This is a genomic window from Micromonospora sicca, assembly GCF_003172935.1.
GTDB classification, from domain to species: domain Bacteria; phylum Actinomycetota; class Actinomycetes; order Mycobacteriales; family Micromonosporaceae; genus Micromonospora; species Micromonospora sicca.
On the sequence record NZ_QGKS01000260.1, the window covers coordinates 1 to 43,254 of the forward strand.

Below are 43,254 nucleotides of genomic sequence, written 5' to 3' on the forward strand. Positions count from 1 at the left end.
ACGCGGGTGGGCCAGGGAACGGCGAGCGACCGACGACTCACCGCGGGACTCAGCTGGGCGCCGGGTTGCGGGTGGACCGGTGACGGTCCGGGAAACATGGCCGAAACCTAGGCCCAATATTTAACTTCGTCAAGTATTGATTTAGGCTGGCGTGGGTCCTACTCTCGGCGGCACTCATCTGCGCGTCGCCCACCACCGCCGAGGACTTGATGCCCCCTGTGTTGTTCGATCCCGATCACCGCCTCTGGCTGTTGCGCGGCCCGACCACCGCGTACGCCATCCGGCTCGCCGACGACGACACCGTGCGACATGTCCACTGGGGAGCGACGCTGACGCTGACCGAGGCGGTGAAGGTTGCCGAGCGCATCTCCCCGGCGGCGAGCAGTTTCGAGGCGGTGGCCGCGGTGGACGAACTGGCGGTGGAGGGCGGCGCCCGCTTCGGACCACCCAGCCTGCTCGTGCGCTTCGCCGACGGCACCCGCGGCGTCCAGTGGCGGTACGCCGGCCACGACGTCGACGGCGGCCACCTGCGCATCCGGCTGCACGACCGGCACTACCCGCTGCGCCTCACCCTGCACTACCGGGTATGCGCCGACAGCGACGTGATCGAGCGGTGGACGACCGTCGAGAACCACGACGACCGCACCCCGATCACGGTGCTGCGCTGCGACTCCGCCGCCTGGGCGGCGCCGCACCGGACGGACTACCGGGTGAGCCACCTCGTCGGCGGCTGGAACAGCGAGTTCCAGCTCCGACGCACCGACGTCGCCGTGGCCGAGACGGTCTTCACCAGCCGGCGCGGGGTGACCAGCCACCACGCCAATCCCTGGCTCGCCGTCGACGACGGCACGGCAGGCGAGGAGCACGGCGAGGTCTGGAGCACCGCGCTGGCCTGGAGCGGCAGCTGGCGAATCACCTTGCACCGGGACCCGGTCGGCCGCACGACCTGGACGGGCGGCTTCGGCCACGAGGGGCTGACCTGGTCGCTGGCCCCCGGCGAGGCGCTGGACACCCCGGTGTTCGCCGGCCTCTACACGGCGGGCGGGTTCGGGGCTGCCAGCCGCGCCTGGCACGGGTACGTGCGCCGACACGTGCTGTCCCACCCGAACGAGACGCGACCCGTGCTCTACAACTCGTGGGAGGCGACCGGGTTCGACGTGGACGAGGTCGGCCAGATCGCCCTGGCGGCGCGCGCCGCGAGCCTCGGCGTCGAGCTGTTCGTGATGGACGACGGTTGGTTCGGCGCCCGCACCGGCGACCACGTGGGCCTCGGCGACTGGGTGCCCAACCCGGTCCGATTCCCCAACGGGCTGCGCCCGCTCGCAGCGGAGGTGCGGCGGCTCGGCATGCGCTTCGGCCTGTGGGTGGAACCGGAGATGGTCAACCCGGACAGCGACCTCTACCGGGCGCACCCGGACTGGGTGCTGCACATGACCAACCGCGACCGCACCGAGCTGCGCAACCAGCTGGTGCTGAACCTCGGCCGGCCGGACACCGCCGAATGGACCCACGCCTGGCTCGACCGGCTGGTGGCCGCGCACGACATCGACTTCCTCAAGTGGGACGCCAACCGGCCGTTCACCGAGGCCGGGTGGCCCGGGCACGGCGATCCCGACCGGCTGTGGATCGAGCACACCCGCGCGGTCTACCGGATCATGGACCGGCTGCGGGCCGACCACCCGGGCCTGCGCATCGAGGCGTGCGCCGGCGGCGGCGGGCGGGCCGACCTGGGCATCCTGGCCCGTACCGACCAGGTGTGGACGTCGGACAACACCGACCCGGTCGACCGGATCGACATCCAGCACGGCTTCAGCCAGCTCTACCCCGCCCAGGTCATGGGCGCCTGGGTCACCGACAGCCCGAACGCGGCCACCGCCCGGGAGACTCCGCTGCGGTTCCGGTTCCACGTCGCCATGGCCGGCGTTCTGGGCATCGGCGGCGACCTCGCCGCGTGGACCGACGACGAGCTCAAGGAGGCCGTCGAGCTGATCGCCGCGTACAAGCGCATCCGGCCGGTCGTCCAGCACGGTACGGCCTACCGGCTGCGCGGCGATGGCACGCTGACCGCGGTGCAGTACGCCCACGGCGACGAGCACGTGGTGCTCGCCTGGTGCCCGACCCGCCCGTACGGCCACGCAACCGCCCCATTGCGGCTGACCGCAGTGCGGCCGGAGGTGGTGTACCGGGACACCGACACGGGGGCGACGTACGCGGGTGCCGTGCTGCTCGGTTCCGGCCTGCCCCTCGACCTGCCGTCAGGCGACCACGCCAGCACGCTCGTCCACCTGCGGCCGGTGGGCTGAGCCGGGGCTCAAGGCCGGATCCACGGATCAGGTTCGGGGCGGGCCGCGAGGCGCTGAACCTGCACCCGTCACCCCAACAGGTCTCGCAGCCAGCGCAACTGGATCGGTGGCTGGAACGTCGCGCCGCCCTCGTGCCCGTTGTACGGCCAGACCTGAAGCTCCTTCGGGCCCGCGTAATGGTTGTACGCGGCGAGCACGGTCGACGGTGGGCAGACGTCGTCCATCAACGCCACCGAGTAGAGCGCTGGTGCGGTGGCCCGCGCCGCGAAGTTGACGCCGTCGAAGTAGCCCAGCGTGCGGAACACCTGCTCGATCCGGTCACGGTTCGTCGCGCAGAAGTCCGCCAGCTCCTGATACGGGTGCGAGTCGGTGATCTCGGTGGCGCGCCGGAAGTGGGTCAGGAACGGCAGGTCGATCAGCGCGGCCCGTACCTGGCGGTGCAGGCCGGCGACCGCCTGCGCGATGCCGCCGCCCTGGCTGGCACCGGCGACGACGATCCGGGTGCGGTCCACGTCCGGGTGAGCGGCGGCCGCGTCCACCGCCCGCACCGCGTCGGTGAACAACCGGCGGTAGTAGTACTGCTCAGGGTCCAGCACGCCGCGCGTCAGCAGACCGGAGTGCTGCGGCGTGTCGCCGCCAGGCAGGTCGGGGGTGTCGCCGTCGCCCTGCCCGCGGGAGTCCACCACGAGCACCGCGTACCCGGCCGCCGGCCACAGCAGCCACTCGTGGGGCCGGCCCCGGCCGCCGCCGTAGCCGATGAACTGCACGACGCACGGCAGCGGCCCGGCCACGTCCGCAGGGGCGAGGAACCAGGCGGCCACGCGCTGTCCCTCGTAGCCGCTGAACCGCGCGTCCTGCACCCGCACGCCAGGCAGCAACGCGTCGTACGGGGTGAACTCCGGCTTCAGCTCGTGCCGCGCCGCGTCGGACAGCGTCGCCCGCCAGAACGCGTCGAAGTCGTCCGGCTCGACGCGTTCCGGGCAGTAAGTGAGCAGCTCGGCGAGGGGTAGGTCGAACAGAGCCACGCTATGCCTTTCCGGTTCAGAGGGGCGACGAAGCAGGGCGGTGACGGGCGGATGAGTGCGACCGAGCGTAGAATTTCCCAAGACACGAAATCAATACTTGACGAAGTTAAATATTAAGCCTAGGTTTGGGCCATGTATCCCAAGGCGGACGTCGTCGCGCCCGCGGTAACCGCCGTGTTCACCGCGGTGCTGACCGAAGGACCACTCAGTCGGGTCCGGCTCGCTCGCCGGCTCGGGTTGTCCTCCGCCGCTGTCACCAAGGCCGCACGGCCACTCATCGAGATGGGCTACCTGCACGAACTGGCCGCGACCGAGCGGACGGGACCGGGTGCCGGGCGGCCGGCCAGCCCCCTGGCCGTCCGGGCCGACCGCGAGTTCTTCGTCGGCGTGAAGATCACGGCTGACGAGCTGATCGGCGTCGTCTGCGATCTGTGCGCGCAGGTGCGCACCGCGATCCACCGGCCGCTGACCGACCCCGACGTCGAGGCCGTCCTCACCGAGCTCGGCCACCTCGTCGACGAGCTGCTCGACAGCCCCGGTGGCTACCGGGCGCGCACCCGCCGACTGGGGCTCGCCGTCTCCGGCGACGTGGACCCCACCACCGGCCTGGTCCGGTACTCGCCATTTCTGCGGTGGCACAACGTGCCGCTGCGCGAACGCGCGGAAAAGCTCACCGGGCTCACCGTCACGGTCGAGAACGACGTGAAGGCGCTGACCACCGCCGAGCACTGGTTCGGCGAGGGCGTGGGCGCGGAGTCGTTCGCCCTCGTCACGGTGGGCACCGGCATCGGCTGTGGCCTGGTCATCGGCGGCCGGCTCGTCTCCGGCTCGCACGGTGTCGCCGGCGAGATCGGCCACATCGGCATCGACGCGAACGGCCCCACCTGCCACTGCGGCGGCCGCGGCTGCGTGGAGGCCATCGCCGGCACCGATGCCATCGTCGGACAGGCGCGGCAACGCTCCGGACGGCCGGAGCTCACCTTCGACGAAGCGGTGGATCTGGCACGCCGCGGCGATGAGCGCGTCGGCGCCGTCTTCGCCCGCGCCGGCAACGCGATCGGCTGCGGCATCGCCGCGGTCGCGAACCTGGTCGGGCCGGCCCGGATCGTCGTGTCCGGCGAAGGCCTGGCCGCCTACGACCTGTTCGAGACACACATCCGTGCGGGCTTCGAGCGCCAGGCCTTCGGCGCCGCCGCCGAGTGCCCGTTGTCGATCCGCCCGCTGCCCTTCGAGGAGTGGGCGCGTGGAGCGGCCACGGTGAGCATCCAGGCGCTCGTCGCTTCCTGAATCCGGCGTCAACTCCACCCCAGCCGGAGTGCCGCCGAACGTCCCCGAGGACCCGCCGTGCGCATCGCCCTGTTCATCACCTGTGTCAACGACCTCGCCTATCCGCAGACCGGCATCGCGGTCACCCGCATCCTGCGGCGACTCGGTCACACCGTCGAGTTCCCCGTCGCGCAGACCTGCTGCGGTCAGATGCACGCCAACACCGGGTACCGGGCGGAGGCGGTGCCGATGGTCCGCGGCTTCGCCGACACCTTCGACGGCTACGACGCTGTCGTCGCGCCGTCCGGCTCGTGCACCGCCATGATCCGCGACCAGTACCCTCGCCTGCACCCGGCTGCGGCCTCCGTCGCCGGCCGCACCTATGAACTCTCCGAGCTGCTCGTGGACGTCCTCGGCGTCACCGACGTCGGCGCCGCGTTCGCGCAGACGGTCACCTACCATCCGACCTGCCACAGCCTGCGGATGCTGCGGCTGGGCGACAAGCCGCTCACCCTGCTGCGCCACGTCCGGGGGATCCGCCTCGTCGAACTCGACGACGCTACCGAGTGCTGCGGCTTCGGCGGCACCTTCGCGCTGAAGAACGCTGCGGTGTCCACCGCGATGCTCGCCGACAAGTGCGCCCGGGTACGCGAGACGGGCGCGGCGGTGCTCGCGGCGGCGGACAACTCATGCCTGGCCCACATCGGCGGCGGCCTGGACCGCGCCCGCTCCGGCGTACGGGCGATGCACTACGCCGAGATCCTCGCCATGACGGGACACTACGCATGAGACACCCCGCCACCCCCGCCGGAGTTCCGTCCACCGGCGGTGGCCGCATCCGCGCCCCGCTGCCGTTCCCTACCGCCGCCCGAAGCGCGGTCGCCGACGACCAGCTGCGCGCCAACCTGCACCGGGCCACCCGCACGATCCGCGGCAAACGGGTCCGGGCCGTCGACGAGGTCCCGGACTGGGCGGCGTTGCGCGATGCCGGGGCGGCGATCAAGGCCGATGTGCAGCGGCGGCTGCCCGAGCTGCTGGAGCGGTTCGAGGCGGCGGCCACGGCCGCCGGCGCCCGGGTGCACTGGGCCCGGGACGCGGCCGAGGCATGCCGGATCGTGGTCGAGCTGACCCGCGCGGCCGGCGCCGATGAGGTGGTGAAGGTCAAGTCCATGGCCACCCAGGAGATCGAGCTCAATGAGGCCCTGGCGGCGGCCGGCATCGCCGCCCACGAGACCGACCTCGCCGAGCTGATCGTGCAGCTCGGCGACGACACCCCGTCACACATCCTGGTGCCCGCGATCCACTACAACCGGACGCAGATCCGGGACATCTTCCGCCGCCGGATGGCCGACGCGCCCGCCGACCTGGGCGCGGAGCCGCGGGAGCTGGCCGAGGCGGCCCGCCTGCACCTGCGGCGCCGGTTCCTGGAGGCGAAGGTCGCCGTGTCCGGGGCGAACTTCGCGGTCGCCGACACGGGCACCCTGGTCGTGGTGGAGTCCGAGGGCAACGGGCGGATGTGCCTCACCCTGCCGCAGACCCTGATCAGCGTCGTCGGTGTCGAGAAGCTGGTGCCGAGCTTCGCCGATCTGGAGGTCTTCCTGCAACTGCTCCCGCGCTCCTCGACCGGCGAGCGGATGAACCCCTACACCTCGATGTGGACGGGGGTCACCCCGGGCGACGGCCCGCAGGACGTGCACGTGGTGCTCGTCGACAACGGACGTTCGGCGGTGCTGGCGGATCCGGTCGGCCGGTCGGCGCTGTCCTGCATCCGTTGCTCCGCCTGCCTCAACGTCTGCCCCGTCTATGGGCGGGCCGGTGGGCACGCGTACGGATCGGTGTATCCGGGGCCGATCGGGGCGATCCTGTCTCCGCAGCTGACCGGGGTGGCCGACAACGCGTCGCTGCCGTTCGCGTCCACGCTCTGCGGCGCCTGCGCCGACGTCTGCCCAGTCAAGATCGACATACCGGAGATCCTCGTCCACCTGCGTCAACAGGCACCGCACCCGGTGGCGGAGCGGACGGCCATGCGTACCCTCTCGTGGATCATGCGCAGCCCACGACGGTGGGCCCTCGCGTTGCGGGTTGCCCGCCGCGCCGCCGGCCCCCTGGGCGCCTGGCGGCATCGGCGGACCGGGACGCGCACCCTGCGCCGGCTGCCCTGGCCGGCGTCGGCGTGGACGCGGTCGCGCGACGCCCCGCTGCCCGCGCCGCAGACCTTCCGTGAATGGTGGGAAAAGCAGTGACCGCCCGAGCCGAGGTCCTCGCCCGCCTGCGGGCGGCGCTGGTCGACGCACCGACGCCGGTCGACGTGCCGCGCCACTATCGCCGCGTCGCCGAGTCCGTCGATCTGGTCGAGCTGTTCGTCGACCGGCTGGTGGACTACCGCGCGGTGGTCCACCACGGTTTCGATGCTCTCCCGCGTCTGCTGGCCGGCGTCGACCGGCTCGCGGTGCCCGACGACATCCCCGGGCACTGGCTGACCGGCTTCGCCGGGCAGGTCCGCCGGGACACACCCCCTCTGTCGCCGGCCGACCTCGACGGCATGGACGCCGTACTGACCGGCTGCGCGGTAGCGGTGGCCGACACCGGCACCATCGTGCTGGACGCCGGTCAAGCCCAGGGACGCCGGGTGCTGACGCTCGTTCCCGACCGGCACATCTGTGTCGTCCGGACCGGCCAGATCGTGGGCCTGGTGCCCGAGGCCGTCGCCCGGCTCGACCCGCGCGCGCCGCAGACCTGGATCTCCGGCCCGTCGGCGACCAGCGACATCGAGCTGGACCGGGTGGAGGGGGTGCACGGGCCCCGCCGACTGGAGGTCGTCCTGATCCCCGACGACGACGTGATCGCACCCGGCCGCTGACCGAAGTCACGCCGCGGCCCGGGCCCCGGCCGCGCTTCAGATCCGGTTCTCCGCCAATCGGCGGATAGCCGAGGCTGCGGCGCCGCGTGCCCAGTCCTCAAAGGTGTGCGGGCGCGTGACGATCCGGCAGCGGCTCGCCGCGCCGAATGCGTGCTCGGCGTACGCCGCACGCAGGTGTTCCTCGAAGAGGTCGAAGTCGCTCACCGCCTCGCCGCCGATGATGACGAGTTCGGGCCCGGCGAGGTTCACCAGTGTCGCGATCGCCGTGCCGATCACGGTCGCTGCCTGCTCGAACGTCCGGACGGCGATGGGGTCGCCGCGGTGCGCCAGGTCGAGGACCTCGTCGATCGACAGATCCTTGCCGTGGCCTCGGGAGACCTCGGCGACGATGGCGGGGGTGCCTGCGACCGCCTCGACGCAGCCGCGGCGACCACAGGGGCAGATCCGGTCCGGCGAGGTCAGCGGGAGGTGCCCGATCTCGCCCGCGACGCCGTAGGCACCTTCGACGACCGCCCCGTTGACGTGTATGCCGCTGCCGATGCCGCGGCCGATCGTGACGATCGCGAAGGAAGCGGTGCCCACGCCCACGCCGAACCAGTGCTCCCCGATCGTGAGGGCGCGAACGTCGTTCTCGACCAGCACGTCGCGGTCGAGGCGGCCGGTCAGGATCTTCCCGAGCGGCACATCGGTCCAGCCCATGATCGCAGACTCGCGGACGATGCCGCTGTGCGCGTCGACGTCGCCGGAGACGGTGACCCCGACGGCGCAGATGCGTTCGGCTCGCACGCCGAGCAGGTCTACGAGTGTGGTCCCGGTCGCCTCGATGGCGTCGACGACGATGTCGAGGTTGGTGGAACGGAGCGGACGCCGGTCGCTGGCCAGGATGCTCGTCGTCAGATCGGTCGCCACGCCGACGATTTCGTCGGCGTTGACCTTGATGCCGACGAAGACCAGCGCATCGGGAACGACCATGACCGGGTTCGCCGGCCGCCCTGGCTGCCCGTCGCGCTGCGACTCGAGCTGGTCGGAGACGAGGCCGGCCCCGATGAGCGGCGCGACCGCCTTCGTGACCGCCGCTTGCGAGAGGCCCGTGAGCCGGGCGATGTCGATGCGGGTGATCGGGCCCCGCGTGAGGATGCTCTTGAAGACCTCGGCCGCCGCCGCGGAGGCCCCTCGGAGCAGCGAGACTGCGGCGGCTGCTTCGCTCATTCCCGGGATCCCTCTTGCTTGGACGCCGGCCAGGGCGTGGTAACGCGTCGATCGGACACTACGGTAGTCAGCGAGCGGGGCGGAGCCGGCGCCGTCACTGACGCCCGGTTGGGTGGGTGTGGTGGGTCTGATGTGCCGGCGCGTTCATACGCTCGGCGGTGAAGGCCGGCGGGTGCGCCGATGGCGCTGACGCTGTCGGCGAAGATGCGATGTCCAGGTCGGCGCGGGGTGGTCGGACGGCCGTAGCGTGACCTCGCCGTGTGCCGGGAGCTCGAATTCGAGCAGCCGGTCGCCGTGCTCGACGACGATCCGGTGCGGGGCGCCGCGAACGTCGCGGATCACGGCGGTCTCGACGGCGCTGTCCGCCCAGGCGAGGTCGACCTCGAGTCCGCCGCGTGCGCGCAACCCCGCTACCCGGCCGCAGGGCCATTCCGCAGGCAGTGCGGGCAGCAGCCGGATGCGGCCGTGGTGGCTCTGCACGAGCATCTCGGCGATCCCCGCCGTGAACCCGTAATTGCCGTCGATCTGGAAGGGCGGGTGCGTGCTGAACAGGTTCGGCAGGAGCCCGCCCCACTCGGATCCGTCGACGGGGGCGAGCCTGCGGTGGTCGCGGTCGAATGCGGTGATCGCCTCGAGCAGTAGTGCTCGGGCTTCGGCGGCGTCGCCGAGCCGGGCTCGAAGCGCGATCTTCCACGCCCACGACCAGCCCATCGCCCCGGGTCCGCGGGCGTCGAGGAAGCGGCGCGCCGCTTCGGCGAGCTCGGGCGTGCGGACGGGGTCGATGAGACCGAGCGGGTAGAGCGCGACGAGCGGAGACATGTGCCGATGGTGCGGGTCCTCGTCCGCGACATCCGTCGACCATTCGCGCAGCCGGCCGTCGGGGCCGACCTCGAGCTCGGGGAGCCGTTCGAGGGCGGCGGCGAGGTCGACGTCGAGCGGGTCGTCGAGGCCGAGCACGGCGATGGCCGAGCGGGCGCGCTCGAACAGCGCTCGGATGAGGGCGATGTCCGTCGTCGTCGAGACGCTGAGCGCTTCGGGCCGTCCATCGGGGCCGACGAACAGGTTCTCGGGCGAGGTCGACGGGATGGTGCGCAGCTGGCCGGTCACGGGGTCGTCGACGAGCCAGTCGAGGCAGAACAGCGCTGCCCCGCGCATGAGCGGCCATACGGTGTGCTCGAGCAGTTTGAGGTCGCCGGTGAACTCGTAATGGTCCCAGAGGTTGTGGGTGAGCCAGACGCCGCCCATCATCCAGATCGCCCAGCTCGGGCCGCCGTGACCCATGCCGACCGGCAGGCTCCAGCCCCAGAGGTCGCTATTGTGGTGGGCGACCCAGCCGCGGGCGCCGTAGAGGCGGGCCGCGACGTCGGAGCCGGTGCTCGCGATCCGCCGCACGAGTGCGATCAGCGGGTCGGTCGAATCGTCGAGTCCGACCACCGGTGCCGCCCAGTAGTTCATCTGCGTGTTGATGTTGATCGTGTAGTTGGACGACCAGGGCGGTCTGAGCTCGTCGTTCCAGATCCCCTGCAGGTTCGCGGCGGGATTGCCCGAGCGAGACGACGCTGCGAGCAGGTAGCGGCCGTACTCGGCGAGCACGGTCGCCCGGAGGCCATCGTCGTCGCCCTGGAGAATGTCGCGCTCGACGTCCCAGGTGCCGGCCCGCCGACCGCCGATCGCGAAGCGCGCCCCCGAGGCATGGTCCCGCACGTCCGCGAGGTGCTCGGAGAACCGCTCGTCCGCCGTCTGCCGCAGGGCGGCCGTCGCGTTCGAGAGCGCGCGCTCCCGGATCTCCTCGCGGGAGGAGCTGCGCCAGTCGGCGCCGTCAGGGTCGGCCCACCACGATGCGGCCCGGCTCGACGTGGAAAGAGCGATCAGCAGCCGGCTCGCCCCGCGGATCCGCAGGGTGTCGCCGACGGAACCCTCGGTTCCGTCGCTTCGCACCGCGAGCGCCGCGACCGCGAAGTGGTCGAAGCCGTCGGCTTCACCGGAGAGGAAGCGATGAGCCGGCTCCACGGCCGTTTCGTGCAGGGGGGCACCGTCGATCGGCGCGACCACGTCGAGGGTGATGCCTGTCGCGGCGGTGTCGCGTCCCGCCTCGCACAGGCGCGTCGACAGGCGTATGTCGACGTCGAGCACCGGCCGGTCGGCGAGGTACTCGACGAACAGGCAACCGGCAGGCGCGGAGACGAAGGTGCGGCGCGTGGCGGCGGCGCCGTCGATCGCGAGCGATTCGGTCACGTGCGCCTCGTCGAGGTCGAGGATGCGGGCGGGCCGGCCTTCCGCGACGGCCGCGCCGCGCGTCTCGAGCTCCAGATCGACGAACGGCAGGAACTCCTGGGAGTACGGGCCCTGAAAACTCATCAGGAGCGCTTCGGCACGTCGGAGGTCTCCGGCATCGATCGCCGACCGGATCTCGGCGAGGCGTTCGGGCCCGGCTCCGTGCGCCACGAGATCGGCGAGCGCGTCGGCCGGCCCGTCGGGGTGACCCGACCAGATGGTCGCGTCGTTGACCTGGATGCGCGTCTGAGCGCCACCGAAGACCATCGCACCGATGCGGCCGTTGCCGAGGGGCGTGGCCTCCACCCACTCGCGTGCGGGCTGCCGCCAGGCGAGGCGGAGCGTCTCGGCCATCAGTTGATTCCCGCGCCGAGCGAGCACCAGAAGAACTGGTCGCCTGCGAGCTTCACGTGGTTGCCGAAGCCGACCCAGCGGGGCCGGGTGAGGACCGCGTAGCCGGCGAAGCTCAAGCAGAGGCCGCGGAGCGCCGGGTAGACCGCGAAGCCGACGAACGAGGGCGCGATGAGCGCCCAGGCGAGCCGTGCGTCCCCGCGGTGGGCCGGGGAGCTCGCGTTGATCGGGCGGCGCGGCGTCTTACGCCGCATCGCCTGTAGCGGTGGCCGCGTTTCGCGAGCCGTTGATTTCCAAAGCGCCATTGGTCTTCCTGCTCCCGCATGTTCGACCTGTCGCGCGGTGCTCGACGGCGAGGTGACCGACTTCCCCTGCGCTTGCCGCGACAGCGTAGACATGATTAATTTACGGCGTCAAGTAACTTCCCTGTAGCCGTCCACGGAGGCTGTGACCCATGCTTTCCGGCGCCGAAGCCGTACTCACCCTGCGTGCCGGAGGCACCGCCTTCATCGTCGAGGTGCGCCATCCCACCCCCCGAGTCCTGCACTGGGGGGCGGATCTCGGAGAGCCGACGGACGGCCGCGACGAGGAGCTTCGGCTCACCGCCGAACCCGCCATCCTCAACAACTCGCCCGACGAACCCAGGGTCCTGTCCGTGTGGCCGAGCGAGTACGACGGCTGGTCGGGCACCACCGCGCAGTCGGGGAACGCGGCGGGGTACGCGACGACCCCGCGGCCCCTGCTCGAGTCGCATCGCATCGACGTCCCGGGCGACGGCGTCGGCGGCAGCATCGAGTTCCGATTCGTCGACCGGGTGACGGCGCTTCGGTCCACCGTCGTCTACGAACTGGACCGTTTCGGCGTGCTCGCCGTTCGGATGAGCATCGAACGCGACGCGGCCCTCAACGCGTCGACCGGTGGCGCGCCGTACACGCTCGACGGCCTCCTCGCGCTCATGCCCGTGCCCGAACGGGCGACCGAGCTGCTCGACTTCACCGGGAAGTGGTGCCGTGAGCGCGCTCCGCAGCGCACGCCGTTCGGGTTCGGCACGCACGTGCGCGCCGCGCATCGCGGCAAGCCCGGGCACGACTCGCCCTACCTCCTCGTCGCGGGGACGCAGTCGTTCGGCTTCGGCCACGGCGAGGTCTGGGCGATGCACCTGGCGTGGAGCGGCGAGCAGCGCTACCTCGCCGAACGCCTCCCCGAAGGAGCCGGCGCCTTCTCCGCCGTCATCGGCGCGGGTGAGTCCCTGCACTCGGGCGAGGTCATCCTCGCCGACGGGGACCGCTACGAGGCGCCGACGGTGCTGTTCATCTGGTCGGATGCCGGCACCGACGGCGTCGCGGATCGCCTGCACCGCCGACTGCGCAGCCGGCCGAGCCATCCCTCGACGCCGCGACCGCTGGTGCTGAACACCTGGGAGGCCGTCTACTTCGACCACGACCTCGACCGGCTCACCCAGCTCGTGAAACGAGCCGCCGAGGTGGGCGTCGAGCGGATCGTGCTCGACGACGGCTGGTTCCATCGGCGCCGCGCGGCCGACGCCGGCCTCGGCGACTGGTTCGTCGACCGCGACGTGTGGCCCGACGGCCTTGGCCCGTTCGTCGAGGTCGTGCGTTCCCACGGCCTGCAGTTCGGGCTCTGGTTCGAGCCAGAGATGGTCAACCTCGACTCGGCGCTCGCCGAACGGCATCCGGATTGGATCCTCGGGCCGAGCGCCGGTCTCGGGTCGAGTTCAAGGCAGCAGTACGTGCTCGACATCGCCCGCCCCGAGGCGTACGAATACCTGCTGACCCGCATCGACGCTCTCGTCCGTGAGCACTCGATCGACTATCTCAAGTGGGACCACAACCGCGACCTGCTCGAGGCGGTCAGCCGCGAGGCGAGCGGCGACCGGCCGAACGTCCGCCGGCAGACGCTCGCGCTCTACCGGCTGCTCGACGAGCTGCGCGAACGGCACCCGGGCCTGGAGATCGAGACGTGTTCCGGCGGCGGCGGGCGTGTCGATCTCGGCATCCTCGACCGCACCGATCGGGTGTGGGCCTCGGACTGCAATGACCCGGTGGAACGTGTGCAGATCGAGCGGTGGACGCGGGCACTCGTGCCGCCGGAACTCATCGGCTCGCACGTCGGACCGGCCCGGGCCCACACCACCTCCCGCACCACCGACCTGTCGTTCCGGCTCGTCGCGTCGCTCACGGCGCACGCGGGTATCGAGCAGGACCTCACCGTCGCGAGCGACGACGAACTCGCGACCATCGCCGCGTGGTCGCAGCTGTACCGCGAGTTCCGCCCGTTCCTCCACACGGGGCGGGTCGTCAACGCCGACCTCGCTGACGACGCGACCGCGCTCTACGGCACCGTCGCCCGCGACGGCTCGAGGGCCTTGTTCACCTGGGTGCGGTTCCAGACCTCCGCGGCCGGCCAGTCCGGCCGGGTCCGCTTCCCCGGACTCGACCGCACCGCCCGCTACCGAGTCGTCATCCGAGAGGAACTCGGCGCGGCGAGCCGGCACCAGGGGCGAGACCCCGAGTGGGTGGCCCGAGCCGCCGAACACCCGATCGAGCTCTCCGGCGCCGTGCTCGCGGGGGCCGGCGTTCCCATGCCGACGCTCAACCCGCAGCAGGCGATGCTCATCGACATCGGAAGGATCTCATGAACCAGCCGACCATCCTCTTCGCCGGCGACAGCGTCACCGACTGCGGGCGGCGTGAAGACTCAGCCGGGCTCGGAGACGGATACGTCCTCCGGATCGCTGAGACCCTGGGGGGCGAGGCGCACTGGCTCAACCGCGGGATCAGCGGCGATCGGAGCCGCGATCTCCGCGAGCGGTGGGACCGAGATGTGCTGGCGGCGCGGCCGGCGCTCGTTAGCGTGCTCGTCGGCGTCAACGACACCTGGCGACGCTACGACAGCGACGACCCGACCCCGGCGGCGGACTTCGAGGCGAACTGTCGCGCGCTGCTCGAGCCACTCGCCGCCGACCGCGTCGGACTCGTGCTCATCGAGCCCTTCCTGCTCCCGGTGCGGGCGGAGCAGGTCGCCTGGCGTGAGGACCTCGAACCGAAGATCGCGATAGTGCGGAGCCTCGCGCGGGACTATGACGCCGCGCTCGTGCCGGCGGACGCGGCCCTCAACGCCGTCGGCGACGCAGCCGGACTCGCGCCCGACGGCGTGCATCCAAGTCATCGCGGTCACGAGGTGCTCGCGGCGCTGTGGCTTGAACACGCGGCTTCCCAGTTGACGGCGGTGCTCCGACGTTGAGGTGACGAGCCGCCCCGCCGCCTCCGGCAGGGCCGTCCCTGTTCGGGGGCCGGCCCCACCCACGCCTGGCGGCCGGACCGTAGCCGGTCCGGCCGCCAGGCGTGGGTGGGGTCAGGACTTGGACAGGGTCACGATCGACGTGTCGTCGACCGTGACGGAGTCGCCGTACTCGTTGTAGTAGGCGGTCGCCTGGGTGCTGACCTCGGCGTCGCCCTTCCCGAACGGCGTAGTGCCATTCGGCGTGGCCGAGGCCGTCCACTCCACCGCCGTACCCGGCGTGCAGTTCACCAGGGCACCAAAGGTGCCGCGGACCAGCTCCTTCTTGACCACCTGGAAGACGGCGCCGGTGAGCGATACGGACGCGGGCTGGTCGCACGTCACGGTGCCGTGCACCATCGCTTTGCCGCTCACCGCACTGGCCGTGCCGTCGCTGGCGACGGCGAGCTGAAGGTCCAGGGCGGCCATGGTCTCGGCCTGTGCCGGCGCCACAGTGGCCAGTCCAGCGAGCACACCGGTGATCGACAAGGCGGCCGCGACAGCCGCCCTGCGCCATTGTCTTTGCATCCCCGTTTCCTCTCTGTGCGACAAACAGCCGCCCGGGCGGTTTCCCGGAGACAGCTGTCCGGCAATTACCGCATGTCTCACCGATCCTGTTGGACCCTGGCGGCATACTCCCCCAAATGGTGTCAACGACGGTGACCGGACGGCCGCGCCGTTGGCGACCGGCGGCGAGAGGAGGAGCAGAGATCGAGGAGCGGGTTCGGCAGATCCACCGCTGGCTGTCCATTGCCTTTACTTCTTGATGTAGTCGGCCCGCCGGTCCGCATCCTCCTTCGTCGCGAACACCTCGACCACCAAGCCACGGTCGGTGACATCGACGTACAGCCTAGGGTGGGCGGCATGGCAACCCCTGCCCCCTCGGCCGACGGCTTCGCGGCCCAGAATCCGCTCACCCTGCTCACGCTGGACGAACTCCGGCAGCGCAGCAGCGTGAAGTGGCGCATGCACCCGCCCGACGTGCTCCCCCTCTGGGTCGCCGAGCAGGACGTACCCCTCGCTCCTCCCGTGGCCGACGCGCTCCGCCGCGCGATCGACCTCGGTGACACCGGCTACGCGCACGGGACGGCGTACGCCGAGGCGCTCGGCGAGTTCGCCGCCCGGCGCTGGGGCTGGCACGACTTCCGCGTCGACCACACCAGGGTCGTACCGGACGTGATGATGGGCGTCGTCGAGGCACTCCGGCTCGTGACCGACCTCGGCGACGCGGTGGTGGTCTGCTCCCCCGTCTACCCGCCCTTCTACGCCTTCGTCAGCCACGCCGGCCGGCAGGTGATCGAAGCCCCGCTCGGACCCGACCTGCGGATGGACCCCGCCGCTCTCGACGAGGCCTTCCGCCGGGCCCGGGCCTGCGGCCGCCGGCCGGCGTTCCTGCTGTGCAACCCGCACAACCCGACCGGCGTCGTCCACCGCCGTGACGAGCTCGAAGCCGTCGCCGAACTGGCCGGCCGGCACCGCCTGCGGGTGATCTCCGACGAGATCCACGCCCCCCTGGTGCTGCCCGGGACGCACTTCACTCCGTACCTCACGGTGGCCGGCGCCCAGAACGCGTTCGCCCTGACCTCCGCCTCCAAGGCGTGGAACCTCGCCGGCCTCAAGGCGGCGCTCGCGGTCGCCGGGCCGCAGGCCGCCGCCGACCTCGAGCGCCTGCCGGAGGAGGTCAGCCACGGGCCCAGCCACCTGGGCGTCATCGCGCACACCGCCGCGTTCCGCGCCGGCGGGCCGTGGCTCGACCTCCTCCTCGGCGGCCTCGACGGCAACCGCACGCTGCTGGCGACGCTGCTGGCGAAGCACCTCCCATCCGTCAAATACCACCGCCCCGAGGGCACCTACCTCGCCTGGCTGGACTGCACGGGCCTGGGCATCGCCACCGAGCAGCCGGACGGCGAACCCGGCGTGGCCAGCGACGTCGCCGGGCCCGCGAAGATGTTCCTCGACCGCGCACGGGTCGCCCTCAGCTCCGGGCACGTCTTCGGCAGCGGCGGGGCAGGCTTCGTACGACTCAACTTCGCCACCTCACCCACGATCCTCACCGACGCCGTCACCCGCATGGGCCGGGCAGTCGACGCGCACCACCCGTCGGCGGGCTGAGCCCGCGGTCCCGGCACGTGCCGTCACTGCCGTTCGCACCCGCCTGACGAGAGGCGTGGGCAGCCAAAAAGTTTTGTTCGGTTCCTACAAATGGTGCCGCCTCGGGTTCGGTGGTTACGACATGGCGCTGCCAGCCGGCAGGCGGAAAGGTGATCACTGCCGGAGGCCGGGGTCTCGCGGCGCGTACATCGTGGGTCTACCGGAGGGGTCGTTCGGGTGTTCAGCCGTGTCGCCATCGTCAACCGTGGTGAGGCCGCGATGCGGCTCATCCACGCGGTCCGAGAGTTGGCCGCGGAGACCGGGGCCCGGATCGAGACCGTCGCCCTGTACACCGACGTCGACCGCACCGCCACGTTCGTGCGTGAGGCGGACATCGCCTACGATCTCGGTCCCGCGTCCGCGCGCCCGTACCTGGACCTGAAGGTGCTGGAGCGCGCGTTGGTGGAGACCGGGGCCGACGCCGCGTGGGTCGGCTGGGGCTTCGTCGCAGAGGACCCGGCGTTCGCGGAGCTGTGCGAGAAGGTCGGGGTCACCTTCGTCGGGCCGAGCGCGGAGGCCATGCGCAAGCTCGGGGACAAGATCGGCGCGAAGCTGATCGCCGAGGAGGTCGGCGTGCCGGTCGCGCCGTGGAGCCGTGGCGCGGTCGAGACCCTGGACGCCGCCCTGGCGGCGGCGACCGAGATCGGCTATCCGCTGATGCTGAAGGCGACTGCGGGCGGCGGCGGGCGCGGTATCCGCGTGATCACGAACGCGGCCGAACTCGCCGACGCGTACGAGCGCACCAGCCAGGAGGCGGCGCGGGCGTTCGGCAGCGGCGTCGTGTTCCTGGAGCGCCTGGTCACCGGTGCCCGGCACGTCGAGGTCCAGGTGATCGCCGACGGCCAGGGCACTGCGTGGGCGCTCGGTGTCCGTGACTGTTCGGTGCAGCGGCGCAACCAGAAGGTCATCGAGGAGTCGGCGTCGCCGGTGCTCAGCCCGGCCCAGGTCGCCGAGCTCAAGGCGTCGGCGGAACGGCTGGCCGTCGCGGTCGGTTACCGGGGTGCGGCGACCGTCGAGTTCCTCTACCACCCTGGCGACCGGCTGTTCGCGTTCCTCGAGGTCAACACCCGCCTGCAGGTCGAGCACCCGATCACGGAGTCGACGACCGGGTTCGACCTGGTCAAGGCGCAGCTGCACGTCGCCGCGGGCGGGCGGCTCGAAGGCGAGCCGCCGGTGGAGCGCGGGCACGCCATCGAGGCCCGGCTGAACGCCGAGGACCCCGACCGCGACTTCGCGCCCTCCCCGGGCCGCATCGCGCGGCTGGACCTGCCCGCCGGGCCGGGCATCCGGGTGGACACCGGCGTCAGCGAGGGTGACACCATCCCGGCCGACTTCGACTCGATGATCGCGAAGATCATCGCCTACGGTCGCGACCGCGACGAGGCGCTCGGCAGGCTGCGCCGGGCGATGGCGAACACCACGGTGATCATCGAGGGCGGCGCGACGAACAAGAGTTTCGTGCTCGACCTGCTCGACCAGCCCGAGGTGATCGACGCGAGCGCGGACACCGGCTGGATCGACCGCGTCCGCGGCGCGGGCAGGCTCGTCGCGCAGCGGCACTCCGCCGTCGCGCTGGCGGCCGCCGCCATCGAGGCGTACGAGGAGGAGGAACGCATCGAGCGGCAGCGGCTGCTGTCGACGGCGTTCGGCGGGCGGCCGCAGGTGCAGCACAAGAGTGGCCGACCGCTGGACCTCAAGCTGCGCGGCGTCAGCTACCGGGTGCGGGTGGCGCGGGTCGGCGCGCACCGGTTCCGCGTCCGCATCGAAGCGGGCGCGGCCGTCCGCACCGCCGACGTCGAGCTCGACCGTTTCGACCGGCACACCGGGCAGATCGTCGTCAACGGCGTCCGGTACCGCCTGCTCACCGGGACGCACGGGCCGATCCATCTGGTCGAGGTGGACGGCGTGACGCACCGGGTCGGCCGCGACGAGGGCGGCGTCGTCCGCTCACCCATGCCCGCGCTGGTCGTCGCCACGCCGTTGGAGGTCGGCGCCGAGGTCGAGGCGGGCGCGCCGGTGCTGGTGCTGGAGGCCATGAAGATGGAGACGGTGCTGCGGGCTCCGTTCAAGGCGCGGCTGAAGGAATGCGCCGTCTCCGTGGGCAGCCAGGTGGAGGCCGGCGCACCGTTGCTGCGGCTGGAGCCGCTGGCCGAGGAGGCCGACGAGGCCGCGGACGGCCCCGCCGCCGCGTCCGTCGAGCTGGACCTGCCCGCCGCGCCCGGGGAGATCCCGGCGCGCAAGCGCGCCATGCGCGGCCAGGAGGACCTGCGCGGCCTGCTGCTCGGCTTCGACGTGGACCCGCACGACGACCGTCGGGTGCTCGACGACTACCTCGCCGCGCGTCGGGCGGCAACCGAGGACGGCCACCGGCCGCTGGCCGAGGAACTCGACCTCGTCAACGTGTTCGCCGACCTCACCGAGCTGAGCCGCAACCGGCCCACGGGCGAGGACGGCGGCGGCGACGCCCACGTGCACAGCGCCCGCGAGTACTTCCACACCTACCTGCAGAGCCTCGACGTCGAGCGGGCCGGACTGCCGAGTTCGTTCCAGGCGAAGCTCGCCAAGGCGCTCGGGCACTACGGGGTCACCGACCTGGAGCGCTCCCCCGAGCTCGAAGCCGCCGTGTTCCGGATCTTCCTCGCCCAGCAACGCGCGTCCGCCGACGCCACGGTCGTCGCGGCGCTGCTGCGCGCGTGGCTGCGAGAGTCGCCGCCGGACGAGACGCTGCGCGAGCCGGCGGGCCTCGCGCTGGAGCGGCTGGTGGCCGCGACGCAGGTCCGTTTCCCCGTGGTCGCCGACCTCGCCCGCGGCGTGGTGTTCGCCTGGTTCGCCCAGCCGCTGCTGCGCCGCAACCGCGCCCGCGTCTACGCAGAGGTCCGCAAGCACCAGCGCCACCTGGACGCGCACCCGGACGCGCCGGACCGCCCCGAGCGCATCGCCGCGATGGTACGCAGCACCGAGCCGTTGGTTCGGCTGCTCGGCCAGCGGCTCGTCCGCGACCACCTCGACAACGCGGTCATGCTGGAGGTACTGACCCGGCGGTACTACGGCAACAAGGGGCTCACCAGCGTCGGCATCCGTGAGGTCGCGGGCTGCAGCTTCGTGGTCGCCGAGCGCGCGGACTCGAGCGTGGTCTCCGCTGCGGTGAGCTTCGACGCGCTGGGCGGCGCGCTGCACGGGCTCGCCGAACTCGCCGGCGGCGAGGATGCCGTCGACGCCGACATCTACCTCGCCTGGGAGAGCCAGCCGCAGGACTTCGACGCGATGGCCACCGCGTTGCTCGAGGTCATCAACGCGCACCCGCTGCCGCACCAGGTCCGCAGAGTCACCACCACCGTCGCGGGTCGCGGCGGAGCAGTGATGCACCACCACTTCACGTTCCGCCCGTCCGGCGCCGGGATGGCCGAGGAGCGGCTGATCCGCGGCCTGCACCCGTACATCGCGCAGCGAATGCAACTGGAGCGGCTGCGCAAGTTCGACCTGACCCGGCTGCCGTCGTCGGACGAGGAGGTCTACCTCTTCCAGTGCCTGGCGCGGGAGAACCCGTCCGACGAGCGTCTCGTCGCGTTCGCGCAGGTGCGCGACCTGACCGCGCTGCGCGAGCACGACGGCCGGCTGGTCGCGCTGCCCACGACCGAGGACACCGTCGCCGCCTGCCTCGACTCGATCCGCCGCGCGCAGTCCCGGCGACCGTCGAAGACCCGCTTCAACACCAACCGGATCGTGATCTACGTGTGGCCGCCGAGCGACCTCACCCGGGAGGAGATGGAGATGATCGCCGGGCGGGTGCGCCCGACGACCGTCGGCGCCGGGCTGGAGGAGATCCTGTTCATCGCGCGGCAGCGCGACCGCCAGACCGGCGAGCTGACCAAGATCGCCGTACGGATCTCCTTCGACGCCACCGGCGGCGCCGAGCTGACCGTCGGCGAGCCGCCGGTCGAGCCGGTCGAGCCGCTCGACGACTACCGGCTGAAGGTGCTGCGCGCGAGCAGCCGCAACACGGTGTACCCGTACGAGCTGACCGGCCTGCTCGGCGACTTCGTCGAGCACGACCTGGACGACGACCATGCGCTGGTGCCGGTCGACCGGCCGAAGGGGCGCAACACCGCGGCGATCGTCGCCGGCATCGTCACCACGTCGACCCCGCGGCACCCGCAGGGCGTCACCCGGGTCGTGCTGCTCGGTGACCCGACGAAGTCGCTGGGCGCGCTGTCGGAGCCGGAGTGCCGCCGCGTGATCGCCGCGCTGGACCTGGCCGAGCAGATGCGAGTGCCGCTGGAGTGGTACGCGCTGTCCGCCGGCGCCCGGATCTCGATGAAGTCGGGCACGGAGAACATGGACTGGGTGGCGGCGGCGCTCAAGCGGATCGTCGAGTTCACCCAGGACGGCGGTGAGATCAACATCGTGGTCGCGGGCATCAACGTCGGCGCGCAGCCGTACTGGAACGCCGAGGCGACGATGCTCATGCACACCAAGGGCGTCCTGGTGATGACACCGGACTCGGCGATGGTGCTCACCGGCAAGCAGTCGCTCGACTTCTCCGGTGGCGTGTCCGCCGAGGACAACTTCGGCATCGGCGGCTACGACCGGGTGATGGGCCCGAACGGGCAGGCGCAGTACTGGGCGCCGAGCCTCCCCGCCGCGCGGGACGTACTGATGTCGCACTACGACCACACGTACGTCGCACCCGGCGAGGACGCGCCGCGGCGGGCGACCACCACCGACCCCACCGACCGCGACGTCTCCGACTTCCCGCATGCCGCAGCCGGCAGCGACTTCACCACCGTCGGGGAGATCTTCTCCGCCGAGGCCAACCCGGACCGCAAGAAGCCGTTCGACATCCGGACCGTGATGCGGGCGCTGTCCGACCAGGACCACCCGGTGCTGGAACGCTGGGCGGGCATGGCCGACGCGGAGACCGCGGTGGTGCAGGACGCGCACCTGGGCGGCATGCCGGTGTGCCTGCTCGGCATCGAGTCCCGGACGGTGCCGCGGCGTGGCTTCCCGCCCACCGACGGCCCGGAAACCTACACCGCGGGCACGCTGTTCCCCCGGTCGTCGAAGAAGGCCGCGCGGGCGATCAACGCGGCCAGCGGCAACCGACCGCTGGTGGTGCTGGCGAACCTGTCGGGCTTCGACGGCTCGCCCGAGTCGATGCGAAAGCTGCAACTGGAGTACGGCGCCGAGATCGGCCGCGCGATCGTGAACTTCCGGGGGCCCATCGTGTTCTGCGTGATCTCGCGGTACCACGGCGGCGCGTTCGTGGTGTTCTCGAAGGCGCTGAACCCCAACATGACCGTGCTGGCGCTGGAAGGCTCATTCGCCTCGGTCCTCGGCGGCGCTCCCGCCGCTGCGGTGGTCTTCTCCGGCGACGTCGACGCCCGCACCGCGGCCGACCCCCGCGTACGGGACCTGGAGGCCCGCGCAGCGGCCGCCTCCGGCGCCGACCGCGCCGCGTTGACCGCGGAACTCGACGAACTCCGCTCGTCGGTCCGAGCGGAGAAGCTCGGCGAGGTGGCCACGGAGTTCGACCGCGTGCACAACATCCAGCGCGCTGTCGAGGTCGGCTCCGTGGACGCCGTCATCCGCGCAGCTGAACTCCGTCCGCGCATCATCGAGGCCATCGAGTCACATCTGCGTTGACCGGTCGGGGGCGACCACCAGGCCACCCGCCGTCGCGGCCAGGGCGGCGGTGGCCAGGTGAAGCCCCGGCGAGCGGTCGCGACGTCCCTCGTAGGGTAATGGCATGGCTGAGCGATCTCTGACCTTGATGGCGGTGCACGCCCACCCCGACGACGAGGCGACGAGCACCGGTGGTGTCCTGGCTCGCTACGCGGCGGAAGGGATCTCGACAGTGCTCGTGACCTGCACCGACGGGCGATGTGGCGACGGCCCCGGCGGGGTCAAGCCCGGCGACCCGGGGCACGACCCGGCCGCCGTGGTGGCGATGCGCCAGGAGGAACTGGAGGCCAGCTGCGCGTCGTTGAAGGTCACCCACCTGGAGACGCTCGGCTACGCCGATTCCGGGATGATGGGCTGGCCGACCAACGACCTGCCCGGCGCATTCTGGACCACGCCGGTGGCGGAGGCGGCGGACCGGCTGGCGGAGCTGATCCGACAGTACCGGCCGGACGTCGTCGTCACCTATGACGAGAACGGCTTCTACGGCCACCCGGACCACATCCAGGCCCACAGAATCACCATGGCCGCGGTCGCGATGACGGACATCCCCGCCAAGGTGTACTGGACCACCGTGCCGCGCTCGGCGTTCGCGGAATTCGGCCGGATCATGCAGGAGCTCGGCGTCGAGTGGGCCGAGCCGGACGCGGCGTCTGCGGAGTCGGTGCCGCAGCTCGGCCTGCCCGACGACGAGATCACCACCTGGGTGGACACGAGCAGCTACGGCGCGCAGAAGTTCGACGCGTTGGCCGCGCATGCCAGTCAGACCGAGAACATCTTCTTCCTGCAACTCGGCAGGGACCGGTTCACCGAGCTGATGGGCATGGAGACCTTCGTCCGGGTCCGCGACACCACTGGCGCGCCGGTACCCGAGGACGACTTGTTCGCCGGACTGCGCTGACCGGGCCGGTGCCAGTCGGGGTCCTCCGGGAGACCGGCGCCGGCCACTTCCTGACCGAGACGGCCATCCCGGCACCGTGCTGCCATTGAGCACAGGGCCGTGCCAAGCCGCCTCCGATCACCACTTGTCCCACGGTACGGTCCAGTCGCCCACCCCGTCGGTGAGCGCCATGTGCCGAGGAGTGTTGCGCACATCGACCACGTCGCCGGGCCGGAACGTCTCGTAGAACCATCGAGCGTCGGCCGGTCCGACGTTGATGCAACCGTGCGAGGTGTTCCGGTTGCCGTGGGCACCGATGTTCCAGTCGGCCATGTGGACGAACTCGCCCGAGTAGGAGATCCGCAGACAGAGCTTGATGACCTCGTCGTAGTAGTTGGGATCCTTGGGATCGACGAGCCCGTAGCTGGCCGAGGTCATCCGGTGTGAGGGCTCCCGGGTCATCACCACGTGCGGGCCGGAGCGAGTCCAGTAGCTGATGACCTCCCCGTTCGCGCCCACGGCGGTGCCGCCCTTGCCCATGCTGATCGGGATGTCCCGCACCATCTTGCCGTCGATGTAGACCTTCATCCGGTGGGTGGTGGCATCGGCGATGGCGATGCGGGACGGGCCGATGGCGAAGTTCGTGCTGGCGTTGGCCCCGCCGTAGACGCCCTTGCCGAGATCACGGCCGAAGAGGTTGACCTTCACCGAGATCTTCGTGCCCGGGGTCCAGTACTTCGCCGGCCGCCAGTGCGCGTTCTGGCCGTCGATCCAACGCCACCGTCCCTCGACGGCCGGCGTGGTCTCCACCAGCATCGCCTTCTCGGCCTCGGCGCGGTTCTTGACCGGCTTGCTGAAGTTCACCATGACCGGCTGACCGACCCCGTACGTGCCGCCGTCCCGGAGGGCGGTCAGTGCGCTGGCCTGGAACGTGACGGAAGCGACCCCGGACGGCTTGACCGTGCGGAAGCTGCTCTTGTGCTGGCTCAGCGCGCCGGCGGAGTCGGCCGCCGACACGGCAACCGTGTAGGTCTTGCCATAGGCCAGTTTGCCGGTCGAACGCCACGTCTGACCGTCGCTGCCGAGCTTGCCGGCGACGGTCTTGCCTCCGGTGGCCACCGATACGTCCTTGAGCGTGCCGCCCTCCACCGCCACGACCACCTGCTCGAGCGGCGACACCTTGGTCGCATCGGCAGCCGGGGTGACGGTCACACGCACCTCGCCCGCGGGCGCACTCGCCGCAGCCAGACCAGGCTGCGACCACGCGGCTCCGGACGCGGACCCACGGCTGCAACCTGCGGTCACCAGGCCGGCCGTGACACCCAGACCGGTGGCGATCAACTTTCGACGATTGATCATCTCGTTCCTCTCCGCCAGGAGAGTACTTGTTGGCGGCGCGCCAGGGGATCCCGATGTCGGGTGCCTTACGTCGGGTCCAGTCGGACTATCAGGCATGGCCCGAGACAGACTGGTCACGGACGTCAGAGGCCCGGCAGCGGTGTCAGAGGACAAGGTCCCTGCGACGGCGTCGCCTCGGACTTCGGCAGGATCTGTTGAAGAGTTTTACGACGTTGCGCTTCTTGTCGGCAACTCGGTCGAAGGCTGGTGGTCGCCCGCCGGCGAACACCCTCGGTAGACGGCCCGATCAAACTCAGCGAGCGCTGTCTCCGGTGAGCCCTGCCGGACTGCCGGCGCCTCGCCGGTTCGTCTGGTGCGCGTCACTGCGCGACGCCGTCGAGCAGCTCCGGCACCACATCGGCGACGGCCGCACCGCTGGTCCGCCAGGTGCGCCGAGACGTCCTCAACAAGGCCCTCTCGGCTGCGCGGGCACCGCTGTGGCAGCAGGCGTCCGACCTCGAACGATTCACCGCGCACGGCGACTTCCACTGCTTCGCCACCGCTTGGGGCGGACAGTATCCGGCGATCATCAAGCTGTGGCGGGCGGCCTGGTCGGAGTTCGTCCCGTTCCTGGACTACGACGTGGAAATCCCCCGGATCATCTGCTCCACCAACGCCATCGAGTCCCTCAACGCCCGCTACTGCCGCGCCGTCCGCGCCCGCGGCCACTTCCCGACCGAGCAAGCCGCCCTGAAGTGCCTCTACCTGATCACCCGATCCTTGGACCCCACCGGCCGAGGACGAGCCAAGCGGGCAGTGCGGTGGAAGCCCGCCCTCAAGGACACCGTCATCGTCACGCCGCGGCAGACCGTCGCGGTGGACCTCGACGCCGACAACCCGGGCCAGTGGATGACCCACTGCCACAACATCTACCACGCCGAGACCGGCATGATGATCAACCTCGCCTACCAGGCCTGATTAGCCACCAAGCGACCAGCACACCGACCGCTGACTGCGGCGGCCGTCGGCCGGGCCTTTGGCCTGGCCGTCTCGCCGCACGCAGGTCACGGCCGGCGTGCCGAGGCCACGAACAGTGGAAGCGCCAGGAACAGCCGATCATTCGCGGCTCGGCGCCGCTGGTCGGTAACCCACGCGTCGGCCTGGTCACCGGTCACGGCGCCGGTCGTCCTCCCTGCATCGGCGAACCCGGCGAGCATGGGAAGCATCGTCGCGTCGGTGAAGACACCGGTGCGGACCTCCACGTCCGGCCGGAGGAAGCCGGCCTCCATCAGCAGGTTGCGGTATCGGCGGGCGGCTCGGGGCGCGGGAATGGTGTCGGCGCGGGCGTGGACGATGGTCCGGGTGAGGGCGGGGTCGTCGGAGTCGATGACGATGGTGTCCCAGTCCTGGCCGATCAGGACGATGCGGCTGCCGGGGGCGAGCACCCGCCGCGCTTCGGCGAGGGCGCGCGAGGGGTCGTCCAGTTCGTGGAGGACCTTGTCCGCCCGGTACCCGTTGACCGATCCGTCGGGCAGCGGCAGCTGGTAGGCGTCACCGAGGCGTAGATCTGCCTGGGGCAGCCGGGCGCGGGCGACCGCGATCATCCGTTCGTCGCGGTCGACGCCGATCGGTCGCACACCCCGGGCAGCGAGTTCCGCCACCGCACGGCCCGTCCCGCAGCCGACGTCGACCACCGCGCACGACGCGGTCAGCTGCAGCAGGTCGTAGGAGCGGGCGCGTAGGGCGGCGGCAGCGGGGAGAGCGTCGGCGGCGTCGAGCAACCGGATCAGGCGGTCGGTTCCGGAGGCCGGCTGGGCGGTGTTGTGCTGCATTGACATGCTGATCAGCCTGCGACTTAATGTCGACATGACGTCAAGCGGCTGCGCGTCGGGGATGAGCATCGGGGAGGCCGCCGGCCGGTTCGGCCTGCCCACCCACGTGCTGCGGCACTGGGAGTCCGTCGGGCTGCTCGTGCCTGACCGGACCCCAGCCGGGCGCAGACGCTACGGGCTTGACCATCTGCACCGCATCGCCGCCATCCTCCGCGCAAAGGAAGCCGGGTTCCGGCTCGACGACATCCGCGAGATCATCGAGGCCGACGGCGCGACCAGACGGGACCTCATGCGCCGGCACCGCACCGACCTCGCCCAGCGGATCGCCCGGTCACAGGCGTCGTTGCGGCTGATCGACGCGGCGTTGGCCTGCGAGCATGACGACTTCACCCGCTGTCCGGCCTTCCGTTCAACTTTTGCCGCCCTGGCCGGCGGTCCCGCTTCCGTTAGCGAGCCAGGACTGCACCACGCCTGCACGGCGTAGTCCGGCCCAGCCCGCGCCCTCGAATGTCCGACGGGTGACGACGCCAGCTCTCAGTTCCTACTGCTGGCTGGCCAGCTGCCAGAGCGGACCCGCCGCGAGACCCGCGGCGAGGCTGAGTGCGGCCGCGATGACGGCGGTGCGCGCGGACCACCGTCGAGGGCTGACCTGCTCCGTAGCCACCATGTCGGCGTCGGCGGTGCGGTAGGCCGGCACGATCCAGCGCAGGTAGTAGAACAGGCTGAGCACAGTGTTGACGAAGGCGACGACAGCGAGCCATGCGTAGTCGCCGTCCCAGGCGGCGGTCGCGGTGGTCAGCTTGCCGACGAACACTGCGGTGGGTGGGGTGCCCACCAGGCCGAGCAGCGCCACCAGCAGCGCTGCGGCCAACCAGGGCCGCCGCCGGGCCAGGCCCCCGTAGGCGGTGAGCTCCCGGTGCTCGGGCAGTGCGGCCGTGACCGCGAACGCGGCGATGTTGGTCACCGTGTAGCCGGCGAGGTAGACCAGCAGCGACGGCAACGCGAGGTCGCTGCGTCCGGCCACCGCCACGGGTACGAGGAGAAAGCCGACCTGGCTCACGGTCGACCAGCCGAGCAGGCGTCGTGGATCGTTCTGCCAGTAGGCGGCCAGGTTGCCCAGGGTCATGCTGGCGACCGCGAAGATCGCCACCAGCAGCGCCCACGACGTGGTGCGGGGAAGCACCAGGACGAACCGGTACACCGCGATCAGAGCGCCGATCTTGGGCACCGTGGTCAGGAAAGTCGCCACGGTGCCGCCGGCACCCTGCGCGGCGTCCGGCACCCAGAAATGAGCCGGTACGCCGCCGGCTTTGAACATCAGCCCCGCAACGACGCCGACGGTCGCCGCTGCGACGGCCACCGCTGGCGCCTGGGTAAGTCGGTCCGTCAGGTCCCCGTACATGGTCGTGCCGGCGACTCCCGACAGGATGGTCACGCCGAGCAGCAGGAGGATGCCGAACAGCGCACCCATCAGGTAGGTCTTCATCGCGGCTTCCGCGCCGCTGGCGGTGTTCACCAGGCCGATCAGCCCGTAGAGCGGGATGGTGGCCAGCAGGAACCCGACGGCGAGGACGAGCAGGTCGTCCGCGCCCGCGAGGACCACTGTCCCGGTGGTGACGAACAGGAGCAGCGCGTAGGTCTCGCTTTCCCGCGCCGACGCCGCGATCTCATCCGCGGCGAGGGTCAGGACGAGCAGTGTTCCGAACGCGGCGAGGATCCGGGCGACGCCGGTGGCGGTGTCGACGGCGTAGGTGCCCTCGAACGCACGCTGCACCGGCCCACCGAGCTGGACCGCGGCGGCGGCCATGGCGGCGACGAGGACGACGGCGGTGAGGACCCGGATCAGCCACTGTCGCTGCCGAGGGACGAACGAGCCGCCGATCAGCGCGCCGAGGCCACCGACGAGCAGCAGCATCTCGGGTAGCAGGAGCAGGGGCCGCATCCCCATCTCGGCGTCCACCGGTCACCTGCCGACGAGATCGACGACGGCGGCGGAGGCCGGCTCGATGACGTCGAGTAGCGGTCGGGGCAGGATGCCGATGGCGAGGGAGAGCAGCAGCAGGGGCCCGGCCGACCAGATCTCGCTCGGGCGCAGGTCGGTGAATCCGATCGAGTGTCCTCGGGTTTCGCCGGTGAAGACCCGTTGCAACGCGCGCAGGAACAGCGCGGCGGTCACGAGGATGCCGACCAGCGCGACCGCGGTGACGGGGGCGACGGCGACGCTGCCGGTGAAGATCTGGAACTCAGCGATGAACCCGGCGAACGCGGGCAGGCCCAGGGACGCGAAAGCGCCGACGGCGAAGAGCGTGGCGAACGCCGGTGCGGGCGCGGCGAGCCCGCCGTAGGCACCCACGTCATAGGTGCCGACGCGGTCGCGCAGGACGCCGGCGAGGAGGAACAGCGCCCCGGTGATCAGGCCGTGGCTGACCATCTGGGTGACCGCCCCGGTGACCGCCACGGTCCGAGCCTGGGTGGTGTCGGCGGCGACCAGCCCGGCGGCGCCGACCGCGAGCGCGATGTAGCCCATGTGGTTGACCGACGTGTAGGCGATCATGCGTTTGACATTGGTCTGGGCCAGCGCGACGAGCGCGCCGTAGATGACCGACACCACGCCGACGACGATGACGACCCACGCCCAGGCCCGCCAGGCCTGCGGCAGCATCGGCATGGCGATGCGGACGAAGCCGTAGGTGCCCATCTTCAGCAGCACCCCGGCCAGCACCGCCGAGCCGACGGCGGGCGCGTCGGTGTGCGCGGGCGGCAGCCAGGTGTGGAACGGCACGGTCGGGGTCTTCACCGCCAGGCCGACCAGGATCGCGGCGAGCACCAACCCACCAGCGAGAGGCCGGCCGGCCAACGGGGTGGCGGCGGCTAGCGCGGGCATGTCGAAGGTGTGAGGTTCGGCGGCGACGTAGAGGCCGATGAAGCCGACGAGCAGGGCCAGGGAGCCGAGGAAGGTGTAGAGGAAGAACTTCATCGCTGAGTGCCCGCGGTTGCCGTGGCCCCATCCGGCGATCAAGAAGTACATGCCGACGAGGGACAGGTCGAAGAAGACGAAGAACAGGATCAGGTCGGCGGCCACGAACAGGCCGAGGCTGACGCTCTGCAGGAACAGGAACAGCGCCGCATGGGCGCGGGGCCGGTGCCGCTCCCGCAGCGCGTACACGGCGCAGGCCAGGAAGATCACCGCGGTCATCGCGACCAGCGGCAGCGAGAACCCGTCGACCCCCAGGTGGTAGCTGCTGTTCACACCCGGGATCCAGGCGGCCCGCTCCTCGAAGGCGAGCCCGCCGGGAGCGGGTTTCTCGTACCTAACCCACACGACGATCACGAGCGCGAGGTCGACGGCCGCCACCGCCACCCAGGCCCAACGCGTCGGCGCATCGCGGAGCCGGGGCAGGCCGACCAGCGCCAGTGCGGCGGCGAGGGGCACGAAGACGATCAGACTGAGCACGCTCACCTCAACGCGACGAGTAGGAGGACGCCGACCACGACCACCACGACGGCCTGCAGGTAGTACTGATGCAGTTGGCCGGTCTGCGGCCGGCGCGCGAGCTGACCCAGCCGGCGCGTCCAGCCGGCGAACCGCTCCACGGCACCGTCCAGCCACCGGTCGTCGGCGCGGGCGGACCGGTCCGCCACCCGCAGGGTCGCGGCCGCGACCCGCTCGACGCCCCGGTCCAGCACCCGGTCGTCAAAGCGGGCCAGGGCGTCGGCGAGCCACAGAGTAGGGCGTACGACGAGCAGCCCTGCGGCGCTCTCCAGTCCGAGCCAGCGCAGCGCCCACCGCGGCTCGGGGACTCGCCTGCGGGCCACGGCCAGGACGATCACCAGCGCGATGGCCGCGGACACACCGAGTTCAAGCGGAGCGGCCCGGGGCGCCTCCCCCGTTGCCACCGCTCGGGCCAGCAGGCCGTCGACCGGCGGAAGGGCGAGGACCCCGAGTACGGCGGCGGCCACCGCGAGCACGACCACGGGCAACTGCTGGAACAGGTTCACGCCGCCGATGCCCTGCTCCGCCTCGTGGTGGGCCTCGACGTCGGCCCGCCGGTCGGCGGGCACCCGCCGCCACATCACGATCAGGATCTTCCCGGCATACGCGGCGGACAGGGCGGAGGCGACCAGGCCGACGGCGTAGAGCCATGGGGACTGCGCCAGGGCGGCGGCGAGGACGGCGTCCTTGGTCGCCCAGAGCGACAGCGGCGCGACGCCGGCGAGGGCGAGCGCGCCGACGGTGGCCGACCAGCCGACCAACGGCCAGCGCCGAGCGACGCCGGACAGGCCGGCGAGCCGCTGGGTGCCGAGGGCGGTCAGCCACGCCCCGGCGGCGAGGAACAGCAGCGCCTTGGTGGCGGCGTGCGCGACCAGGTGTACGGCGCCGCCAGCGACCGTACCGGCCCCGGCGGCCATCACCACGAACCCCAGCTGCGCGGCGGTGGAGGCCGCCAGCAACTGCTTGAGGTCCCGCTGGGCGACCGCCACAGCGCCCAACAGCAGGGCCGTCGTGGCACCCAGCCAGCTGGTCACCGTTCCCGCCCAGCCGGTCGAGACCAGCAGCGGCTCCACCCGCAGCAGCAGGTAGCCGCCCATGGCGACCATCGCCGCGGAATGCAGCAGGGCGCTGACCGGGCTGGGACCGGCCATCGCCCGGGACAGCCAGAACGAGAACGGCAGTTGCGCGGCCTTACCGAGCGCGGCGACCAGGATTCCGGCGGCGATCACGTGTCGCCACCCCATGCTGCCGCCGGGCAGGTCAGCCAGGGCCAGGCCCGCCCCGCCGGCGAGCGCGGCGGCCGCAGCGAGGTAGAGGCCCAGATCTGCGGTGCGGGTGGTGACGAACGCGGTCAGACCGGCCGACATGCGGTCGTCGTCGCGCCACCAGAAGCCGATGAGCGCGTACGAGGCCGCACCCATGATCTCCCAAGCGAACAGCAGCGTGGGTAGCGTCGCCGCGGTCGCGGTGAGCGCGGCGGAGGAGGCGAACAGCAGCATCAGGCCGTGGAACCGGGCCCGCGCCCGCTGGATCTCCCCGGCCGCGAAGACCAGCACCAGCAGGGTCACCGCCGCGACAGTGGGCACGAGCAGGGCGGCCAGGCCGTCGACGGTGAGCGCGAAGTCGGCGCCGGCCATGAACGGCACCGCCACGCTCGGCCGCTGGAATGCCACCACCGCCGACAGCGCCAGGGTGAGCGCGGCTGCGCCCAGGGAGACCGCTACGACGATCCGGTCCGCCCGCCGGGTGAGGGCGAGCAGACCGCCGACCGCCGCCGGCAGGATCACCAGCAACCAGAGCGAGGCCTGGGCGAAGTCACTCATCCGTTGAGGTCCGCCGCCATGTCGGTCATGTCCACCCGCCGTACCCGATGCAGGTGGGTGGCCACGGCGAAGCCCATCGCCATCTCCACCGTCATCGCGACGATGATCACGAGCAGCAGCACCTGCCCGGAGGGGTCCGGGGCGAGGAACCACCAGAAGCCCGCGGCGGCCAGGATGAGCCCGTTGAGCATCAGCTCCAGCCCCATCATCACCATCACCACGACCTGCTGGGACAGCGCCCCGTACAGCCCGACGCTGAAGAGTGCCGCGGCCACCAGCAGAACCGTCTGGAGGGTCATCGGCCGACGCCTCCCGGTTGCGGGTCCTTCGCCGGTCGGCGGCGAAGGTCGTCGCCAAACCGGTCGTAGCGGGTGCGGTGCGCGGCCAGCACCACTCCAGCGACGATCGTGGCCGCCATGACCGCGCCGACCACCCCCATCACCAGCATCTTCGGACCCATCAACTCCTCACCCAACGCCACCGTCACGCCGGCGGGCGGCCTACCACGGCGGGCCGGCCAGGGAATGAGCACGGCCCCGGCGGCCAGGAGCACGAAGGAACCGACGGCGGCGGCCAGGGCGTGCCGCTTGTCGTGCACCATGCTCATCGGCATCAGCGCCGGGTTCATGCCCATGAACATGACCATGTAGACGGCCATCACGGCCATCTCCATCACCATCATCAGGATCGTCACGACGCCGACGTAGTTCTGCTGCAGCAGCAGCACCTGCACGCCCACCGCGATGAACGACACCGCAAGGGCGTAGCTGGCCCGGGCCATCGAGTTGACATAGAAGACCGCGGCGCCGGCGAGCACAGCCACGACGGCGAGGGCCCAGAACGAGATGTGAGTGATCATGGGTCACGTCCTCCACACCACGACGACAGCGACGAGCAGGTCCTGCACGAGCACCGCGGGCAGCAGTACCAGCCAGCCGACCTCCATGAACAGGTCCGGTCGGAACGCGGGCAGCCGGCGGCGCAGCCACACGAACACCGCGAGCAGGGCGACCGTCTTCACCAGCACCCAGGCCCAGCCGGGCAGCAGCGGGCCGGCCCCACCGCCGAGGAACATCGGCACGGCGAACGCCGCCCCCGCGACCAGCAGTGCGTACCGTCCGCCCTGGAAAACCAGCCGGTCGACCCCCGACAACTCCGCCGTGACGCCACCGGCGATGTCGGATCCCAGCGCCGGCGTGAACGGTCCCCAGACCGCGATCGCGACGACTCCGGTGCAGTAGACCAGGAACGCGACAGGCATCCATACCACGAACCACAGGTCCACCTGCGCGGCCGCGACCGTCCCGACGTTCAGGCTCGACGCGGCAACCGCGGGCGCTACCAGCGCGAACATCAGCGGGAGTTCGTACGCCAGCCCGTGCGCCAGGAAGCGGTAGCCGCCGACCAGCGAGTGCACGGAATTGGCGCCCCACCCCGTCAGCCACACGAAAGCCCACGCCAGGACATCCATCGCGTTGAACCACATCACCCCGACGTCGAGGTCGAACAGCGTCCACTCCCCCAGCGGCACCACCGTCACGATCATCAGCGCCATGAAGAGCAGACCGGAACTGCCGATCCGCCACAGCAGCGTGTCAGCGGCGACCGTGGTCCTGCGCCGCTGCCGCATGAGCCGAGCCATCTCCCCCAACGGTCGTGTCAGCCCGGACGGCCCTGCTCCCGCGGCCCGCGCCGTGAAGACCCCGTCAAGCACAGCGGCGAAGGCCGCGAGTAGGCCCAAGATGGCAGCCGCACCCAGTGCCCATCCGGCGGGGACCGTAGTGACCGTGTCAGGCATGCGCCACCTCGCTCGCCGCCGGCAGCGGATCGAGGTCAAGGCTCGCGACGACCAGCCGCGCGGTGGCGACGTCCAGCCCACGCACCACGTCGCAGACCTTGACGATCAACACCGGCTCGCTGGCACCGCTGCTCCCGCCGTCGGAGCCGGCAATGTCATCGGCCACCCGCTCGATCATGGACAGCAGTCGGTCGTAGGTGTCTCCTCGTAGATGGCCGGGAAGACCCAGGCGCGCAAGGTCGGCCTCGGTAAGGAGCCCGACTCCTCGCAGCGACCAGCGCAGCAGCCACGCGCGCTTGATGCGGTGACGCAGCCGGTCGAGATCCTCGGCCGCCTTCCCCGCGCCTCGGTCGGTCAGCAGCAAGTCGCGCAGACGCCGGGCGTGGCTGGCCGCGTCGTCCCATCCCGCAAGGGCGAGCAGTCCCGCTGCGTTGTCGCAGCGACGCGCCGCGTGGTGCCGTACGTCGGGGTAGCTCACGTCACCCTGGTCGGAGGGGACGCGGGCGTCGACCACGGTGACCTCGGCGTCGACGATGAGGTCGCCCTGCAGCGAGCAGCGCAGGACAAGGCCCGCCGGCCAGTGCGGCAGAACCGAACCCATCCGAAGGTGCAGGACGTCCATCTCCAGGCCGTCACGGTCGTCGCCTCCCTGCGCGAGCGGTATCCCGGCCGGCGTCATGTCCATCGCGCCGTGGTCCATCCCACCGTGGCCGCCGTGCTCCATCCCGCCGTGGCCCATTCCACCCTGGCCGCCGTGCTCGTGGTGCTCCATCCCGCCGTGGTCGTCATGCGCGCCGTGGCCGCCGTGCTCGTGGTGGTCCATGCCGGCGTGCTGAGCGTGACCGACCTGATCGGTGTCGCCCCCCTCGCCATCGCCGGCGTGGTCGCCGTGGTGATGGCCGCCGTGGCGCACCTCCCGGTGCTCGTCACGGTGCGGCTCGTCGTCTGGAATGGCGGATCGGCTGCGACTGTCGTCCTGCTGCCGGCCCACATCGAGAAGCTCGGCCTTAGCCCTGTCGAACGCCGCCGCCGCGAGGTGCGGGGCATCGATCTCGACTCGGGCGCGTGGCCCGGGCATCTCGTCCCACAGTCGCGCGACCACCGCCGCCATCTCCGAGCCGGAGGTGCCACACACTGCCAGCACGTCCGCGTTGGCGGGCGTGGACACGGGCAGCCAACCTCGCTCGCGGATGTGCAGCTCCGCCGCGACACGCGTCAGCCAGTGCCCCGGCACCTCGACCACAAGGACGTGCGCCTGATCGACCGCATACTTGGCAAGAACGTGACTCAGACCCACCGCAGGGCCCCCTCCCGCCACGCCCACAGCACCGCAACGAAGACCGCACCGAGGAACAGGAACATCTCGACGATCGCCGTGACCCCCACCTCAGCGACGACGACCGCCCACGGGTACATGAACAGCATTTCCACGTCGAAGGCGAGGAAGAGCAGCGTCGCGAGGTACCACCGGACGTGGTACCGGGACAGCGCGTGTTCCTCGGGCCCCCAGCCGGACTGAAACGGCAGGACCCTGAGCGCGTCGGGCGCGAGGGCGACCAGACGGTGCAGGCCGTACAGCCCGGCAACGAAGACCGAAGCGACCAGCGCCATCGCTGCGGCTCCTGCATACATGTCGCCTCCTTCAGGGCCGTTACGAGTCTGCCCGTCCGGAACCGGTCGCCGGGCGCATACCAGCACGAAGCTTCGGGTGGGCACCACAGATGCCATGGCCCAGAGGTGCACCCGCGAGACAACGCGGGACGGCGATCAAAGCACCAGGGGCCACACAGCCACGAGTCATGGCTCCGGCACGAGGGTGTCCGTGTCAGTGGGGGCGGACGGAGGCGTGCGGCTACGTCCGGCGTACCGCCATGTCGGCCAGCAGCAGCCCGACCGACGGCCCTCCGTCAGGTCGTACGCCTGCCGGGGCACGAGAGCGGCGTTCGCACCGTCCCTGCTATGCAACCAGGGCAGCAGCGTGGGAACTGATGTGGCGACGATCGCGGGGAAGGTGGAATCGAGCCAGCCGTCGCCCGCTGGCAACCCCAGGTCGAGTCTTCAGCGCGTCTCCTCGATCGCCTGCTCGGCAGCGCGGCGTACGTCGTCGAGCAGGATCTCCATGTCGCGGCGGGTGGTGCGGTAGTTGAGCACGCAGCCGCGCAGCGCGAAGCGGCCGTTGATGGTCGCGTTCGACAGGTACGAGCTGCCAGCCTGCTGCAGCGCCAGCATGATCCGTTCGTTGAGGCGGTCGAGTTCCTCCTCGTCGGACTGGGACCGCGAGCCGGCATGTGCGCCCCCCGGCAGGTAGCGGAAGCAGAAGATGGAGAGTTCGACCGGGGCGAGCAGCTCGAAGTCAGCGCTGGCGTCGACGAGCTCGGCCAGGTGACGGGCGCAGTCGAGGTTGCCCTCGACCGCGTCGCCGACAGCTCGCGAACCAGCGTGCGCCAGCGCCATCCAGACCTTGAGCGCGCGGAATCGCCGGGACAGGTCCGGGCCGTAATCCCAGAAGGCGAAGGCCTCGGCCGGCTCGGTCTGCATGACCCGGGTGTAGTCGGCGTCCAGGCTGAAGGCCCGCCGCGCCGCCTCGGGGTCGCGGTAGATGAGGCAGCCGCAGTCCGCGGGCAGGTAGAGCCACTTGTGCGGGTCGAGGGCGATCGAGTCAGCCTCCGACATGCCGTCGAAGAGCGGACGAGCCGAGGGGGCGAGCCGCGCGAAGCCGCCATAGCACGCGTCAACGTGCATCCACAGCCTGTACCGCCGCGCGACCGCAGCGATATCGGCGAGCGGGTCGACCGCGCCGGTGACGACGGTGCCGGCGTTCGCCACCACACAGAACGGTTCCGCCCCGGCGGCCCGGTCCTCCTCGATGGCGCGGACGAGGGCGTCGACGTCCATCCGGAAGCAGGCGTCCACCGGGATCTCGCGGACGTTCGCCCGCCCGATGCCGAGCAGCGCGGCGGCCTTGTGGATCGAGTGGTGGGTCTCGGTGGAGGCGTAGACGCGCAGCGGCGTGGGGTATGCGGCCGCACCGTGGGTGGCGACCGCGTCGCCGCAGTGGCGGTGTCGTGCGGCAGCGAGCGCCGTGAAGTTGGCCATCGATCCGCCGCTCATGAATAGGCCCCCGGCGCCCGGGTCGCAGCCGAGAGCCTCCTTGATCCAGTCGATGGCCACGTGCTCCAGCTCGCCGGGAGCCGGTGCCGACCGCCACGCGGTGAGGTTCGCATTCAGCGCCGACGCGAGGAAATCGGCCACCGCGGCGACCGCGGTGCCCGGCGCCGAGACGTACCCGAAGAAGCGGGGATGCCCGTTGTGCCGGCTGCCGGGCACGATCACCTCACGGAAGACCGTGAGCAGGTCGGTGAAGTCACGGCCCTCGACGGGCAGCGGCTCGGCGAGCAGCTCCTTCAGTGCGGCAGCGGAGGTTCGCGGGCCGATCGGCAGGTCCCGGATCGAGTCGTGGTAGGCGGCGATCCACTCGACGGCGCGCCCACCCATGTCCCGGATCTGCTCCGCCGAGGGGTCCAGGGCGGAGTCGACGCTGCGCCGATCGGGTGAGATCGAAGTCATGACCCGGAGGATAGTTTGGATCATGTCCTGGCGTTCGCCCGCGCCGCCGCCCCCGCCCCGGCCTAGGTGACTGGTGTTAAACGATGACTGCCACCGGCGCCGCGGTCATCGTCTTGCATCTATTTTCGGTAGTTTGTTGGGATGACGTTGGGCAAAGCGTCGCAGCAGCTGGATCTCTTCGATCCGGTCAGCCGGTTCTGCGCCGAGACGCTGCCGGCGAACTCGATCTACGCGTTCCTGCACGAACACCGCGACCGGCTGTTCCCGGATGGCCTGTTCACCGACCTGTTCGCCCAGACCGGCCGCCGGTCGGTGCCGCCGTCGGTGGTGGCGACGGTGATGGTCCTGCAGCGCCTGGAAGGACTCTCCGACCGCGAAGCCGTCGACCGGTTCGCGTTCGATGTCCGCTGGCAGTATGCGGCCGGGGCAGGTGGCTGGGACGGCGCCGGCCGGGCCGGGTTTGCGCACACGGTCCTGGTCGACATGCGGGAACGGCTGCGCGGCTCGAACCGCCCGGACCGGATCTTCGAGGTCGCCCTCGCCGCCGCCGGGCAGGCCGGGCTGGTGGGCCGCCGCCGGGTGCTGGACTCGACACCGTTGTATGACGCGGTCGCCACGATGGACACGATCACCCTGATCCGCTCCGCGGTCCGCGGCCTGCTCGCCGCAGCCGGCCGGGGTCGGGCTGCTGAGCTACGAGCGGTGCTGACCAGCGGTGACGACTACACCAGCACGGCGAAACCGGTCGTGGACTGGGACGACAAGACCGCCCGCGAAGCATTGATCGACTCCCGAGCCCGCGACGGCTACGCCTTGCTGGCCGCCCTCGACGGCCGCAAAGACCTACCCGAACCCCTCGTCCAGGCGATGACGCTGCTGGCCACGGTGCTGGGTCAGGACCTGGAAACCGGCGACGACGGGGTACTGCGGATCGCCCGGAAAGTCGCCGCGGACCGGGTGATCTCGACCGTCGACCCGCAGGCCCGGCACGGTCATAAGACAAGCCACCGCGGCTTCGACGGCTACAAAGGGCACATCGCAGTCGACCCGGACAGCGAGATCATCACCGCCACGCAGGTCACCGCCGGCAACACCGGCGACGCCGCAGCGGCCGCCGACCTGATCACCGACCTCACCGAACCCGTCGACGCCACCGACACCGCTGCCGGTGACGCGGCGGTCTACGGCGACGCCGCTTACGGCGCCGGCGAGGTCCTCGAACGGCTGCACGACGTCGGGATCGACATCAAGACCAAGGTCCAGCCCCCGAACGCACCGGCCGGCAAGTTCACCAAGGACCAGTTCACCATCGACCTCGGCGCGGGCACGGTGACCTGCCCGAACCAGGTCACCACCGCGATCCGGCCGATCAGCGAGCACCCCCGCCATGCCGGGAAAGCCGATTTCGGCAAAGCCTGCACCACCTGCCCACTGCGAGCACAGTGCACCGCGTCGAAGACCGGCCGGCAGATCACCATCAGCCGCTGGGAAACCCACCTCACCACGGCCCGCAACCGGCAGACCGACCCTGCCTGGAAGGCCGACTACCGGGCCACCCGCCCCAAAGTCGAGCGCAAGATCGCCCACCTGATGCGCCGCCGCCACGGCGGCCGCCGCGCCCGCATGCGCGGCCTGCTCCGCGTCGCCGCCGACTTCACACTCCTGGCCGCCGCCACCAACCTCACCCGGCTCGCCACCCTCGGCCTCACCCACCAACCCCGCGGCTGGACCCTCGCCTGACCACCACAGAACGCCCTCCACCAGCCACTATCCGCCCCAGCAGCGGCCCGCCGGTCCTCACCGGCATCAGTGAACCGCTGATCAGCACAACCAAACGCCGCCGCGCACCAGACCAGCCCGCAACCCCAAAGACCAACACGGGTAGACCGGAACTCCGGCCAACCCGCGTTTAACACCAGTCACCTAGGACGTGGCCGCCGCCTCGACGGCCGGCTCCTGTGGCACACGAGAGGCGACGGCGATGACGAGTACGAGCGGCACGAACAGCAGCGCGGGCTCCCAGGCGGGCTGAAGCAGGGCGACCAGGGCGCCGACGGCGGCGCCGCTCAAGAGGGCCAGCAGGATCTCGACCTTGGCAGAGCGCACGACAACCGGCAGTTACGGCCAGCGCGGCGTTGCGCAACGCGGCGTCGCCGTACCTCGGCGGCGGTATGTGCCCGTAGCGGCCTGCGCTGCTCGACGTACCCCGGGTGCCGCTGCCTGACCGACGATGCTGCCGGTGTGGCCGGCGCACGATCTCAGGGAACGGCGCAGAAGCAGCCCACACGACAGGAGATTGCAATGCCGGCAGAACTGATGAGCTTCACGCTGCACGCCCACCCGTACCCGGGATGGTCGGAAGGGCACGGTCCCTGGAATGGCGGGGGACCGGGTTGGTGGCTGATCTTGCCGATCCTGTTCTGGGTCCTCGTCCTGTCCGGGATCGGGTACGTGGTCTACCGCAGGTCGCCCGGGCAGTCCGCCCGCGGCGCCGCCGAGCGCACGCTCGCCGAACGGTACGCCCGCGGCGAGATCGGCGAGGACGAACTGAAGCAGCGCCGCGCCGTCCTGCGCGGCAAGTCGTAGGTGCGCCGAGCAATGAGGCGTCGGCGCTCCGCCTGGCGCCGACGGACCGTCATCGAAGTTGGGAGGTGAAGACCGGCCGGCCGTGCGTGGTAACGGTGGAGGGCGAAGCCGCTGAGCTACCCGGCTGGCTCCTGGGCCGGCAGCAGGCTGATGGGCTGCTGGTGCGGAGCCGATGAAGCTCCCGATCCGCCGCTCTGGTTGTAGGGCTCGGTTGTCCCCGGCAGGCCATCGCCTCGGTGTTCTCTGGGAGGTCACGCCGGCCCGCTCGCCCACCCGTGAAGCGTGATCGGTTGACCGCCCAAACGGAAGCACGAATGGCTTCCCTTGCGCCGCCACGACGCACCAGGGGCACACGTACAGTATGCAGGCAAAGCTTCTCTTCATTCAGTTGCTTGGTCGCTGCTGATCTTGGAGGGCCCGTTCCTTCTCGCCCTCGCGCCACGCCGTGGATCTGGACACCACGAGACGGTGCACCCAGGCTCAGCTACGAGAGCCCCAAAAAAAATCGGACGGCGCTGTCGAGAACTGGTGACCGGCTCCGTCCCTGGGGTGAACGTGACCACGATGGGTCGCACCAGCGCTCAGGAGAATCACGATGGCCAAGTACTTGCTGCTCAAGCACTATCGCGGCGCTCCGGCTGCGGTCAACGACGTGCCCATGGACCAGTGGACGCCGGAGGAGATCTCGGCGCACGTGCAGTACATGAACGACTTCGCGGCCCGGCTCGAGAAGACCGGCGAGTTCGTCGACGGTCAGGCGCTCGCCCCCGAGGGGACGTTCGTCCGGTACGACGGTGAGGGGCGCCCGCCGGTCACCGATGGCCCGTTCGCCGAGACCAAGGACCTCATCGCCGGCTGGATGGTGATCGACGTCGACAGCTACGAGCGCGCCCTCGAGCTGGCCGGGGAGCTGTCGGCCGCCCCCGGGGCGGGCGGCAAGCCGATCCACGAGTGGCTCGAGCTGCGCCCCTTCCTGACCGCGCCGCCCACCATCACGGAGTGACCTGATGGACGAGGCCCTGCTCCGGAGCCTCACGCCGAGCGTGCTCGGCATCCTCGTCCGCCGCGGAGCCGACTTCGCGGCGGCCGAGGACGCCGTGCAGGACGCGCTGATCGAGGCGCTCCGCGTCTGGCCGGCCAACCCGCCGCGAGACCCGAAGGGCTGGCTGGTCACCGCGGCCTGGCGCAAGTTCCTCGACACGACCCGGGCCGACGCCGCCCGCCGCCGACGTGAAGAGCTCGTCGACGAGGAGCCGGCGCCCGGGCCCGCACCCGCGGCGGACGACACGCTCCAGCTCTACTTCCTGTGCGCCCACCCGTCGCTGACGCCGTCGTCCGCGGTCGCGCTCACGCTGCGCGCCGTCGGCGGGCTGACCACCCGCCAGATCGCCCACGCCTACCTGGTGCCCGAGGCGACCATGGCGCAGCGCATCAGCCGGGCCAAGCGCACCATCTCCGGCGTGCGGTTCGACCAGCCCGGCGACGTCGCCACCGTGCTGCGCGTCCTCTACCTGGTCTTCAACGAGGGCTACTCCGGCAACGTCGACCTCGCCGCCGAGGCCATCCGCCTCACCCGGCAGCTCGCGGCCGCGATCGACCACCCCGAGGTGGCGGGGCTGCTCGCCCTCATGCTGCTGCACCACGCCCGCCGCGCCACCCGGACCGCGCCCGACGGCAGCCTGGTACCGCTCGCCGAGCAGGACCGCAGCCGATGGGACACCACGTCGATCGCCGAGGGCGTCGACATCCTGCAGGCCGCCCTCGCCCGCGACCGGCTGGGCGAGTTCCAGGCCCAGGCCGCCATCGCGGCACTCCACGCCGACGCGCCCACCGCCGAGGAGACCGACTGGGTGCAAATCGTCGAGTGGTACGACGAACTCACGCGCCTGACCGACAGCCCGGTCGTCCGGCTCAACCGCGCAGTGGCCCTCGGCGAGGCCGACGGACCGCGCGCCGGACTGGCAGCGCTCGCAGCACTGGACGACGCACTGCCCCGCCACACGGCGGTGGCGGCATACCTCCACGAACGCGACGGCAACCTGGCCACGGCGGCCCGGCTGTACGCCGAGGCGGCCCGCAAGGCCCCCAACCTCGCCGAGCGCAACCACCTGACGCGCCAGGCCGCCCGCCTCAACGCCCGCCGAGGTCGCTGACCGGCCACGCTCGGATTTCCTTGCAGCATTTGGTGCGGACCTGTGGTTGAGACCACGCGGGTCCGAGCTGCGGCGCACCGGACCGTTAGGTGGTTGAGGCGACGGGAGCTCGTTGACAGGGCGGGTGTTCGCTGCACGGGCGTCCGTCGGGCGCCGTGACCACCAGTCGCAAAACAGTGCGCGCCACGTCGAGGAAGATTGGAGGGCGTGGTACCGCTACTGCCGGCCCATGCCGACATCCATGATCAGTAGGATCCGGCGGGTGAGCGAGAACCTGCACCCAGTCCGCAGGGTCAGCGTGGGCGGCCTGAGCGCCGACATCGACGAAGAGCTTGCGCCGATTGTCGAGGTCATCTGGCGTCTCGGGTTGACGACGTGGACCTGTTGTCAGAACGCGGGCGAGAGCAACGCCGACTGGCCGGAGCAATTGCCGCACATGGCCCCGGTCATCGCTTCGCAAGTGGGATGGGCCTACATCGACTTCCCGATCGACGACGGGTTGGCGTTCCTGACTGCGCTCGCCCAAGCCGGCCCTCGCGACGCCTTCTACCTGCGGATGACCCACTGGGCAGCACCGGACTCGTGGCACGTGTCCGCCCGGCCGATGGACAGGGCGACCTTCGACCAGCTGTGCGAGTCGCAGTTCGAGCTACGGCTCCTGTTGGTCCGCTTTCCGAGCTACGACCGCACGGAGATACTGCGTCGGCTGACCGCCTACGAGGCAGGCCGACTTACGCCGCCAGGGCCGATCGATCGGTCAAGCATGGCTGCCAGGCACTTGGCATGATGCGCCACTTCATGCACCCGGCTTCATGGCTGGTGCATGGTTGACGAACAGGCCAGTTACCGGCGCCCGCGGTCTGCGGCATGAGCGTGCACACCACGGCAACCCGATCGGCGGCACGTGTCAGGGGCAAATACCTTGGCTGGCATCCGCGGATCGGGAAAGATCGACCGCGAGGTGACCCACGTGCGGACTCGACTGCGGCAGCTGCGAATCGACGCGCGGACCGTGTGGCGCGCGGGGATTCATCACGTGCAGGGCAGCGGTGATTGCCACAGGTGCATTCGCCTGCGGGTCTGGGGCGCTGGGAAGACGAGCCAGGCACTCCAGGCGGATCTGCTGTCGGTCGCCTGGCCGGCACCGTGGGGGGCATGCGCGACTGACGGCGCCTATCCGGCATCGGCCGACGTACGAGCCGTCATCAGCTACGCCCTGAAGCACGGGTGGCAGCCTGAGGTCGGGTCGCCCGGGGGGATTTCACCCCCGGGCTCCCACAGAACCGTGCGTAACAGTCTCCCGTTACACGGCTCTTGTCATCCTGATCACCAGAAGCGCGGTGTCCATGCCCAGTGGGCGAAGAGC

Annotated in this window: 33 protein-coding genes and 1 pseudogene; 17 read left to right on the top strand and 17 right to left on the bottom strand. The window is 71.1% G+C overall.

The features are described 5' to 3' along the window. Positions 1-209: 209 nt before the first annotated feature. Positions 210-2,303 (top strand): alpha-galactosidase, encoded by a 2,094-nt coding sequence (locus tag DKT69_RS20215; protein ID WP_109803089.1) that lies wholly within the window; start codon positions 210-212, stop codon positions 2,301-2,303. 68 nt (positions 2,304-2,371) lie between these two features. Here the strand turns inward: DKT69_RS20215 and DKT69_RS20220 are convergent, their stop codons facing one another. Further along, the gene (locus DKT69_RS20220) at positions 2,372-3,328 is read right to left on the bottom strand and encodes an acetylxylan esterase (protein WP_109803090.1); all 957 of its coding nucleotides are present in this window, start codon (positions 3,326-3,328) and stop codon (positions 2,372-2,374) included. A 132-nt stretch (positions 3,329-3,460) separates the two neighbouring features. On the opposite strand from DKT69_RS20220, the gene DKT69_RS20225 reads away from it, so the two are divergent. Genes DKT69_RS20225 through DKT69_RS20240 form a run of 4 tightly spaced genes read left to right on the top strand, consistent with a single transcriptional unit; the run spans position 3,461 to position 7,454 of the window. Next, a complete protein-coding gene (locus DKT69_RS20225; protein ID WP_109803091.1) occupies positions 3,461-4,615 on the top strand; it encodes an ROK family transcriptional regulator in 1,155 nt (384 codons plus the stop codon). Between the two features lie 57 nt (positions 4,616-4,672). After that, positions 4,673-5,383 carry a (Fe-S)-binding protein gene (locus DKT69_RS20230; RefSeq protein ID WP_109803092.1) on the top strand — a complete coding sequence of 237 codons (711 nt, stop codon included), beginning with the start codon at positions 4,673-4,675 and terminating at the stop codon, positions 5,381-5,383. Next, positions 5,380-6,837 (top strand): lactate utilization protein B, encoded by a 1,458-nt coding sequence (locus DKT69_RS20235; RefSeq protein ID WP_109803093.1) that lies wholly within the window; start codon positions 5,380-5,382, stop codon positions 6,835-6,837. The genes DKT69_RS20230 and DKT69_RS20235 overlap by 4 nt, the downstream gene beginning before the upstream one ends. Then, positions 6,819-7,454, top strand: a complete 636-nt coding sequence (locus tag DKT69_RS20240) for a LutC/YkgG family protein (RefSeq protein WP_201749757.1) — start codon at positions 6,819-6,821, stop codon at positions 7,452-7,454. The genes DKT69_RS20235 and DKT69_RS20240 overlap by 19 nt, the downstream gene beginning before the upstream one ends. A gap of 36 nt (positions 7,455-7,490) precedes the next feature. On the opposite strand, the gene DKT69_RS20245 is transcribed toward DKT69_RS20240, so the two are convergent. The 3 genes from DKT69_RS20245 to DKT69_RS20255 form a co-directional block, all read right to left on the bottom strand. Further along, the gene (locus tag DKT69_RS20245) at positions 7,491-8,663 is read right to left on the bottom strand and encodes an ROK family transcriptional regulator (RefSeq protein WP_109803094.1); all 1,173 of its coding nucleotides are present in this window, start codon (positions 8,661-8,663) and stop codon (positions 7,491-7,493) included. 144 nt (positions 8,664-8,807) lie between these two features. Then, positions 8,808-11,291 carry a glycosyl hydrolase family 95 catalytic domain-containing protein gene (locus DKT69_RS20250; protein WP_109803095.1) on the bottom strand — a complete coding sequence of 828 codons (2,484 nt, stop codon included), beginning with the start codon at positions 11,289-11,291 and terminating at the stop codon, positions 8,808-8,810. Further along, positions 11,291-11,542, bottom strand: a complete 252-nt coding sequence (locus tag DKT69_RS20255; protein ID WP_109803096.1) for an ABC transporter permease family protein — start codon at positions 11,540-11,542, stop codon at positions 11,291-11,293. Before DKT69_RS20255 ends, DKT69_RS20250 begins: the two co-directional genes overlap by 1 nt. A 200-nt stretch (positions 11,543-11,742) precedes the next feature. On the opposite strand from DKT69_RS20255, the gene DKT69_RS20260 reads away from it, so the two are divergent. After that, positions 11,743-13,947, top strand: a complete 2,205-nt coding sequence (locus tag DKT69_RS20260) for an alpha-galactosidase (RefSeq protein ID WP_109803097.1) — start codon at positions 11,743-11,745, stop codon at positions 13,945-13,947. Next, positions 13,944-14,552: an SGNH/GDSL hydrolase family protein gene (locus DKT69_RS20265; protein ID WP_109803098.1), complete on the top strand. Its 609-nt coding sequence runs from the start codon at positions 13,944-13,946 to the stop codon at positions 14,550-14,552. Before DKT69_RS20260 ends, DKT69_RS20265 begins: the two co-directional genes overlap by 4 nt. A 111-nt stretch (positions 14,553-14,663) precedes the next feature. Here the strand turns inward: DKT69_RS20265 and DKT69_RS20270 are convergent, their stop codons facing one another. Continuing rightward, positions 14,664-15,116, bottom strand: a complete 453-nt coding sequence (locus DKT69_RS20270; protein ID WP_146231156.1) for a hypothetical protein — start codon at positions 15,114-15,116, stop codon at positions 14,664-14,666. A gap of 336 nt (positions 15,117-15,452) precedes the next feature. Between DKT69_RS20270 and DKT69_RS20275 the strand changes: the two genes are divergently transcribed. From DKT69_RS20275 to DKT69_RS20285, 3 genes are all read left to right on the top strand, one after another. Beyond that, entirely contained in the window at positions 15,453-16,700 is a 1,248-nt protein-coding gene (locus DKT69_RS20275) for a MalY/PatB family protein (RefSeq protein ID WP_109803100.1), read from the top strand. A 216-nt stretch (positions 16,701-16,916) separates the two neighbouring features. Continuing rightward, entirely contained in the window at positions 16,917-22,382 is a 5,466-nt protein-coding gene (locus DKT69_RS20280) for an ATP-binding protein (RefSeq protein WP_109803101.1), read from the top strand. Between the two features lie 103 nt (positions 22,383-22,485). Beyond that, a complete protein-coding gene (locus DKT69_RS20285; protein WP_109803102.1) occupies positions 22,486-23,319 on the top strand; it encodes a PIG-L family deacetylase in 834 nt (277 codons plus the stop codon). 117 nt (positions 23,320-23,436) lie between these two features. Here the strand turns inward: DKT69_RS20285 and DKT69_RS20290 are convergent, their stop codons facing one another. Then, the gene (locus tag DKT69_RS20290; protein ID WP_236648112.1) at positions 23,437-24,510 is read right to left on the bottom strand and encodes a L,D-transpeptidase; all 1,074 of its coding nucleotides are present in this window, start codon (positions 24,508-24,510) and stop codon (positions 23,437-23,439) included. A gap of 630 nt (positions 24,511-25,140) precedes the next feature. Between DKT69_RS20290 and DKT69_RS20295 the strand changes: the two are divergent. After that, positions 25,141-25,614 (top strand): annotated as a pseudogene (locus tag DKT69_RS20295) (transposase); the annotation flags it as partial. A gap of 86 nt (positions 25,615-25,700) precedes the next feature. Here DKT69_RS20295 and DKT69_RS20300 read toward each other — a convergent pair. Next, on the bottom strand, positions 25,701-26,537 hold the full coding sequence (locus DKT69_RS20300; RefSeq protein WP_236648113.1) for a methyltransferase domain-containing protein: 837 nt from the start codon (positions 26,535-26,537) through the stop codon (positions 25,701-25,703). Here DKT69_RS20300 and DKT69_RS20305 point away from each other — a divergent pair. After that, positions 26,530-26,952, top strand: coding sequence for a MerR family transcriptional regulator (locus DKT69_RS20305; protein ID WP_109803104.1), 423 nt, complete (start codon positions 26,530-26,532; stop codon positions 26,950-26,952). The two genes, DKT69_RS20300 and DKT69_RS20305, sit on opposite strands and share 8 nt — an antisense overlap. A gap of 57 nt (positions 26,953-27,009) precedes the next feature. On the opposite strand, the gene DKT69_RS20310 is transcribed toward DKT69_RS20305, so the two are convergent. The 9 genes from DKT69_RS20310 to DKT69_RS20350 form a co-directional block, all read right to left on the bottom strand. Then, positions 27,010-28,416, bottom strand: a complete 1,407-nt coding sequence (locus DKT69_RS20310; protein ID WP_438361847.1) for an NADH-quinone oxidoreductase subunit N — start codon at positions 28,414-28,416, stop codon at positions 27,010-27,012. Between the two features lie 15 nt (positions 28,417-28,431). Continuing rightward, the gene (locus tag DKT69_RS20315) at positions 28,432-29,922 is read right to left on the bottom strand and encodes a complex I subunit 4 family protein (RefSeq protein WP_109803106.1); all 1,491 of its coding nucleotides are present in this window, start codon (positions 29,920-29,922) and stop codon (positions 28,432-28,434) included. A 2-nt stretch (positions 29,923-29,924) separates the two neighbouring features. After that, positions 29,925-31,784, bottom strand: a complete 1,860-nt coding sequence (locus DKT69_RS20320) for a proton-conducting transporter transmembrane domain-containing protein (RefSeq protein ID WP_109803107.1) — start codon at positions 31,782-31,784, stop codon at positions 29,925-29,927. Then, complete coding sequence (locus DKT69_RS20325; RefSeq protein ID WP_109803108.1) at positions 31,781-32,083, bottom strand: NADH-quinone oxidoreductase subunit NuoK; 303 nt, start codon at positions 32,081-32,083, stop codon at positions 31,781-31,783. The genes DKT69_RS20320 and DKT69_RS20325 overlap by 4 nt, the downstream gene beginning before the upstream one ends. Then, positions 32,080-32,643, bottom strand: coding sequence for an NADH-quinone oxidoreductase subunit J (locus tag DKT69_RS20330; RefSeq protein ID WP_109803109.1), 564 nt, complete (start codon positions 32,641-32,643; stop codon positions 32,080-32,082). Before DKT69_RS20330 ends, DKT69_RS20325 begins: the two co-directional genes overlap by 4 nt. Before the next feature lie 3 nt (positions 32,644-32,646). After that, entirely contained in the window at positions 32,647-33,582 is a 936-nt protein-coding gene (locus DKT69_RS20335) for a complex I subunit 1 family protein (RefSeq protein ID WP_109803110.1), read from the bottom strand. Next, positions 33,575-34,879, bottom strand: a complete 1,305-nt coding sequence (locus DKT69_RS20340; RefSeq protein WP_109803120.1) for a hypothetical protein — start codon at positions 34,877-34,879, stop codon at positions 33,575-33,577. Before DKT69_RS20340 ends, DKT69_RS20335 begins: the two co-directional genes overlap by 8 nt. Next, positions 34,870-35,214: an NADH-quinone oxidoreductase subunit A gene (locus tag DKT69_RS20345; RefSeq protein ID WP_109803111.1), complete on the bottom strand. Its 345-nt coding sequence runs from the start codon at positions 35,212-35,214 to the stop codon at positions 34,870-34,872. The genes DKT69_RS20340 and DKT69_RS20345 overlap by 10 nt, the downstream gene beginning before the upstream one ends. Before the next feature lie 426 nt (positions 35,215-35,640). Next, on the bottom strand, positions 35,641-37,149 hold the full coding sequence (locus DKT69_RS20350) for a pyridoxal phosphate-dependent decarboxylase family protein (RefSeq protein WP_161557906.1): 1,509 nt from the start codon (positions 37,147-37,149) through the stop codon (positions 35,641-35,643). A 141-nt stretch (positions 37,150-37,290) separates the two neighbouring features. Here DKT69_RS20350 and DKT69_RS20355 point away from each other — a divergent pair, with 141 nt between their 5' ends. Beyond that, positions 37,291-38,889 carry an IS1182 family transposase gene (locus DKT69_RS20355; RefSeq protein WP_109803113.1) on the top strand — a complete coding sequence of 533 codons (1,599 nt, stop codon included), beginning with the start codon at positions 37,291-37,293 and terminating at the stop codon, positions 38,887-38,889. A gap of 183 nt (positions 38,890-39,072) precedes the next feature. Here the strand turns inward: DKT69_RS20355 and DKT69_RS20360 are convergent, their stop codons facing one another. Next, positions 39,073-39,255: a hypothetical protein gene (locus DKT69_RS20360; RefSeq protein WP_109803114.1), complete on the bottom strand. Its 183-nt coding sequence runs from the start codon at positions 39,253-39,255 to the stop codon at positions 39,073-39,075. 195 nt (positions 39,256-39,450) lie between these two features. Between DKT69_RS20360 and DKT69_RS38420 the strand changes: the two genes are divergently transcribed. The 4 genes from DKT69_RS38420 to DKT69_RS20380 all read left to right on the top strand — a co-directional run bounded on the left by DKT69_RS38420 (position 39,451) and on the right by DKT69_RS20380 (position 42,675). Then, on the top strand, positions 39,451-39,735 hold the full coding sequence (locus tag DKT69_RS38420) for an SHOCT domain-containing protein (protein ID WP_161557907.1): 285 nt from the start codon (positions 39,451-39,453) through the stop codon (positions 39,733-39,735). A gap of 595 nt (positions 39,736-40,330) precedes the next feature. Next, the gene (locus DKT69_RS20370; protein WP_109803115.1) at positions 40,331-40,738 is read left to right on the top strand and encodes a YciI family protein; all 408 of its coding nucleotides are present in this window, start codon (positions 40,331-40,333) and stop codon (positions 40,736-40,738) included. Between the two features lie 4 nt (positions 40,739-40,742). Next, entirely contained in the window at positions 40,743-41,888 is a 1,146-nt protein-coding gene (locus DKT69_RS20375; RefSeq protein ID WP_109803116.1) for an RNA polymerase sigma factor, read from the top strand. 262 nt (positions 41,889-42,150) lie between these two features. Then, the gene (locus tag DKT69_RS20380) at positions 42,151-42,675 is read left to right on the top strand and encodes a hypothetical protein (RefSeq protein ID WP_146231157.1); all 525 of its coding nucleotides are present in this window, start codon (positions 42,151-42,153) and stop codon (positions 42,673-42,675) included. Positions 42,676-43,254 lie beyond the last annotated feature (579 nt).

Coding starts and splice junctions, on each gene's coding strand:
- DKT69_RS20215 (WP_109803089.1), top strand. CDS start 210: ATGCCCCCTGTGTTGTTCGATCCCGATCACCGCCTCTGGCTGTTGCGC.
- DKT69_RS20225 (WP_109803091.1), top strand. CDS start 3,461: ATGTATCCCAAGGCGGACGTCGTCGCGCCCGCGGTAACCGCCGTGTTC.
- DKT69_RS20235 (WP_109803093.1), top strand. CDS start 5,380: ATGAGACACCCCGCCACCCCCGCCGGAGTTCCGTCCACCGGCGGTGGC.
- DKT69_RS20240 (WP_201749757.1), top strand. CDS start 6,819: ATGGTGGGAAAAGCAGTGACCGCCCGAGCCGAGGTCCTCGCCCGCCTG.
- DKT69_RS20245 (WP_109803094.1), bottom strand. CDS start 8,663: ATGAGCGAAGCAGCCGCCGCAGTCTCGCTGCTCCGAGGGGCCTCCGCG.
- DKT69_RS20250 (WP_109803095.1), bottom strand. CDS start 11,291: ATGGCCGAGACGCTCCGCCTCGCCTGGCGGCAGCCCGCACGCGAGTGG.
- DKT69_RS20255 (WP_109803096.1), bottom strand. CDS start 11,542: ATGCGGCGTAAGACGCCGCGCCGCCCGATCAACGCGAGCTCCCCGGCC.
- DKT69_RS20260 (WP_109803097.1), top strand. CDS start 11,743: ATGCTTTCCGGCGCCGAAGCCGTACTCACCCTGCGTGCCGGAGGCACC.
- DKT69_RS20265 (WP_109803098.1), top strand. CDS start 13,944: ATGAACCAGCCGACCATCCTCTTCGCCGGCGACAGCGTCACCGACTGC.
- DKT69_RS20270 (WP_146231156.1), bottom strand. CDS start 15,116: ATGCAAAGACAATGGCGCAGGGCGGCTGTCGCGGCCGCCTTGTCGATC.
- DKT69_RS20275 (WP_109803100.1), top strand. CDS start 15,453: ATGGCAACCCCTGCCCCCTCGGCCGACGGCTTCGCGGCCCAGAATCCG.
- DKT69_RS20285 (WP_109803102.1), top strand. CDS start 22,486: ATGGCTGAGCGATCTCTGACCTTGATGGCGGTGCACGCCCACCCCGAC.
- DKT69_RS20305 (WP_109803104.1), top strand. CDS start 26,530: ATGAGCATCGGGGAGGCCGCCGGCCGGTTCGGCCTGCCCACCCACGTG.
- DKT69_RS20300 (WP_236648113.1), bottom strand. CDS start 26,537: ATGCTCATCCCCGACGCGCAGCCGCTTGACGTCATGTCGACATTAAGT.
- DKT69_RS20310 (WP_438361847.1), bottom strand. CDS start 28,416: ATGGGGATGCGGCCCCTGCTCCTGCTACCCGAGATGCTGCTGCTCGTC.
- DKT69_RS20320 (WP_109803107.1), bottom strand. CDS start 31,784: ATGAGTGACTTCGCCCAGGCCTCGCTCTGGTTGCTGGTGATCCTGCCG.
- DKT69_RS20325 (WP_109803108.1), bottom strand. CDS start 32,083: ATGACCCTCCAGACGGTTCTGCTGGTGGCCGCGGCACTCTTCAGCGTC.
- DKT69_RS20330 (WP_109803109.1), bottom strand. CDS start 32,643: ATGATCACTCACATCTCGTTCTGGGCCCTCGCCGTCGTGGCTGTGCTC.
- DKT69_RS20335 (WP_109803110.1), bottom strand. CDS start 33,582: ATGCCTGACACGGTCACTACGGTCCCCGCCGGATGGGCACTGGGTGCG.
- DKT69_RS20345 (WP_109803111.1), bottom strand. CDS start 35,214: ATGTATGCAGGAGCCGCAGCGATGGCGCTGGTCGCTTCGGTCTTCGTT.
- DKT69_RS20350 (WP_161557906.1), bottom strand. CDS start 37,149: ATGACTTCGATCTCACCCGATCGGCGCAGCGTCGACTCCGCCCTGGAC.
- DKT69_RS20355 (WP_109803113.1), top strand. CDS start 37,291: ATGACGTTGGGCAAAGCGTCGCAGCAGCTGGATCTCTTCGATCCGGTC.
- DKT69_RS38420 (WP_161557907.1), top strand. CDS start 39,451: ATGCCGGCAGAACTGATGAGCTTCACGCTGCACGCCCACCCGTACCCG.
- DKT69_RS20370 (WP_109803115.1), top strand. CDS start 40,331: ATGGCCAAGTACTTGCTGCTCAAGCACTATCGCGGCGCTCCGGCTGCG.
- DKT69_RS20375 (WP_109803116.1), top strand. CDS start 40,743: ATGGACGAGGCCCTGCTCCGGAGCCTCACGCCGAGCGTGCTCGGCATC.